General features: G+C 58.8%; 47 protein-coding genes and 1 pseudogene (1 of these 48 running past the window's edge). 8 read left to right on the top strand and 40 right to left on the bottom strand.

What is annotated here, in order from left to right; translation table 11 throughout:
- From P0N66_RS05250 to P0N66_RS05185, 15 genes and pseudogenes are all read right to left on the bottom strand, one after another.
- Nucleotides 1-233: DUF2254 family protein (locus P0N66_RS05250; RefSeq protein WP_275802966.1), on the bottom strand; the 233-nt coding region annotated here is incomplete at its 3' end.
- Nucleotides 234-290: 57 nt separating this feature from the next.
- Nucleotides 291-518: pseudogene (locus P0N66_RS05245) on the bottom strand (heavy metal translocating P-type ATPase); the annotation flags it as partial.
- A 55-nt stretch (nt 519-573) separates the two neighbouring features.
- Nucleotides 574-951 carry a type II toxin-antitoxin system VapC family toxin gene (locus P0N66_RS05240; protein WP_275802962.1) on the bottom strand — a complete coding sequence of 126 codons (378 nt, stop codon included), beginning with the start codon at nt 949-951 and terminating at the stop codon, nt 574-576.
- Nucleotides 941-1,186 carry a type II toxin-antitoxin system Phd/YefM family antitoxin gene (locus tag P0N66_RS12890; RefSeq protein WP_431190012.1) on the bottom strand — a complete coding sequence of 82 codons (246 nt, stop codon included), beginning with the start codon at nt 1,184-1,186 and terminating at the stop codon, nt 941-943. The genes P0N66_RS05240 and P0N66_RS12890 overlap by 11 nt, the downstream gene beginning before the upstream one ends.
- An 88-nt stretch (nt 1,187-1,274) precedes the next feature.
- Entirely contained in the window at nt 1,275-1,994 is a 720-nt protein-coding gene (locus P0N66_RS05230) for a hypothetical protein (RefSeq protein ID WP_275802958.1), read from the bottom strand.
- Nucleotides 1,995-2,059: 65 nt separating this feature from the next.
- Nucleotides 2,060-2,377: a HigA family addiction module antitoxin gene (locus P0N66_RS05225; protein WP_275802956.1), complete on the bottom strand. Its 318-nt coding sequence runs from the start codon at nt 2,375-2,377 to the stop codon at nt 2,060-2,062.
- Nucleotides 2,377-2,655: a type II toxin-antitoxin system RelE/ParE family toxin gene (locus P0N66_RS05220; RefSeq protein WP_275802954.1), complete on the bottom strand. Its 279-nt coding sequence runs from the start codon at nt 2,653-2,655 to the stop codon at nt 2,377-2,379. The genes P0N66_RS05225 and P0N66_RS05220 overlap by 1 nt, the downstream gene beginning before the upstream one ends.
- A gap of 180 nt (nt 2,656-2,835) precedes the next feature.
- A complete protein-coding gene (locus P0N66_RS05215) occupies nt 2,836-3,753 on the bottom strand; it encodes a restriction endonuclease (protein ID WP_275802953.1) in 918 nt (305 codons plus the stop codon).
- Between the two features lie 156 nt (nt 3,754-3,909).
- A complete protein-coding gene (locus P0N66_RS05210) occupies nt 3,910-4,824 on the bottom strand; it encodes an HNH endonuclease (protein WP_275802950.1) in 915 nt (304 codons plus the stop codon).
- A gap of 16 nt (nt 4,825-4,840) precedes the next feature.
- On the bottom strand, nt 4,841-5,212 hold the full coding sequence (locus tag P0N66_RS12885) for a very short patch repair endonuclease (protein ID WP_431190006.1): 372 nt from the start codon (nt 5,210-5,212) through the stop codon (nt 4,841-4,843).
- Nucleotides 5,200-6,462 (bottom strand): DNA cytosine methyltransferase, encoded by a 1,263-nt coding sequence (locus tag P0N66_RS05205; protein ID WP_275802948.1) that lies wholly within the window; start codon nt 6,460-6,462, stop codon nt 5,200-5,202. The genes P0N66_RS12885 and P0N66_RS05205 overlap by 13 nt, the downstream gene beginning before the upstream one ends.
- A 532-nt stretch (nt 6,463-6,994) precedes the next feature.
- Nucleotides 6,995-7,261, bottom strand: a complete 267-nt coding sequence (locus tag P0N66_RS05200) for a hypothetical protein (RefSeq protein ID WP_275802946.1) — start codon at nt 7,259-7,261, stop codon at nt 6,995-6,997.
- 67 nt (nt 7,262-7,328) lie between these two features.
- Nucleotides 7,329-7,826 (bottom strand): hypothetical protein, encoded by a 498-nt coding sequence (locus P0N66_RS05195; RefSeq protein WP_275802944.1) that lies wholly within the window; start codon nt 7,824-7,826, stop codon nt 7,329-7,331.
- A 390-nt stretch (nt 7,827-8,216) separates the two neighbouring features.
- Nucleotides 8,217-8,774, bottom strand: coding sequence for a hypothetical protein (locus tag P0N66_RS05190; RefSeq protein ID WP_275802941.1), 558 nt, complete (start codon nt 8,772-8,774; stop codon nt 8,217-8,219).
- Nucleotides 8,775-8,886: 112 nt separating this feature from the next.
- Nucleotides 8,887-9,687: a DUF2971 domain-containing protein gene (locus tag P0N66_RS05185; protein WP_275802939.1), complete on the bottom strand. Its 801-nt coding sequence runs from the start codon at nt 9,685-9,687 to the stop codon at nt 8,887-8,889.
- Between the two features lie 148 nt (nt 9,688-9,835).
- Between P0N66_RS05185 and P0N66_RS05180 the strand changes: the two genes are divergently transcribed.
- Entirely contained in the window at nt 9,836-11,233 is a 1,398-nt protein-coding gene (locus P0N66_RS05180; RefSeq protein WP_431190005.1) for an integron integrase, read from the top strand.
- Nucleotides 11,234-11,267: 34 nt separating this feature from the next.
- Nucleotides 11,268-13,814 (top strand): SF1B family DNA helicase RecD2, encoded by a 2,547-nt coding sequence (gene recD2 / locus P0N66_RS05175; RefSeq protein WP_275802936.1) that lies wholly within the window; start codon nt 11,268-11,270, stop codon nt 13,812-13,814.
- A gap of 125 nt (nt 13,815-13,939) precedes the next feature.
- Here the strand turns inward: recD2 and extI are convergent, their stop codons facing one another.
- From extI to P0N66_RS05125, 9 genes are all read right to left on the bottom strand, one after another.
- On the bottom strand, nt 13,940-15,130 hold the full coding sequence (gene extI / locus P0N66_RS05170) for a selenite/tellurite reduction operon porin ExtI (protein ID WP_275802934.1): 1,191 nt from the start codon (nt 15,128-15,130) through the stop codon (nt 13,940-13,942).
- A gap of 36 nt (nt 15,131-15,166) precedes the next feature.
- Entirely contained in the window at nt 15,167-17,551 is a 2,385-nt protein-coding gene (gene extH, locus P0N66_RS05165; RefSeq protein ID WP_275802932.1) for a selenite/tellurite reduction operon rhodanese-like protein ExtH, read from the bottom strand.
- Nucleotides 17,552-17,870: 319 nt separating this feature from the next.
- Complete coding sequence (locus tag P0N66_RS05160; RefSeq protein WP_275802930.1) at nt 17,871-19,241, bottom strand: sigma-54-dependent transcriptional regulator; 1,371 nt, start codon at nt 19,239-19,241, stop codon at nt 17,871-17,873.
- Nucleotides 19,238-20,950 carry a PAS domain-containing sensor histidine kinase gene (locus P0N66_RS05155; protein ID WP_275802929.1) on the bottom strand — a complete coding sequence of 571 codons (1,713 nt, stop codon included), beginning with the start codon at nt 20,948-20,950 and terminating at the stop codon, nt 19,238-19,240. The genes P0N66_RS05160 and P0N66_RS05155 overlap by 4 nt, the downstream gene beginning before the upstream one ends.
- Nucleotides 20,947-21,204 (bottom strand): sulfurtransferase TusA family protein, encoded by a 258-nt coding sequence (locus tag P0N66_RS05150; protein WP_275802928.1) that lies wholly within the window; start codon nt 21,202-21,204, stop codon nt 20,947-20,949. Before P0N66_RS05150 ends, P0N66_RS05155 begins: the two co-directional genes overlap by 4 nt.
- A gap of 6 nt (nt 21,205-21,210) precedes the next feature.
- A complete protein-coding gene (locus P0N66_RS05145; RefSeq protein WP_275802927.1) occupies nt 21,211-22,320 on the bottom strand; it encodes a YeeE/YedE thiosulfate transporter family protein in 1,110 nt (369 codons plus the stop codon).
- Nucleotides 22,321-22,573: 253 nt separating this feature from the next.
- The gene (locus P0N66_RS12800; RefSeq protein ID WP_338140540.1) at nt 22,574-23,779 is read right to left on the bottom strand and encodes a rhodanese-like domain-containing protein; all 1,206 of its coding nucleotides are present in this window, start codon (nt 23,777-23,779) and stop codon (nt 22,574-22,576) included.
- 376 nt (nt 23,780-24,155) lie between these two features.
- Nucleotides 24,156-26,198, bottom strand: coding sequence for an NAD-dependent DNA ligase LigA (gene ligA / locus P0N66_RS05130; protein WP_275802924.1), 2,043 nt, complete (start codon nt 26,196-26,198; stop codon nt 24,156-24,158).
- Nucleotides 26,195-26,386, bottom strand: a complete 192-nt coding sequence (locus tag P0N66_RS05125) for a tautomerase family protein (protein ID WP_275802923.1) — start codon at nt 26,384-26,386, stop codon at nt 26,195-26,197. The genes ligA and P0N66_RS05125 overlap by 4 nt, the downstream gene beginning before the upstream one ends.
- A gap of 255 nt (nt 26,387-26,641) precedes the next feature.
- Here P0N66_RS05125 and surE point away from each other — a divergent pair, with 255 nt between their 5' ends.
- Both surE and P0N66_RS05115 read left to right on the top strand, forming a co-directional pair.
- Nucleotides 26,642-27,394 (top strand): 5'/3'-nucleotidase SurE, encoded by a 753-nt coding sequence (surE, locus tag P0N66_RS05120; protein WP_431190004.1) that lies wholly within the window; start codon nt 26,642-26,644, stop codon nt 27,392-27,394.
- Nucleotides 27,395-27,568: 174 nt separating this feature from the next.
- Complete coding sequence (locus P0N66_RS05115) at nt 27,569-28,501, top strand: biotin--[acetyl-CoA-carboxylase] ligase (RefSeq protein WP_275802921.1); 933 nt, start codon at nt 27,569-27,571, stop codon at nt 28,499-28,501.
- Between the two features lie 194 nt (nt 28,502-28,695).
- Here P0N66_RS05115 and ahcY read toward each other — a convergent pair whose 3' ends face one another.
- The 16 genes from ahcY to holA form a co-directional block, all read right to left on the bottom strand.
- Nucleotides 28,696-29,988 carry an adenosylhomocysteinase gene (gene ahcY / locus P0N66_RS05110; RefSeq protein WP_431190011.1) on the bottom strand — a complete coding sequence of 431 codons (1,293 nt, stop codon included), beginning with the start codon at nt 29,986-29,988 and terminating at the stop codon, nt 28,696-28,698.
- A 59-nt stretch (nt 29,989-30,047) separates the two neighbouring features.
- The gene (metK, locus tag P0N66_RS05105) at nt 30,048-31,214 is read right to left on the bottom strand and encodes a methionine adenosyltransferase (RefSeq protein WP_275802919.1); all 1,167 of its coding nucleotides are present in this window, start codon (nt 31,212-31,214) and stop codon (nt 30,048-30,050) included.
- 89 nt (nt 31,215-31,303) lie between these two features.
- The gene (locus P0N66_RS05100) at nt 31,304-33,214 is read right to left on the bottom strand and encodes a bifunctional homocysteine S-methyltransferase/methylenetetrahydrofolate reductase (RefSeq protein WP_275802918.1); all 1,911 of its coding nucleotides are present in this window, start codon (nt 33,212-33,214) and stop codon (nt 31,304-31,306) included.
- Nucleotides 33,211-34,842: an asparagine synthase B gene (asnB, locus tag P0N66_RS05095; RefSeq protein ID WP_275802917.1), complete on the bottom strand. Its 1,632-nt coding sequence runs from the start codon at nt 34,840-34,842 to the stop codon at nt 33,211-33,213. The genes P0N66_RS05100 and asnB overlap by 4 nt, the downstream gene beginning before the upstream one ends.
- A gap of 106 nt (nt 34,843-34,948) precedes the next feature.
- Nucleotides 34,949-36,211, bottom strand: coding sequence for a class I SAM-dependent methyltransferase (locus tag P0N66_RS05090; RefSeq protein WP_275802916.1), 1,263 nt, complete (start codon nt 36,209-36,211; stop codon nt 34,949-34,951).
- 179 nt (nt 36,212-36,390) lie between these two features.
- On the bottom strand, nt 36,391-37,074 hold the full coding sequence (locus P0N66_RS05085) for a corrinoid protein (RefSeq protein WP_275802915.1): 684 nt from the start codon (nt 37,072-37,074) through the stop codon (nt 36,391-36,393).
- A 190-nt stretch (nt 37,075-37,264) separates the two neighbouring features.
- Complete coding sequence (locus tag P0N66_RS05080) at nt 37,265-38,803, bottom strand: trimethylamine methyltransferase family protein (protein WP_275802914.1); 1,539 nt, start codon at nt 38,801-38,803, stop codon at nt 37,265-37,267.
- Nucleotides 38,804-39,067: 264 nt separating this feature from the next.
- Nucleotides 39,068-39,859, bottom strand: coding sequence for a dihydropteroate synthase (locus tag P0N66_RS05075; RefSeq protein WP_275802913.1), 792 nt, complete (start codon nt 39,857-39,859; stop codon nt 39,068-39,070).
- 174 nt (nt 39,860-40,033) lie between these two features.
- Nucleotides 40,034-41,500 (bottom strand): trimethylamine methyltransferase family protein, encoded by a 1,467-nt coding sequence (locus tag P0N66_RS05070; protein WP_275802912.1) that lies wholly within the window; start codon nt 41,498-41,500, stop codon nt 40,034-40,036.
- 82 nt (nt 41,501-41,582) lie between these two features.
- A complete protein-coding gene (locus tag P0N66_RS05065; RefSeq protein WP_275802911.1) occupies nt 41,583-42,371 on the bottom strand; it encodes a vitamin B12 dependent-methionine synthase activation domain-containing protein in 789 nt (262 codons plus the stop codon).
- A gap of 102 nt (nt 42,372-42,473) precedes the next feature.
- Nucleotides 42,474-43,034, bottom strand: coding sequence for a MarR family winged helix-turn-helix transcriptional regulator (locus P0N66_RS05060; RefSeq protein ID WP_275802910.1), 561 nt, complete (start codon nt 43,032-43,034; stop codon nt 42,474-42,476).
- 349 nt (nt 43,035-43,383) lie between these two features.
- Nucleotides 43,384-44,334, bottom strand: a complete 951-nt coding sequence (locus P0N66_RS05055) for a ketopantoate reductase family protein (RefSeq protein WP_275802909.1) — start codon at nt 44,332-44,334, stop codon at nt 43,384-43,386.
- Nucleotides 44,335-44,868: a nucleotide-binding protein gene (locus P0N66_RS05050; RefSeq protein ID WP_275802908.1), complete on the bottom strand. Its 534-nt coding sequence runs from the start codon at nt 44,866-44,868 to the stop codon at nt 44,335-44,337.
- Nucleotides 44,869-45,045: 177 nt separating this feature from the next.
- Nucleotides 45,046-47,346: an ATP-dependent Clp protease ATP-binding subunit ClpA gene (gene clpA, locus P0N66_RS05045; RefSeq protein WP_275802907.1), complete on the bottom strand. Its 2,301-nt coding sequence runs from the start codon at nt 47,344-47,346 to the stop codon at nt 45,046-45,048.
- Nucleotides 47,347-47,521: 175 nt separating this feature from the next.
- Nucleotides 47,522-47,839, bottom strand: coding sequence for an ATP-dependent Clp protease adapter ClpS (clpS, locus tag P0N66_RS05040; RefSeq protein WP_275802906.1), 318 nt, complete (start codon nt 47,837-47,839; stop codon nt 47,522-47,524).
- Between the two features lie 152 nt (nt 47,840-47,991).
- Nucleotides 47,992-49,407 (bottom strand): DNA polymerase III subunit delta, encoded by a 1,416-nt coding sequence (holA, locus tag P0N66_RS05035; protein ID WP_275802905.1) that lies wholly within the window; start codon nt 49,405-49,407, stop codon nt 47,992-47,994.
- A 156-nt stretch (nt 49,408-49,563) separates the two neighbouring features.
- Here holA and P0N66_RS05030 point away from each other — a divergent pair, with 156 nt between their 5' ends.
- The 4 genes from P0N66_RS05030 to P0N66_RS05015 form a co-directional block, all read left to right on the top strand.
- Nucleotides 49,564-50,787, top strand: a complete 1,224-nt coding sequence (locus P0N66_RS05030; RefSeq protein WP_275802904.1) for an NAD-dependent epimerase/dehydratase family protein — start codon at nt 49,564-49,566, stop codon at nt 50,785-50,787.
- A 276-nt stretch (nt 50,788-51,063) separates the two neighbouring features.
- Complete coding sequence (locus P0N66_RS05025; protein WP_275802903.1) at nt 51,064-51,615, top strand: TetR/AcrR family transcriptional regulator; 552 nt, start codon at nt 51,064-51,066, stop codon at nt 51,613-51,615.
- Between the two features lie 201 nt (nt 51,616-51,816).
- Nucleotides 51,817-53,088 carry a response regulator gene (locus P0N66_RS05020; RefSeq protein WP_275802902.1) on the top strand — a complete coding sequence of 424 codons (1,272 nt, stop codon included), beginning with the start codon at nt 51,817-51,819 and terminating at the stop codon, nt 53,086-53,088.
- 6 nt (nt 53,089-53,094) lie between these two features.
- Nucleotides 53,095-54,379: the 5' portion of a sensor histidine kinase gene (locus P0N66_RS05015; RefSeq protein WP_275802901.1), read on the top strand. The gene runs 482 nt beyond the window's last position; only the first 1,285 of its 1,767 coding nucleotides appear in the window; the start codon lies at nt 53,095-53,097; its stop codon lies beyond the right edge, outside the window.

The following is a 54,379-nucleotide window of genomic DNA, read 5'->3' as shown; positions in this document are numbered from 1 at the left end:
ACAACTCCAGCGATGGTGATCATTGATCCGGCTATGATCCCCAGCACGGAGCTGGCCCCCTCTGCTCCGCCGGTGAATGTCCAGCCCCACGAACGCAACAACCAGTTCGTCACCGGCCTATCCAAAGAGACGCTTATGAAGGCCAAAAACACCGCGGCTAGGGCCATCACCGTGGGAATGAACCATAAGCTGGAACGAATGCGATCCCAATACCTGAAAGTCAGTGTTTTCACTATGACGCCTCATTTATATGAGCGGGACTTTCTCCTCGCCCTGATCAGTGACCCGGGCGCGGTATCCGGGAGGAGCTTGGCAAGCTCCTGGAGCGCGCCCTGCGCCTGTGCGACCGAGCGCATCTCGATCCAGTGGCCCAGCAGCATGATGGTCACCAACGTGGCCAACTCCCACCAGATGGCATCCGCCTGAACGAAACCGAGCTGGACCTCCCACGAAAAAATGAAGGCTACGGCGATGGCGAGGGAGATCAGGGTCATCATCCCTGGCAGTCGCGCTGTCAGCTAGCGCCATGGCGATGATCGTGGTGCCTGTTATGGTTATACATAACTTGTTTATTTATGGCCTGAATTTTTTGAGAGATATTTCTTTTACAACTTTGTAGTGTTTATCGTTTCCTGTTAATAAGGGCATTCCGTAGGATGCTGCGGTGGCCCCAATTAAGGCGTCGGCAATTTGCATGGAGTGACTCAGGTAGTGCTGTTCAACATAGAACATGGCCTTGCTTGAGATTTCTTCACTTAAGTAGATAATGTTGCAGTTCCAGCTTTTTAAAGCCTTGCGGAGTGCTGTTAGCTCTTTATTGTTCCTCATTCCTTGGACTAGTTCCATGTAGGTGACGACGGATAGAGAGAAGTTTCTATGCTTTTCTAATTCATCTAACGCCTTTGTGTTACCTCGCATGTACCAGATGAACACATCGGTATCAATTAGCATTGAAACGCCCTTTTCTAACTGTTCTAATGTAGTTTTCTACATTTTCTGCTTGTGCGTTGTCGTTCCATATGCCAAATAATTCGTTGGTTTCAGGAGATGTCTTTTTTTCTTCTTCTATGGGGACGAGCTTGGCGCAAGGCTTCCCTCTGTATGTGATAACTACTTCTTCGCCCCTTTTAACGGTGTTCAATAATTCTTTGGAGTGGAATCGAAGGTCTTTAGCTGTGGCTTGCACTGTGTTACCTCTTAAACCTGGTTGAAGTTTATACTTAAAACCATAAACTCCACAACAGACTGAGGCAAGTTTTTTTTGAATTGTAACGTTACAACTGTGCGGCGCGCGGTAGCGCGTACGCACCAGCCGATGGTTGGCCGCTTCCATATTTCAAATCCACGATGACGGTTGTCACCCGCCTCGCCAGTTTGCTGTCCTTTAATCCAAGACACTTGTAGGCAAGACGAGCGGCCCCCTGCCATTCTTCACGAGAAGCCGGTTGAGGAACATCCGGCGCGTTTGCAAAGTCAATGAAAACGAGGTAGGCATCCTTCTTGTTAATCCCGGCTAGGTAGTAGAGGTGGGCGAGACGGTTAGCCATTTGGTAGAGTGGCGCATGCCAGCAGGCATCATTGCTTGCACGGAATGCGGTCTTGGCTTCTTCCAAACGCTGCTTGATTCTGCGGAGCGCATCGCCCGAAGCCTTGCTTCGATAATCGACGGCCTCGTCAATGTGGGCCTTGGCTTCAATGAGGATCAGTCTGTCGTCTGAGGTGCGGGCCAGCCCGTCCCAGCGTGGGCCGCTCTTGGGCCAGAATTCATCAAGAGGCATTGTCAGGTCGTTAACAAGCAGACGGTCGAGAAACGCCTGATCGTAGTATTCCGCGTAGTCGTCATCCTGAATCGGCGAGCGCCAGTCTATCGTCGTCGCTTGCCAACCGAAGGCTTCGGCGATAGCTGTATCCAACAGGCCAGAATACTCGCGCACCATCAAGCGTAGCCAATGTTCGCTTCGTTTTGTTTCCGGCGGTCTTGGTCTTCTCGGCATATCTTTCGCCTTGTTTCTCTATTTCGTGGCCTGGCAGAGGCTCAGCGACCGCAGAAGACCCCGCGTCAGGGCTCAGACCGCATCGCTTTGTTGGTGTCCTTGAGGCGCAGTGCCTCGACGCCTTCCAGGCTCACCTTCTGCCGAGCGTTCCAAAGATCATGCTGGTCCTGCATCGCAAGCCAGCTCTCCGGCGATCGCCCCAAGGTCTTGGACAAACGCAAGGCCATCTCCGGACTGACCGCACTCCGTCCCTGAAGGACCCGGGCGACCGTCGAAGGCGACACATTGAGCTTCGACGCGAGATAGCGCGCACTGAAACCAAAGGGCGCAAGGTAGACGTCACGGATGAACTCGCCAGGATGGGGGGGATTGTGCATAGCCATTAGTGATAGTCCTCGTAATCCAGAATATATGCGTTGCCATCATGGAACTCGAAGGTCAATCGCCAGTTGCCGTTGACCCAAATCGACCACCTGCCGCGCCCACGTCCCTTCAGCGGATGCAACCGAAACCCCGGAATATCCATATCCTCGATGGTGACCGCGGTTTCAAAAGCCGCCAACTGCATCCTGAGCCGGGAAGCGTGCTGTGGCTGAATGCCGGCAACGCTCCCTGCTTCATAGAAACGCCGGAGTCCCTTGTGTCGAAACGACTTGATCATACTAGAAAGATATCATATTGCGCATCACGCAACAACCGGTGGGATATCGCAGTGCTGTTTTAGGGGTGGATTTTTTTCTTTGACATGCCGGACGGCAGCTGTCACCGGCAATGTAAAAGTGTACCCAAAAAAGTGGGGTGCGGACGAAATCTTGGACTATATCGGGGCGTGGCATCTCGCTTAATCCTCGATGAAGAAGTCCGTATCTACCTTTTTGACTTCGTACACCGCCGCAGAACTGACACCAACACTGTGATCAATCATGAGCTGAACAAGATCTGAGCCATCTATCAACACCACCTTGGGTTCAATTTGACCAACGTAGTCTAGTGCTTCTTTTGAAAAACGACTGGTGGTAATAAATACACCCTTCTTGGCTCGCTGCCCATGAAGGGCACCGACAAACTTTTGGATCTCTGGCCGACCAACAACAGCCTCCCACCGCTTGGCCTGCAGGTAGATAGCATCCAGGCCGAGACGATCTTCTTTGATAACGCCATCAATGCCTTCATCCGCTGTTTTTCGAGTGGCCTTTCCGGCCTCTTTGACGGAACCGCCATACCCCATTGAAACAATAAGATAAACGACCAACTTCTCGAAAAAATCCGGCGTATTGCTTTTGATGAGATGAAGCAGCTCATTTGCCACTTCGTCCCGTAACTGCTGATAAGCTTGCTCTAATGTTTCCTCGGGAGTCGTAGACGATGTTTCGTCGTCGCCTGTGTGGGTTACTTTTTCGGTTCGGTTCTTGTTGCTTGCCTGCCGGAACTGCTGAAACTCTTCAAACCGCTCCAAATACTTGATGTCTATTCGCTCCGGGCCCTCTGCAAGAATTTTACGGCCACGGTCAGAAATATAGAATTTCCCACGTTTTGGCGATTCCAAGACTCCAGCCTGGGTCAGGTAAACTTTCGCCCAGGCTACCCGGTTTGCGAATGTAGCTTGCCGACCGCTTGGCAGCCTTTTCTCAAGGTCTTCTTGGGACAGGCCCATAATTTCAGCCAGTCCATCACGAGCTTCCTGCATCGTGTGTTCTTCACCGTCAGCGGAAAACTTGAGCAACGGCAACATCAATGATTGAAAGTCAGGTACGGCCAAGTGCTTCCCCCATTCTTTTTACTCATAACGCTAAGCTCACTTGCCGCAAGGGAACTCAGCGGTTGCCACAATCACCGGAAACACAAAAGGGGCAACAGGCTATAAGCCCGCGCCCCTTGCGGTCAATGTGCAGCGCCTGGTTCGGCCTCGCCGTTATTATGATTTTTTCCTGTGTATTTCGTCATGGCAAACCGTACAAACGGTAATCAGGTTGCTTTCCGTGTTGTCGCCGCCCTTGGCATGGTGTTTTTTGTGGTGTAACTCCAAGTGGCGCGGGTCTGATCTATTCCATTCTTCGTGGGACCAATTACATAGGGTGCATTTGTAATTATCCCTCCGAAGCACCTCTCTTTTTACCGGGTCGGGTATATGCCTGTCATGTTCAGGGCTTTGGCGATCAGCCTCAAGTAGATACATTCCTACTTCAATATCCGGTCGGCCGGTATTTTGGGTTACAACAGGCCAACCAAATTCTGTGCGTAATTCTCTGACTCTTCTTGCCCACTCCGACCTATCTTTTGCTAAATATTTCAATTCCTCGCCGGTCACTTTTTGACCGACGTTCGCCCTCAAATATTTCAATATTTTGTCGCGGACGGAAATGTTTTCTCTTCTAATTTCATTGGCAAGGTTCCAACGGTGGGCCGCATCCCTGTCTTGCTGTGGAGAAAGCAATATATAATCGGAAGGCCCCATTGATGTTGCGTCAATATTCGGTAGAGGAAATTCGTTTTCTTCCGCCATTTGCTTGGCTGTCAGACCGCTGACAATCGACCACCCGAACTGTACCTTTAACTCTCGAACCCTACGGGCGTATTCTTGGATGCCGGAAACGACAAGCAGCTCATCACCACTTATTATTACTGCCGGATATTTTTGAAAATAATGGAGGATACGGTCTCTGGCGCTTCTTGCAATAGTGGAGGGAATAAGAGATTTCCCGAGGTCACGCAAATGGCTAAAACAAGGGACAAGAGAGAGAACTTTGTTTCGTAAACTGTCGGATTTTAATTCCTGTTCAAAATTGGTTAATAATTCCTGCAGTTCATTTCTGATTTTTTCAGATTTCATATCCGATACTCTCTTATCACCTTCCGAGAAATGAAAGGAGCTTGGTCTTCAGTTTATTCGTGTCCTTCACTTCACAGGCCCAAACAGTTAGTACATCCCAACCTAATTTCTTTAGAGCAGTAACAGTTTCTTTGTCTCGTTCGATGTTCTTATCCAATTTCTCACGCCAAAATTCTTCATTGGTTGAGGGACGCTTAGAGCGTGGACAATCTTCATGTCCATGCCAAAAGCAGCCATGAACAAAGATAACTTTTTTATACTTCGGCAATGTTATATCAGGCTTTCCCGGCAAGTCTTTTCGGTGGAGCCTGAATCTATATCCCAAACTGTGTAGTAGAGAGCGGACGGCTATTTCCGGCTTGGTGTTTTTGCCACCTACCCGCGACATAATTTGACTTCGTTTTGCTCTTGAGAAGACGTCCATTTCCCATATTTTTGATCAAGTAGTAATCTAACGACATCTGCCACTCGTGCCGCAAGTAAAGGCGGCACGGCATTGCCGATTTGTTTGGCTACCTCTATCTTGGAACCCAAGAATTTAAAACTATCAGGAAAACTTTGAAATCGTGCCGCTTCCCGATGGGTGATCGGCCTGTGCTGTTTAGGGTGCAAATAGCGACCCTTTTCAGGTTTGAAAAATTCGGTGCGTATCGTTACAGACGGTTTGTCCCACCAAAGTCTGCCAAACAGGTCCGTTCCTCCTGATTTCTTTCTAATCCAGCATTTTGGGGTTAACTCCGGAGCAATTCTCTGGAGATCAAATCGGTTCATCCCTTCTCGCGGAATTGCTCGATATCTTTTGCGGCTTAATTCAGTTGGGGTTCTCCCAAAATGCAAATCTAAGGGGGGGGGGACATTTCTTATTTCCGTCCCCTCGGGCGCCGGTAAATCGGCAATAGCGTCTCTTACTGTTTTCCACTTCGGAGGAGTTGACAGGTATTCCACCTTATTAAAAGGAAGAGTTAACGGTTTGCCGTTCCCATTAGGATTAAAATGGGTTTTCCGAGGTGGAAATAACACTGCCGGATCGGCGAATTTACAACCTATGATGAATGCTCTGGTTCGAGTTTGAGGAACCCCATAATCTGCAGCAATTAATTTTTCCTGCCAGACTCGGAAGCCGAGAGACCTTGCCGCTCCGACGATTTCACCATGCTCGAAGGTGCCAAGCAATTGGGGGACATTCTCCATAATAAAAATTGATGCCCCGGATCGTTCAACAACTTCTAAGTATGGCCGCCACAATTCCTTGCGAGGGTCATTTTCGCGATTTTTATTTAAGAGACTGAAACCTTGGCAGGGAGGGCCACCAATTACAACATCAGCTTTTGGTATCTCGATTTTCCCTTGGTCCAGTATTTCGACAATGTCTCCGACAACACAATGAGGGCCGAAATTTTCATTATAAGTGTCGCCGCAAAATTGATTATAGTCATTTGCCCAGACAGATTGGAACGGTTGGCCGAAAACCTCTGAAAACCCTAACGACATGCCTCCGGCTCCACAGAAAAGATCTATCAGACGATAGCGTTCCCGGCTGTGCAGTAGCTCTCCGGAACAGCGAGAATGGTAAGTCGCTTCGTCTTCTTTTAAAATAAAAGATTTGTCAATATCTATCGTATTTTCAATTTGATACATAACGAGCACGCCTCAGATGTAGAATCTTTTTAGAGTTTTCCGGATTCTACCATTTTGGGTGAAAAATTCATCTTCGTAATTATTGGGTTGGTGGCCGAACGCATTAATAACCTGCCGCGCCAAGGAGCCTGCATCAATATAGCAGCGGTGCTCGCGGTCAGGTTTATTTTATTGTTGGAAAAATGTCATTTGTTTCTGCCAGGATGTCCGAAAACAATTGCGGTTATCATACCAACTAAACGACCCAGAGCCCTACCAGGTGGACTGAGAGAGACAAAAAAACCAACCGGGATTATCCAAAAGAGATGTAGCTTACTCCAATCAAACATTGTAAATACAATTAAACAAATGATAGCAAAGAACCATTGACATAAGTACATTAATGTTATACGGCTACTGCCTTCCTTGGCTGATTTATAAATCCATATCAAGCCACTGAAAACGAAATAAACTACGGAAAAGTAAACCAATAACCCAAATACACGAATAATATTTTCCATTAATATTACCAATACAATGATTTGTAATAAGACTACCGCATGACTTCTATCAATGAATAGGCCCCATGAATTAGAATAATAATTGTCAAAACCATGTTTATTTGCGTGAGCTTGTCAGATATTGCCTCTGTTGCTTGCTCATGAGAATAGCCATTTTCCAGAGCGAATTTATATTGGTTACCCATTGACCTTTTAGAAATCTCTTGCAAGACTCCTGAGATTATTACCGTAACCAATGCCCACCATATTCCGTTTGAATAGAATACGTATCCAGAAAACATAGCGATAATTGTTGTCATGGATAGTCTCCTGTTTGGGCAATCTTTTTGTCGCTGGCCAATTCCATTCGTTACGTCGAGGAGTCGATTAATTTGACCCAGTATTTAATGAACGACACATTTCTAGATATTCCTCAATTTCTTTTTGACTAGTCCCATTTATACCTCTCTCGGCGAAACCTACACACTGCTGTACCGATAAGTGCATATTCTTGAAGTTAGAAAAACATGCATCAACCCCAGCAACAATTTGATTTATATCATAAATATCAATATTATTTTTGCTGAATTGAATTGAATAGTCAGGTGGAAACTTCTGAAATACATCATAATTTCCACCTGGCGTTTCTATATGGAATTTCTTTTTTTCATTAGCACATTCTTTTGACATTTGATAATGCATCATACTAGCACCATTTTTCATTCCATCATAATATCCTGATATATAAAGAAATTTTGAGCCTGCAGACCAAGTTGTCCAGTTTTTACCAGCGTAATATGCATTACTTTTCAATGGGCTAACTATAATTAATAATAATGAAAGAATAACAACGCTTATGAAAAACTCATAATATCTTGTCACCATTGTCCTCCAATTTTCTTAGGCAAACATTACAATAAGAATGTTAGGGGTAGAAATTATCTTTTCCACAATTTTTACATGAAATTTTAACTGTATTTTGATCTTTCATGCTGGCGTTAAAATTGCCCTCAACATAATCAACAGCGCGCCGATCTTTACTCATGTGTATATAGTCGTTTTCGGATATCCCAATTACACATTTTTCTCCACAGCTGGAACATATAATATCTATATTGTAGCGATCTCGGGATGCCATGCAATATCTCCATTACCTTTGTAGAATATTTGACCAATGGCACATCAACTTTACTTTGCATGTAAATACGACTTGTACCATAACGCTGCCATCAGCCGCGCGAGGAACGAGCGTCGGCTGGGTGGCCTTGTTGGGCGTTACTCTTCGTCTGTTTCACCAATCTTTTGCTCAAGATTCAAACCTGATAAAGCAAGTTGTAGATTGTCCGCATCAAAAACCCACTGAGTTCCGTCTGCGAGACGGACACGAGCGACATAGGTCACAGTAGTAAGCATTCTCGTGATGTCGTTGTCAAAAGCGCGCCATTCGCCGGTTATATTGGCAGTTCCCGGACTGAAATCCTTAGGCTCTGTGTTTGCAAGATTTTTCATGTGCTGCCCAAACACGTCATAGAGTATAGTTCTGACTTGAATGGCCACTATCGGTTGCTTTGCATCCAGTTCCGTACTTCCAGAAAACCTAAAACCGCGGTCTTTGTAAATAATCTGTGTAGAGTGAGATTTAAGCTCAACAGGGGCACTTGGATCGTTAAAAAGAATGCTCTCGCGTGTCAGGCTAGAGCCTTCATTAATTTTTATGCCAGATATTGAAAACGAAAACGGTCCGTCCGACGCACGTTTGATCTCGTAACCTTGAGCGGCAGCGCTGGTCGCGAAGATGAGCAAAATTGCAATCAGAAATATTCGACTTTTCATGTGGTCTCTCCTTTTTGGTTTTATGACGCCTAACGCTGCCAACACGCGCAGCTTTGTAGTGGAGGCGAAGCCGTAACGAAAAAGCTGTCGCTGTGCTTGGCCTTGTTCAATTTTACAGCTCAGAGACTCGAGTTGGTATATCGCCGTACCCAAGCTTTATCAATGTGCTTTTGACGAGCTCATTATACCACTCCGGAGCAAAAGGCGAAATATGAACAATCTTTATAAGCTTACTTAGATCTACATTGATTTTGATTACTTTTGTTCTACCATAGAGATGTTTGCTAGGTAGAGCTTTTTCTTCATGTGTTTTGTACTTGAGCAGCTGATCTTCTATCTGCCTAGGATGAGATATTATTAGTCTAAACTCGCATTCTGATTTGTATTCAGCTCTTTTGACGGTGTAAATGGACAGCAAATTTTGCTTCCAGTCCAAAATGTCTTTTTCGAAATTAATGTAACTTATCTGCGTCGGATAGATGTTTTCGTTGTCATTTATCGACAGCTTCAGGTCTTCATAAGAAGTCTCGATAGCTACGCCATACTCCTTCGAGTATATTTTCCACATATGAACCATTTCAGTGTCTTCCTGACACCAACAGCTCAAAAAAGCATGAGTTTTATCTTGGGTTAATGTCCGCGACAAATTTTTGTATCCTGGGTTCAACTCTCCTCTCGCGATCTGAATGTTTGCCCACTCGTCAAGCAGTTGACCGTTCAACTTAGGAAAGGTCCCTTCGAATTTGTCCTCCATAAGATCAGCTCTAGAAAAGCATAGTTTAGAGTCCACTAACAAAGAGAAAAAGGCAGGCAAATCCAAGTACCGCCATAATTTAATATTTTTCGTCGGTACATTCAGTACCGGATGAGACTCATCTATTGGCATTTTATTGTCCGATTTCTTCGGATCCATTCAATTGAACAGTGGTTTAGACAGAATTGGTAAAATATATAACTAGGCAGAAAGCGACCTATTGATTTTGAGTCAATTCTGTGTATTATTTGGTTCGGGCCGCTGTTAATCCCCCTCTGATAACTGTTTATTATCGGGAGGCTACCTGATGCCGCAAACTAAGTCAACGCCAAACAAAAAGGTCGAAGTTTTTTGGGATCGTTATCTTGATTTGATCAATAAGCGCGGAGTTAGACCGAAGGTGGCACGCTGGTATGTCAGGCGGGCCGAGGCTTTTGTGAAATCGCTGGAGGGTCGCAAGCTGCGGGAGCTTGATGCCACGGAGGTTAACCGTTACCTGGAAGAGTTGGGGCGTAAAGACAGAATTGAGGACTGGCAGTTTCGCCAGGCAGTGGATGCTATACGGAATTTGCTGCAGCTTGCCGGGGCTGCCTGCGAGAAGGAAGTGAATTGGGAGTACTGGCTTAATTCCGCCCAGGAATTGGCGGTGGATCACCCCAGCATTGCCCGGGAACAGGGGGTGTTGCCCAGCACCACGCCGAAGGGGCAGGCGCCCTTGCTGGATGCCGTGCGCGGTCGGCATGAAAAACTGCTGGATGCACTGGTGCTTGCCATCCGGCGGCGGCGTTACGCCATTCGCACCGAGCAGGCTTATCTTGCCTGGGCCTGCCGGTATTTACGCTTTTTGGAGGAGCGGGAGCCGGCGGTGGCCGGCGAGGTGGAAATCGCCTCGTTTTTGCAAAAGCTGGCGGTGGAGGGCCGGGTGGCGGCCAGTACCCAAAGCCAGGCCCTCAACGCCCTGGTCTTTTTTTACCGGGAGGCGGTGGGGCGCGAGGTGGGGGAGTTGGCCGATTTTGTGCGGGCCAAGCGGCCCAGGCGGTTGCCGGTGGTGCTCAGTCGGGCGGAAACGGCGCGGTTGCTGGAGGCCCTGCGGGAGATCAGCGCCCTGCATCATCTGATGGCCTCGCTGCTTTACGGCACCGGCCTGCGGCTGATGGAATGTGTCCGCCTGCGGGTGCAGGATGTCGATTTCGACCTGGGGCAGATTATGGTCCGTGACGGCAAGGGCCAAAAGGACCGGGTGGTACCGCTGCCCCAGGGGGTGCAGGCGCCTTTGCGGGATCATCTGGCCGAGGTGCGGCGGCTGCACGAGGAAGACCTGGCCCAGGGCTTAGGCGAGGTGTATCTGCCCGAGGCCCTGGCGCGTAAATATCCCAACGCTCCTCGGGAGTGGGGTTGGCAGTTTGTCTTTCCCAGCGGCCGCCTTTCCACCGATCCGCGCAGCGGCGTGGTGCGGCGGCACCATATCCATGAAAACGGTTTACAGAAGAGTATCAAGAAGGCCACCCTGGCGGCGGGCCTGACCAAGCGGGTCAACTGCCATGCCCTGCGCCACAGTTTCGCCACCCACCTGCTGGCCGCCGGTTACGATATCCGCACCGTCCAGGAGCTGCTGGGCCATGCCGACGTTTCCACCACCATGATTTACACCCACGTTCTCAACCGCGGCGGCCAAGGCGTGGTCAGCCCCCTGGATGTTCTTTGAATGTTGACGTAGCCGCTTTATCAGGCAGGGCAATATGCAGCAAGAGCGAAAACAGGATGAACTAAAGGGCATCGTCGAGCGGGTTACCTACCACAACCCGGCCAACGGCTGGTCGGTGTTGCGGGTGCAGCCCTTTGACCGGCGGTCGGACGCGGTGTATGTGCTGGTGCATCAGATGCGGGTTTTTGCCGGGGCCACCATGCGGTTTATGGGGCAGTGGAGCGAGCATCCGCGCTTCGGCCGTCAGTTTAAGGCCGACACCGCCCTGGAGGTGAAGCCAGCTTCGGCTGCGGCGCTGGAAAAATATCTCGGTTCTGGCTTGATCAAGGGGGTGGGGCCCAAGACCGCCCGCAAGATCGTCCGCCATTTCGGCGATAAAACCCTGGATGTCTTTGAGCAGGAGATCGACCGGCTCACCGAGGTGCCGGGCATTGCCGAGGCCAAGCTGAAAAGCATCAGCGCCGCCTGGCAGGAACACCGGGCCATCCGCGAGGTGATGCTCTTTTTGCAGGGCCATGGCATCAGCACCCTGTTTGCGGTGCGGATCTACAAGGAATACGGTGATCAGGCCATCGCGGTGGTCAATGCCGACCCCTACCGCCTGGCCGAGGATATTTTCGGCATCGGTTTTTTCTCCGCCGACCGGGTGGCCCTGAGCCTGGGTTTTGCCAAGGATGGCGAGCCGCGCCTGATGGCGGCCATCCGCCACGTGCTGGCCGCCGGTCGGGAGCAGGGGCACTGTTACCTGACCCTGGCACAGGTGATTGGCGGGGTCAGGGAACTGCTGGAGCTGGATATCGCCCCCCGGGCCGAGGGCTTGCTGGCGCAGATGGCGGCGGCGGGCAAGCTGATGGTCCGCACCCTGGCCGACCGCCAGGGCCAGCCCCACACCTGTTATTATTCCAAGACCCTTTATTACGACGAGGAAACGGTGGCGGGCCGGATCAAGGCCCTGCTGGCCCCGGTGGAGGTGGACCGGCGCCGGGTGGACGACTGGCTGGCCCGTTACTGCCGCACCCAGAGTCTGGAGCTTTCCGCCGAGCAGCAACAGGCGGTGGCCGGTATTGTGGGGCGTCGTTTTGCCATCCTCACCGGCGGGCCGGGCTGCGGCAAGACCACTGCCACCCGGGTGCTGGTGCGCCTGCTGGAGGCCATGGGCCGCAGGGTGGTGCTGGCCGCCCCCACCGGCCGGGCCGCCCAGCGGTTGGGCGAGGTGGTGGGGCGCGAGGCCCGTACCATTCACCGGCTGCTGGAATGGCAGGGCAGCGGTTTCAAGCGCCAGGCCGACCATCCCCTGGAGGGTGATTTTTTCATCGTCGATGAAAGCTCCATGCTGGATGTCAGCCTTAGCGCCGCCCTGTTGCGGGCCGTGCCGCCGGACGGCCAGGTGCTGTTCATTGGCGATCCCGACCAGTTGCCGCCGGTGGGGGCCGGTAACGTGCTGCGGGATCTGCTGAATGTCGCCGCCGTGCCCGCTTTCCGGCTGACCAAGGTGTTTCGCCAGGCGGCGGCCTCGGCCATTGTCCGCTACGCCCACCAGATCAACCGGGGCGAGGTGCCCCGCATCGACTCCCCCTTTAAGCACCCGGAGCGCTGGCAGGAGGATTGTGATTGTCTCTTCCTTGATGCCGACGAGGCCACCGTCGAGCAGCTTCATTTTTTAGGCCGGGTGCGCCGCCATTTCGCGCCGGATTACGGCCAATTCCGGGAGCAGACCGACCCTTTCAGCTTTCGCCTGGAAGAGGCGGTGCGGCCCTATGAAAGCGAATTTGAACTGCCGGAAAAGTTTCGCCATGTTGATCTGGACCAACTGTTGCGGGCCGAGACCCGCTCCGAGGAACTCAAGTCCTTACTGAAAAAGGTTCACCCCTGGTCGGCCCTGCATTACGGGCTGTCGGCAGTGGAGGTGGTAAAAAAACTCTATCGGGAATGGATTCCCAAGTACCGGGGGCAGGGGAGTGAGGGGCAGGAAAGCGATGGCCAGGAAAGCAAGGGACGGGGGAGCAAAGGGCAGGGAAGCGAGGGGCCGGGGATTGAAATCCAGGTGCTCTCGCCCATGACTCGGGGCAGCCTGGGCACCCGCAACCTCAACGAGGTGCTGCAGGAGGAGGTCAACCCCGCCGGTCCCGACCGGCCGGAGGTGCGGTTGGGCGAACGGATTTTCCGCCGGGGCGACCGGGTGATCCACACCCGCAACAACTACGACCTGGAGGTCTTCAACGGCGATATCGGCACCATCAGCGCCGTCGATAACGAAGAGCAGACCTGCGAGGTTACCTTTCCCGATGGCCGCCGGGTAAGTTACCGCCGCGACCAGTTGCCGGAGCTGGATCTGGCCTACGCCATCACCATTCACAAATCCCAGGGCAGCGAGTTCGCGGCGGTGATCATGCCGGTGCTGAGCCAGCACTACCGGATGCTGTTCAACAACCTGGTCTACACCGGCCTCACCCGGGCCCGACAACTGGCGGTGCTGGTGGGCAGCCGCCGCGCCCTGGCCCTGGCGGTCCACAACCGCGACACGGCGGTGCGCCAGACCGCCCTGGTGGAGCTGTTGGCTGCTTCGGGGGAGCATCCTTAACGGCCCGCAAAAAAGCCGCCCCAGCCGCTCTGATGGTCATCGCACTTGGGCAGGAGGAGGTGGGTGAGGTTGCCAAGGCGATGACCATCAGAACGGCCGGGGCGGCAGGGTCGGCCCCCCCCGGCTTAAAACAGAAACTGCAGCATGGCGGTTACGGTTTTGAAATCAGTGGTGTTCTGGTTTTCAACCTCGAAATCGGTGTCTGACCATTCCAGGGTCAACCGCAGATCCTGGCCCCGGAGAAAATAGTTGACCCCCAGGTTGAGGCGGTCGAGTTCCTGGTCCACCACCCCGTACAGGTTGGCGAAATTCCAGCTTTCGTAGCGGCCGAAAAACTGCAGTTGGCCGGGACCGACGTTGTTGGGCAGCAGGTAGCCGGCCTGGGCGTAGTAGCCGTTTTTCTCGCCGTCGATTCCCATGCTGACCGGGTCGGGGTCACCTCCTAAATAGTTGTCGTCGAAGGAAACGTCCAGGTAGGCCGCTTCCACGTTGAAAGTGCCGGCGCGGGTGGGCAACTCCCCGAACAGATCCACGGTCCAGGCCTGGAAGTCGTTGGGGTTGGTTGCAAGGTTCTGGTTGCCGTAGACCGCTTCCCGTTCATGCTGGTAGCCGCCGCCGATGGTCAGCACCCGGCGGTTGCCGAAATAGGTGCCGAAGTAGACCGGCGCGGGTTCCGCGTCCAGCAGGCTGTAATGGGCCCGGATGGTGTAACGCAGGTCGTTGCCCGGGGCATTGTCTTTCAGGCCGGTGGTGGCGGCGATTTTGTACTGCAGCTTCTGGTCCAGCATGTTGCCCCAGACCATGGCCCCGTAGTCTCTGGAGCGGCGGGGCAGAGCGGTGTAGATGAAATCCGAGCGGTCCAGGGTGAGGGCGAAAAAACAGCCCACGTTATGGGCCCGCACCAGGGGGTCTTTGATCAGGCCGGCCCGGATCTGGGCGTTGTCGTGGACATTGGCCAGGAAATAGGCATCCAGCACGTGGAAGTCCGAAGAAGATTCATCCCTTACGGCCAGGGGCTGGGTGCGCCGGTCGCCCTGGTTTTCGATGGCGTAGTAGAAGCCGTATTTGCCGTCATCCAACCGGCCCATCAGGGAGATCCGGTTGCGGCGGAAATAAATTTCGGCGGTGTCGTCGGTGCCGTCGCCGCCGGAGCCGGTGTCCCGCCACTGACCATAGAGCTGCATTTCGTAGTTGAGCTGTAGCCATCCCTGGTCGTTGGGGAGGTAGATCACCGGGCCGGCCGTCGCGGTTTGCGCGCCCGCCCACAACAGGCAGCTGGTGGCAGCCCCGATTCCGATAAGTTTCTTTAATTTCATATATGCACCTTTCTGTTGCTGTTTCATTTGATTTCCTTAGCGATAACCAGGAGCCGTGGGCGCGATGCCGTCGGGAATCGGCTCGAAAGCGCCGGGGTCGGTTTCCACGCAGCAGGGAGCGCCGCTGATGGCGGCATCTTCCTGGTTGATCCGGTTGGCAAAGGGGGCGTAGGAATTGGCGCCCAGGTAGGCCGTGTTATTGGTTTTGTTGTAGGTGATTTCTTCGGAGTAAGCGGCTTTGTCGGTCCGCCAGGGGGAAACCGGATTCAGGGAGCCGTCGTAGAGCGGCTCGTTTCTGGCCATCTGGCCCCATTCGATCCAGGCGCCGTCGTAAATCTTGGCCGGCCAGTTGAGGGCGGCGTCCAGGGCCAGGAAGGTGACGCCGGCCCGCCAGGAGGTCCGGCAGTAGCTGTAGTTGGTGGTGGTGTCGCTGGACCCCAGGTCGTTCATGGCCGCTGTCAGTTCGGCTACCGGCAGCAAGCGGCCGGTCTCATCCAGCAGGGTGACCCAGTCCTGGTGCTCGGCGCCCTTGATGTGTCCCTCGAAGGCCACATAAGTTCTGGCAAGGTTGTTGGCAACCCAGGTGGTGCCGGGATCGCCGTTGTATTCGGCGGCGGATCGGGCGTCGATGATGACGTAATTGGCGGGAACGGCGCCCATGGGAGTGGCCGAGCCGTCGGTTACCGCCATCATTTCTTCCAGGCTGGCCCGGAAACGTTCTTTGGCGGTGTCCTGGGGCAGTTCGCAAACGTTGTACTCGGAAGCGGCCTCGGCGGGGGCTTCGGTGGACAGGGTTATACCGGTTGCTTCGGCGTAATGGCCGGCGTTGCCGTCCAGCACCCGCAGTCGCTCACGGGGGAAGCCCCAGTAACGGAAGTTGAAGTAGGCCCGCCCCAGGTGCATCATGTTGGCCGCGCCCGAGCCGGTGGTCAGGACGATAATGGTGTCCGCCCCGATCCCGGTGCGCTGGAGCAGATCGTTCATCTGCGCGCTGGTTGGAACCTGGGAGATGGTGGGGGCGATGCCGTCATTGCGGGTGGCCGACAGATCCGCGGCGGTGTTCAGGAGAAAAGCGCCGGGAATATGGCCTTCCTCGTAGGCGGCGGTAGAGCCCACATGCAGGACGACGAAATTGTCGTAGTCATAAGGGTCGGCGGGGGCCGTGGGGGCGCCGTCCTGTTGCCAGGCTTCAAGATCGGCCAGGGAGAGCATTACCTCCACCGCGCGATCATCGGGGGCCGGGGGGTTGTTGTCGCATACATTCTGGTCCGTTACATTGATCAGGTCGGCCCGGGGGGCGAAAGAATCGGCGCTTGCCAGCGGTTCAACGATGCGGTTTTCATAGTTGATCGCCTCGCTGCGGGATTCGTTATCGGTGCGCCAGGGGGAGTCAGGCGCCAGGGCGCCCCCGTAGTTAAGATCATTTCTGGCCATCATGCCCCACTGTACCCAGGCGCCGTCGTAAATCTTGGCCGGCCAGCGCAGCACCGCGTCCAGGGCCAGGAAATTCACTGCCGCCCGCCAGCTGGTCTGGCAGTAAGTGTAAGAGATGGTATCGGGGCCGGCCCCGGCTTCTTCCATCATGGTCCGTAATTCGTTCTTGTTAAGCATTGCGGTAGGGTTGTCCGGGTCCAGCAGGGTGCTCCACTCCTGCAACTTGGCTCCCCTTACCCGGCCGCCGAAGGCCACCCCGCCGCGGAGACTTTCGCCTTCGTATTCGCCTTCCGAGCGGGCATCAAGAACGATGGTGCTTTCGGCGCCGTTTTCGGCCACGGCGATCATCTCTTCCAGCGAGGCCCGTAAATTAACGTTGGCCTGCAGGTCGGTAACGCTGTAGTTGGATGAACGGGGGGGCGGCGGGGTTTCCGACAGCGGGTAGCCGGCTTCGTTGTGGTAGGTGGCGGTTTTGGTGCCGTTGAGCACCCTTAGCCGTTCCCGGGGGAAGCCCCAGTAGCGAAAGTTAAAATAGGCCCGGCCGACGCTCATCATGTTGCCGTCGCCCACCAGTACGACAACCGTGCGTTCGTCGGTTCCGGTCCGCTGCATCAGGTTGTCCATCTGGGCGGCGGTGGGCACCTGGCTGGCGGTGTAGGAAACACCGTTGGATCGCTCCGCTCGCAGGTCATCAACGGTGTCCAGGTGAAAGGCGCCGGGGATATGGCCGGATTCATAGCCGGCGGCGCTGTCCACATCCAGGATTACCATGCGGTCGTAGCCTTTGGCGTCGGTGCCGTAACCGCCTTCCACCCAGTTGTTCAGAGTTTTGGCGTCGATCATGACATCCGGATTATTGTTGGCCGCCGCATCGGCGTCGTAGTCGTTACCGCCGCAGCCGGTCAGCAGCAGCATGGCACCGGCCAGCAGCCCCAACAGGGCGTACAGGCGGGCTGATTTTTGGGGAGTTAAACGCTTGGTTGCCATACATCCTCCTTTTTGTTGCACGTGTTGCCTCCAGAATGGTTACCCGCTTTGTCAGGAATTGGCCCTTGTGGCGTGGTTCCCGGTGCCGGCTGGCCGGCGGCGGGCAACCCCTTATAGAGCAAGGGTTGTGCCAGGGTAAAAGCACGTATTTACAGGTAAAAGAAGGAGGTGGTGTTGTTTCATAATGAAATGTTGTTGCAAGATGAAAGAAACGTCGACGAAGAGCGGCCGGCAAATAACGGTAGATAACCCGATTGGCGAGGGCAAGAAAAAGTCAGGAATGGGGAGCGGGGCGGTGGAAAGGTTTGGTAAGCGGGGGTTAAGCGGTAATTTCGTACTTTTTGATTTTTCGCCACAGTGAGACGGGGCTGATTCCCAGCAGTTTGGCGGTCATCCCCCGGTGGCCGTTGGCCCGTTGCAGAGCCTTGATGATCATCTTTTTTTCCATGTCGGCCATGGCCAGTGATTCCGTTGCGGTAGTGGTGCCGTGCGGCTCTTCGTCTTCCGGGGTGTTTTCCAAGGGGGGGAGGTGTTCAAGGCGCAGTTCTTGGTCCGGGCAGAAGATCAAGGCCCGTTCCACGGTGTTTTCCAGCTCACGAACATTGCCCGGCCAGGAGTGCGCCAGCAACCGGGCCATTACCGGGGCGGGAATGGTTTGCACCTGCTTGTCGTATTTGGCGTTGTATTTGGCCAGGAAATGGTGGGCCAGCAGGGGGATGTCCTGGTGACGCTGCCTTAACGGCGGCAGCTCAAGGCTGACCACGTTGAGGCGGTAGAACAGATCGCGGCGGAAACGGCCGGCTGCCACTTCCTCGCTCAGGGGTCGGCTGCTGGCGGCAACCACCCGGACATCGGCCCGGCAAGGCTGGCGGCCGCCAACTTTCAGGAAGGTGCCTTCCTGGAGCACGCGCAGCAGTTTAACCTGAAAGGCCAAAGTCATGGCGTCGATTTCATCAAGAAACAGCGTGCCCTGGTCCACGGTTTCAAACAGACCGGGCTTGTCCTGGTCGGCGCCGGTATAAGCCCCTTTGACGTGCCCAAACAGCTCCGACTCCAGCAGGGTTTCGGGCAGGGCGCCGCAGTTGATGGGCAAAAAAGGCTGCTGATGGCGGCTGCTCCACTTATGGATAAGCTTGGCCACCAGTTCCTTGCCGGTACCGGTTTCGCCGTTGATCAAGGTGGTGGTGGAAAAGGGGGCTACCTGAGCGATCAGTTCCTTGAGCTTTTTGATGGCCGGACTTTCTCCCACCAGTTCTTCGCCCCGGCAGCCGGCCACCTGTTGCCGCAGGCGGCGGTTTTCCAGCCGCAGTCGGGCGTGGTCGGCGGCCCGCTGGACGGTAAGCAGCAGTTCGTCGGGCTCAAAGGGTTTTTGAATGTAGTCGTAGGCGCCTTTTTTGATGGCCTCCACTGCGGATTCAACGGTGGCATGGCCGGTGACCAGCACCACCATGCAGTCGGGGTTGGCGGCGAGCGCCTGTTCGAGAATTTCAATCCCATCGAAATAAGGCATTTTAAGGTCGGTGAGAATCACCTCAAAACGATGGCTTTGCAGCCGTTCGGCGGCCTCCCGGCCGTCGGCGCAGAGTTCCGGGGTAAAGCCGCCGCTGATCAGGGTGTCGCGCAGCAGTTGCCGCATGCGCAGGTCGTCGTCGATTACCAGAATGGGATTGGCTTGCCGGTTCATGTTCATGTTGCGTGCTCCGCTTGCAATGCTTCCGTTGGTTCAGCCGGCAGGGTAACCTGCAGGGCGGCGCCGCCCTCGCGCGCGTCGGCGGCCTCGATGGTGCCGCCCAGCTCGCCGATGATCCCGGCGCAGATGGAAAGCCCCAGGCCGGTGCCTTCACCCACGGGTTTGGTGGAATAAAAAGGGTCGAAGAGTCGGGGACGGCTTTCCGTCGGAATGCCCGGACCGTTATCCGCCACCACCAGCAGCACCTTTTGTTCCCGGGCGTTGGTGCTGATCCTGATCCGGCCATCCTGGCCAATGGCCTGCATGCCGTTGATCACCAGATTGATGATCACCTGTTCCAGCTCGCCCGGGTCGGCGATTACCGGCGCCAGGGGCTGCAGGTCCTGCACCAGCTCGATCCGTCGTTTTTCCAGGTCGGTGGTCAACAGGGGGATGGCGCGCTGAATGATGACATTCAGGTCGCAGGCTTCCCGGGTGCGGCCGGTGTGGTGAGATTTGCGGGCAAAGCTCAGCAGGGCCTTGATGATGGTACTGCTTCGCTGGGTCTGTTCGGCAATGATTTCCAGCCGCTCCTGCTGGGCAGCCGTCAGGTTGTCGTCTTTGAGCAGCAGCCGGGCAAAACCCAGGATGCTGGCCAGGGGAGTATTGAGTTCATGGGCCACGCCGGCCGAGAGCTGACCGATGGCCGCCAGCTTTTCGGCCCGAAAAAAAAGCTGGGACTTCTTCTTCTCCACCGTGATGTCGCGGAAGGTGATGACCCGGCCGACAAAGTCGCCATCAGGGCTCAGCATCCGGTTAAAGTCGGCGGAGAACAGCCGCTCTTCCCCCGCTGGATGGTGATAGGGGAATTCCGCCCCGGCCGGTTCCCGGCCGTCGGCCAGCAGTTCGGCCAGGCCAGGGAAAAGCCGGGCCAGGGGCTGTTGCCGGATTGTTGCTTCGGAACAACCGGTAATTTCGACTGCGGCCCGGTTGCAAGTGGTTACCTGCCCCTCGGGGTTGATGACCAGCAGGCCTTCCGAAAGGCTTTCAATCACCGTGGCCAGCTTGTTTTTTTCCTGCAGATAAGACTGCCGCTGCTGCTCCTCGGCCGGTTCCGCCTGCTTTTTGTCGGTAATATCCAGCGCCACTTCAATGACCTGGCTGACGGTGCCGTCTTCATTCTTGGCAAACGGGGTGGTGATCACGTTGAAATATTTATTCTTCTTTTTCACGTCGCGGACCAAGGCTGGTCGGCCGGTGGCAAAAGTCTCCATGGCCGGGCAACCCAGGCCTGGAGATTCCCGGGCACAGTAAATCTCGAAGCAGTTGTGGCCGATGATCTCCTGCCGGTTGGGATCGACCAGCAACTGGCGCTGTTTTTCGTTGCAGCGTTGTACGTTGAAGTCCCGGTCGATGATGGAAATTCCGACCCCGGTGGCGTCAAAGATCGCCTCCAGTTCATCCTTGGCCCGCTGCAGCTCATTGACGTTCTGGTTCAGAAAATCAAGTATCTGGGTAAAAGAGTCGGCAATAATGCCGATGGGGTCAAGATCGAGCAGGGTCTTGTCGTCCAGCTCGTCGTATTGCAGCGGCTGGGTGCCCATGATCTGCAGCAGATGGTTGGTTTTGGCCCGGATGTAGCCGATAAGCCGCTGGTTGTCGGCCTCCAGGGCGGCCAGACGCTCCTGGTCCCGGGAGTTTTTTGGGTACTCTGTGGCTGCTTTGTTCATAGCTGCCGGTCCACCACGATCTGGTAATAGGTTTTGACCTTTGCCACGTCCACTCGGTAGCCCATCTTGCGCACCGATTCCGGCACGGTGACGGTGGCGTTGCGATGATCCGTTCTGATCAGCAACCGGGTTTGGCCGCTGTTGATTTCCCGGCGCCGCTGGTTGATTTCCTTTAGCACCACCAGCAGACAGGCGGGGCAGACCTGGCCCAGGATATCAAGTTCTATAGTTTGGGGGGACAGGGAAGAAGACATTATGGTTCACCTCAGAATGATTCTCGGCAGCAGCAGTGCGCCCAGCCAGGCCCCGGCCACCAGACCGGCGGCAAAAAGCATGGCCTGAAAGGAGAGCAGCGGCAGCCCGCCCAGGATGAATTTAAGATTGCAGCCCCCGGCCAGGCGCGCCCCCAGCAAGACCAGGGCGCCACCGGCAAAGGCGGCCATACCCTGTCGCCGCGGCGGCCATGGGCCGAGGTGAAATTCTTTTAAAGCCAGGGCGCTGGCCAGGGCGCCAAGCATAATGCCAAGCAGCAGGGGGATTTCAGAAATAAAGATCAAATCGATCCGGGGGCCGGGGCCGCCGGTTAAGCGGCCGCCGGTGGTTTCAATAACCCGGGAGTCCTGTTGAAAATAAGCCAGTTGGGCCACATGGCCGGGGGCAACCAGCAACTCAAGAAAAGCCGCGATTTTGGTATAGGCGGTGGAAATGGAAAAGGGCCAGCCGGCCAGCAGATAAATCAGTAAGTTAAGTGCAACCAAAATCAAGGCCACCCGCCAGGGCTGGATAAAGCCTGCCGCAGGGCTGTTGATCGTGATTCTCCCCTGACGCCACCAGAGCACCAGGGGGATTGCGGCCAGAGCAACCAGTCCCCAGCCGGCCAGAAGGCCGCCTTCCGGCCAAGCCTGGACCAGGGTTGGCCGGTCGGTCAGAACCGTGGCCTGCCGGAGCTCGGCCACCGCCGGGTAAATTTCGGCATAGATCATACTGCCTACCAGCATGCCAAGAAAAGCCAGCAGGCTGGTGAGATTGCCGCTACCCAGTTTGTAAAGAGTTCCCACCACGCATCCCCCGGCCAGCACCATACCTATTCCGAACAGCAGGCCGCCGCCCAGGGCCAGCAGGGAAACTTCACTGCCGTAGGTCGGCGGCGGGTCGAAAGGTAGAATGCCCGCCATCCGGGCCAGTTGAAAGAGAAGCATGCCGGCTGCCACCACCAGCAGCAGGGGAGGAAGCTGAGTGTAGTCCCGAAACATAAACACATCGCGCAAAATTCCCGAGATGCAGAAATCACTGCGGTGCAGCAGCCAGCCCATCAGCAGGCCGGCCAGGAGAAATGCCGGGAAAAGAAGGTTTGGATTGGCTAACAGCATATAAAAAATCGCTTCAAGGGTCGGCAGAGGTTGGAGGCTAAGCCACGTCCAACCGGTTATGAAACAATCGCGGACACCCCTTGGCTGTGCCACATAGTGCAATGTAATCATTGCCGGGGCGAAAAGCAAAGCTGATTGTCAGATCGGGCAAAGGGGTGCCTTTTCAGCATAAAAAAAGCCCGCCGAAGCGGGCTTTTTGGCCACCCAATCAGGCGCCCGCCGGGCGAGCGCCTGATTGGTGTCTGGACAGCAATTAGCGAATAGTGAATGAACCGTCGTTGGCGATGTTGATGTTGTTGTTCAGAAACTGTACCCCTTTGGGGTTGGCGTAGTTTCCACGGGTGGCCAGGGCGTGATAAACGCCTTCGGCCCGGATGCCGGTGAGGCAGTGGATGACCACCCGTTTGTCGGTGGGCACCTTCTTGACCAGTTCTTCATAGTTAGCGTGGAACTGGTCGTCGGGCAGATTGATGGCCCCGGGGATGTGGCCGGCGTTGTACTCGTCGGCGCTGCGGACATCCAGGACCACCACTTCACCGGCGGTCACCAGTTTTTTGAACTCCTCTCCGTCGATTGTACGCGGCAATTCGCCGGGAGCTACTTTGGGCAGATCCTTGGGCTCCATGGCCACTACGCCGCTGGGCTCGTTGCCCCACAGCGGCAGACCTGCGTCTTTCCAGGCCGGTTCGCCGGCAAGATATACGAAGAGATTGCGGTAACCCAATTTGGCCGCCCGCCGGGCGGCTCTGTCGCTGTGGGGTCAGCCATAACCCCCGCAGTAGAAGATCAGTCGGGTTTCAAGATCCCGCGGCAGCAGGCTCTGCTTAAGATCCCACTGGTTGATCGGAATGGAAAGAGAACCGGGGATGAAGGATTTGCGGTGCACGTCGGTGGGGCGAGTATCGATGAGAGTGAAGTTGGCCTCATCAGCCTTGGCCGTTACCATGTGATAAACGTAGGGGGTCTTGGAGATCAGGTAATTGCCGGCGGCCAGCCAGGCGGGATCACCCTCGTAATAAACCTTGACGTTGGTCAGCCCGTGCTCCATGGCGATTCTGGCCGCCTGGGTGCTCAGGGGGCAGTGCAGGCCGCCGCAGTAGAAGATGATCTTGCGGTCGCGGGGCAGCTTGTCGATGTTGGCGGCCACTTCACCGGGGGGCATGTGGATGGCGCCGGGGATGTGACCTTCCTGGTAACGGCCCAGGGGGCGGGCGTCCACCATCAGGAAACGGTTGTTGGCATCCGTCCGGGCTTTGATCAGCGGCTGACCATCAAAAACCTCATCAAAAAGTGCCATTACCTCGGCGGTGGTAATCCGCAGTTGCGGATCCTGGGCGACATGCTGCGGACCGGCGGCTTCGGGGGTGGCCGTTTTGCCGGCCGTGCCACAGGCGGTAAGCAGGAAAGCCGCCAGGAGTAATACTCCCAGCTGGGCGACTTGATTCCTCAATCTTTGCATCTTTTTACCTCCTCCTCTTTATGCTTGGTGATTTAGGGAGCAGAGAACCGTAGTTAAGCGGACTGCTCCCATCTTTACCCGCGGCGCTGTGCCATGGGGTGACACCTTTTTTAAAAAAGAACGTTCTTTTCAGTGGTTGACGACAAACAGCTAAAAAAAACGGTAAAGGAACTGTTAAGGTTCTTTTACCAATGGTCCCGAAAATAGAAAGAAACGAGCGGGTTGTCAATTAAAAAAATCCAAACCTCTTTAGTTCTCGACCTTACCACACATTGTGGTTGTGGGTGCCAGGCGAACGGCGCCGTAAAGGGTTGAAATGACCGCTGGATCAAGGGGCGGCCGGGGAGGGGAGGTTGGTGGTCACCGGTGGTCGGCATCAGATTGCGCCGCCCAGCAGGCGGTCAAATTCTGCTTCGGTCAGGATCGTTATGCCCATTTCCCTGGCTTTGGTCAACTTGGAACCGGGCTTGTCGCCGCAGACCAGGTGGGTGACCTTGCGGTTGAGCCCGGTGGCCACCTGGCCGCCCAGTTCTTTTACCCGGGCCTTGGCCTCGTTGCGGGATATTTCGCTTAGCGCCCCGGTAAAGAGAAAAACCCGGCCCTGCAATGGCAACTGCCGGGCCGGCTCTTCCTCGGGGCTGACGGTAAAGCCCAGTTCCTTGAGCTGTTCCAGCATGGCGGCGGTGGCCGGGTCATTGAAGAAGGTGACCAGGGAGGCGGCTACCTGGGGGCCGATGCCTTCCACCTCCAGGAAATCTTCTTCCTTGGCCTGCTGCAGGGCTTCCAGGGAGGGGAAATGGCGGGCCAGTACCTGGGCGTTGACCTCGCCCACGTGGCGGATGCCAAGGGCCGCCAGCAGGCGGGCCAGCTTGGGGTTTTTGGCGGCGGCAACGGCCTCGCAGACCTTGGCGGCGGACTTTTCGCCCCAGCCGGGCAGCTCGGCCAGTTGCTCCGACCGCAGCCGGTAGATGTCCGGGATATCGCCGACCAGGCCGTTCTGCACCAGCAGCTCCACCGCCTTTTTGCCCATCCCGTCAATATCCAGCCCGGCCTTGCTGCCGAAGTGGATCAGGGCCCGCAGGCGCTGGGCCGGGCACTGGGGGTTGGGGCAGCGGCGCGCCGCCTCGCCTTCCTTGCGGACCAGTTCCCGGCCGCATTCCGGGCAGTGGCTGGGCAGCGCAATGGCCTCTTCATCGCCCCGGCGCTGGGCCGTCACCGGCTTGACCACTTCCGGGATCACCTCGCCGGCCCGCTGGACCAGCACCGTATCGCCCAGGCGCAGGTCCTTGCGTTTGATTTCATCTTCGTTGTGCAAGGTGGCCCGGCTTACCAGGGCGCCGCCCACCTTGATCGGCTCCAGGATGGCCACCGGGGTCACGGCGCCGGTGCGGCCCACCTGGAATTCCACCCCGATAAGTCTGGTGGCGGCCTGGACGGCGGCAAACTTGGCCGCCACCGCCCAGCGTGGGCTGCGGGCCTTGGCCCCCAGCCGTTTTTGCAGGGCCAGGTCGTTGACCTTGATCACCATGCCGTCGATTTCATAGGGCATCTGCTGGCGCTGTTCGGCCAGGAAACGAAAGTGGGCCAGGGCCGTGGCCAGGTCCGGGCAGACCCGGCCGTGGGGGATCAGTTGCAGGCCAAAGGTGTGCAGTTGTTGCAGCAGTTGGGCCTGGGTGGTTACCTTCAGTTCCGAGGAATCCGCCGCCCCGTAGGCGAAAAATTCCAGCGGCCGGGTTTTGGTAATGGCCGGATCAAGCTGGCGCAGCGAACCGGCGGCGGCGTTGCGGGGGTTGGCAAAAAGAGTCTCGCCGGCTTCGGCCCGCCGCCGGTTAAGCTCTTTGAAGCCGGCAATACTTAGACAGACCTCGCCTCGGATTTCCAGGCGGCCGGGCGGCTTATCCGCGCCGGTTTGCAGCCGCCGGGGAATGGTGGCGATGGTGGCCAGGTTGGCGGTGATGTTTTCGCCGGTGACGCCGTCGCCGCGGGTGGAGCCCAGGGTGAACAAACCATCTTCGTAAACCAGTTCCACCGCCAGGCCGTCCAGCTTGGGTTCGGCGTGCAATTCCGGCACTTGGTCGGTATTGAGGAAGCGGCCCAGGCGCAGCAGGAAATCGCTGATTTCTCCTTCGTTGAAGGCGTTTTCCAGGCTGAGCATGGGCAACCGGTGGGGCACCGGGGCGAACTGGGACAGTGGTTCGGCGCCCACCTGCCGGCTGGGGGAGTCGGCGGTGACCAGGTCGGGATATTGCCCTTCCAGTTCCTGCAGTTCCCGGAACAGGGCGTCGTACTCGGCATCCGGGATTTCCGGGTCATCCAGTACGTAGTAGCGGTGGTTGTGGTACCGGATCAGTTCCCGCAACTCGGCCAGCCGTCGCCGGGCCTTCTCCCGGTCCGCCGCCTGCAGCAGGGGAGGCATCATTTGGCGGGCGGCTGCAGCAGTTGGCCGGCGGAGGCGATGTTCTCGTGGGGCAGTTCATCGATGAAGATCAGCACCGAGCTGGCCGGCTTATTGGCCACCCGGCTGATCACCTCGGTCACCCCGGCGCTGATCTCCGCCTTCTGGTCTTTGCTCAAAGTTCCGGCCACCCGGATGTTGACGTAGGGCATGGTTTTTTCTCCTTGGCAAACGTCCAGCAGCACCGCATCTTGGGGCGATCGGCCCGGCTTGCGTAGCGATGTAAGCGGCGCCGGTCCGCTTGCCCCAACCTGCGGCACTGCTGAACGTTTACCCTCTTTTTGTGGTATACCGACCAATTGGTTGGGGTGTGGTGAAAGGTTACCCTCACCTATATAGGCTTGCAATTCAACGTTTGGGTTTTATTATAGCCAAATTGGCGGAAACCTCAACGAGAAGGAACCAGGATGCCATTGATTATGATCAGCAACGACGACGGGGTCAACGCCCCCGGTCTGCGGGCCCTGGCCGATGCCATGGGGGCCTTGGGGCGGGTGGTGGTGGTGGCTCCGGAGGTGGACAATTCGGCGGTCAGCCATTCGCTGACCATGCGGCGGCCGCTGCACATCAGGCAACTGGCCGCCGGTTATTTTGCCGTCGACGGCACCCCCGCCGACTGCGTGATGATCGGGGTCAACAAGCTGCTGGAGGAACGCCCGGACCTGGTGGTCTCCGGCATCAACCCCGGCGCCAACCTGGGCGATGACATCAACTACTCGGGCACCGTCTCCGCCGCCCGCGAGGGAACCATGATGGGCATTCCCTCTCTGGCGGTGTCGCTGGCGGCGGCCGACGGCGAAGGCTGCCTCTTTGCAGTGGCGGCGGCCTGGGCCCGGGAGGTGGCGGCGGAGATTTTAGACCAGGGGCTGCCGCCGGATACTCTGTTCAACCTCAACGTGCCCAACCGGCCGGCGGCCGAAATCAAGGGTCGGCGCTACACCCGCCAGGGCCGGCGGCATTATGAAAACGCCATCCAGGAAACCTTCGACCCCTGGGGACGCCGTCACTACTGGATCGGCGGCGGCACCCCCCGCTGGAGCAAGGCGCCGGAAACCGACGTGCAGGCGGTGGCCTCGGGCTACGTTTCCATCACCCCCATCCACCTGGACATGACCAACCACCGGGCCTTGGAAGTCCTGCAAGGCACCAATGAGCCATAATAATCGCGCCGCCGCACCGCAGATTACGGCGATCAGCCCGGCTGGCGTACCGATGTGCGCGGCGCCGGTCTGCTTGCCGCAATCTGCGGCACGGCGGCGCGATTACGGTTTTGTGACACCTTTGTCGTGATGATGTCGCCGGCAACAACCCCGGCAACAACCATGGAGCGGTCGATGAATGATGTGCTTGAAGAGCCCGTTTGGCGGGAGTTGGCGGTGGGCAGGGAACTGTCCGGGCGGCCGCTGACTTTTCTGGCTGTGACTGACTCCACCAACCGGGTGGCTCTGGAGATGGCCGAGCAGGGTGGTGGGTCGGCGGTGGTGGTGGCCGACCGCCAGACCGGCGGCCGGGGGCGCTTGCAGAGAAGTTGGCATTCGCCGCCGGGAGTGGGGATTTACGCCTCGTTCCTCTATCGGCCCCGCCTGGCACCCCACGACCTGGCTAAGCTGACCCTGGCCGCCGGTCTGGCAGTGGCCCTGGCCCTGGAAAAGAGCACCGGCCTGCAACCGGGCCTGAAATGGCCCAACGATATCCTGCTGGCAGGTCGGAAATGCGGTGGCATCCTCTGTGAATGCCGCTTGGCGGCGGGTCCGGGCAAGATCGGCGAGGATGCGGCGGGGTCGGGCCAATCTGACAGGGATACGGGGGCTCCGGGTAGGGCGGCTTCCGCTCAGGTGGGGGCGGTTATGGAAGGAGCAACCATGGAGACGGCCGCAGCCGGCAACCCGGCGGTGGTGATCGGCCTTGGCCTCAACGTTAATACCACCAGCGATCAGATGGCGCCCGAGTTACTGGCGCGGGCCACTTCCCTGCGTATGACCGGGGGTCGCAGTTGGGACCGGGGGGCGTTGCTGAAAGCCATCGGTAAGGAACTGGATGAAGTGGTAGCCGCCCTGGAGCAGGGCCGGTTTCCGGCAATCCTCGCCGCCTGGCGCCAACGCGATGCCCTGCTGGGCCGGGAACTGGACTGGCTGACCCCGGCCGGCGAAGTAGTCCGCGGCCGCGCCCTGGGCCCGGACCATGAGGGCATTCTGCAAATCCGCGACCGCCAAGGCCGCATCCATGCCGTAATGTCCGGCGATCTAACTCTGCAAGCCGGCAATTAACGCCGGCCCAATCACACCAACAAAAAAGGCGCCGGCAGGTTTCCCCGCAGGCGCCAAAATAAACCGCAAAGCAATCACGCCACGCAAACCTGCCGCCGTGCCGCAGATTTGGGTAAGCGGCCCGGTGCCGCGTACCCCGGGTACGCAAGCTGGGCCGATCGTCCAAAAATGCGGTGCGGCGGCAGGTTTACGGGTTAGTAACGGTAATGGTCGGGCTTGTACGGCCCGTCCACCGGCACGCCGATGTACTTGGCCTGGTCCGTCCTGAGCTCGGTGAGCTTGGCGCCGATCCGCTCCAGGTGCAGCTTGGCCACCTTTTCGTCCAGGTGCTTGGGCAGCATGTAGACCTTCCTTTCGTACTGGTCGTGGCGCTCCCACAGCTCGATCTGGGCCAGCACCTGGTTGGTGAAGGAGTTGCTCATCACGAAGCTGGGATGGCCGGTGGCGCAACCCAGGTTCACCAGCCGACCTTCGGCCAGGATGATGATGCGGTGGCCGTCGGGGAAGATCACGTGATCCACCTGGGGCTTGATGTTCTCCCAGGTCAGATCCTTGATCCCGGCGATATCGATCTCGTTGTCGAAATGACCGATGTTGCAGACGATGGCCTGGTCGCGCATCTGTTCCATGTGGGCCCGGGTGATGACGTTGATGTTGCCGGTGGCGGTGACGAAGATGTCGGCTTTGGCGGCGGCATCATCCATGGTCACTACCCGGAAGCCTTCCATGGAGGCCTGCAGGGCGCAAATGGGGTCGCACTCGGTGACCCAGACGGTGGCGCCCATGCCTCGGAAGGCCTGGGCGCAGCCCTTGCCCACGTCGCCGTAGCCGGCCACCAGGCAGATCTTGCCGGCGATCATCACGTCGGTGGCCCGCTTGATGCCGTCGATCAGTGACTCCCGGCAGCCATAGAGGTTGTCGAACTTGGATTTGGTCACCGAGTCGTTGACGTTGATGGCCGGGGCCAGCAGGCTGCCTTCCTTGGTCATCTCATAGAGGCGATGCACCCCGGTGGTGGTCTCCTCGCTGATGCCCTTGACGTCCTTCATCAACTCGGGGTATTTCTCGTGCATGATCTGGGTCAGGTCACCGCCGTCGTCCAGGATCATGTTGGGCCGCCAGCCGTCGGGGCCTTTGATGGTCTGTTCGATGCACCACCAGAACTCTTCCTCGTTCTCGCCCTTCCAGGCGAAGGTGGGAATACCGGCGGCCACCATGGCGGCGGCGGCCTGGTCCTGGGTGGAGAAGATGTTGCAGGAGGACCAGCGGACCTCCGCCCCCAGAGCGGTCAGGGTCTCCATCAGTACCGCGGTCTGGATGGTCATGTGCAGACAGCCGGCGATACGCGCGCCCTTGAGCGGCTTGCTGGCCCCGTATTCCTCGCGCAGGGCCATCAGCCCGGGCATCTCGGTCTCGGCGATCATCACCTCTTTTTTGCCCCAATCGGCCAGGCTCATGTCCGCCACTTTGTAATCGTTGCTCTCCAATACTTTGTTACTCACAATAAAACTCCTTCATTAAGGGTTAAAAATTCGGGTTCGTTTTCCTATTTGAGGCCGGCGGCGGCGCGCAGCGCCTCGGCCTTGTCGGTGCGCTCCCAGGTGAACTCGGCGCGCTCGCGGCCGAAGTGGCCGTAAGCCGCAGTTTTGCGGTAGATGGGCCGCAGCAGGTCGAGTTGCTGGACAATGGCCTTGGGCCGCAGGTCGAAATGCTCGACGATCAGCTTGCGAATCTCTTCATCGCTGATCTTGCCGGTGCCGAAGGTGACCACGTTGACGGAAACCGGCTGGGAAATGCCGATGGCGTAAGCCACCTGCACCTCGCACTGGGAGGCCAGGCCGGCGGCCACCACGTTCTTGGCCACGTAACGGCCCATGTAGGAAGAGGAACGGTCTACCTTGGAGGGGTCCTTGCCGGAGAAGGCGCCGCCGCCGTGGGAGCCCACGCCGCCGTAGGTATCAACGATGATCTTGCGGCCGGTAACGCCGCAGTCGCCCACGGGGCCGCCAATAACGAAACGGCCGGTGGGGTTGATGAAGTACTTGGTCTTGTCATCCACCATGTTCGCGGGCAGGATGGGCTTGATGATCTCTTCCATCACCGCTTCCTTAAGGTCTTCGTAATCCACCTCGGGTGAGTGTTGGGTGGAGAGTACCACCGCCTCAACCCGTTTGGGTTTGTCGTTCTCATATTCGATGGTCACCTGGCTTTTGGCGTCCGGGCGCAGCCAGGGCAGGCGGCCCGATTTGCGTACCTCCGACTGGCGCTTGACCAGGCGGTGGGAATAGGTGATGGGCATGGGCATCAGTACCTTGGTTTCGTCGCAGGCGTAGCCGAACATCAGGCCCTGGTCGCCGGCGCCCTGGTCCAGGTCGACGCCCTTGCCTTCATCGACGCCCTGGGCGATATCCGGCGACTGCTTGTCGATGCTGGTGAGGATGGCGCAAGACTGCCAGTCGAAACCCATGTCGGAAGAGTTGTAGCCGATCTCCTTGATGGTCTCGCGGACGATGGTGGGGTAATCCACCACCGCGTTGGTGGTGATCTCGCCGGCGATCAGGGCCATGCCGGTGGTCACCAGGGTCTCGCAGGCCACCCGTGAGGTCTTATCCTGGCTGAGGATGGCGTCCAGGACGGCATCGGAAACCTGGTCGGCCACTTTGTCGGGATGGCCTTCGGAAACGGATTCGGAGGTGAAGAGATAGTTTGCCATGGTTGCTCCTTGTCTATAATTTGGCTTGGTTAGTATTGATATTGGTTAAGGGAAAAATTGTACAACTTTTTAGAAAGATATGAAACATTTTAGGTCGGCGCAGCCGGGGCCCGTTTACGCAATAAGTCCGCCAGCCGGCCGCTGCCCTGCCAGCCGGCCTCCCGTACCTCACGGGTCAGTCGGGCGGTGACGTCCCACTTGTTGAGCGGGCTGATCAGGTACAGACCGTCGATGATGGGGCAGATCTCGGCGATCAACTCCCGGGTGAACTCGTCGGCCACCTTGCGCTGGTCTTCCACCGCCTCGTAGCGCCCCAGCTTGCGTCGCAGGTCTTCGGGGATGTTGATTCCCGGCACCTCGTGGTGCAGAAATTCAGCGTTACGGGCCGAGATCAACGGGAAGATGCCGGGGAAGATCAGCATCTCCAGGTGCCGAGTGCGCTCCAGCATGTCCTCGACGGCGCCGGCGCTGAAGAAGGGCTGGGTCATGGCGTACACCGCGCCCAGGGCGGCTTTTCGTTCCAGGCGGCGGATCTGCAGGTCCGGGTTGTTGGGCCGGTAGCTGAAGGCGGCGCCGATGGAAAAATCGCACTGCCCCTTCATGGCCTTGCCCGCCGGGTTGCGGCCCTGGTTGAACTGGTTGAGCATCCGGATCAGGCCGAAGGACTGCACATCGAAAACTCCGGTGGCCGCCGGCTGGTCACCGGTGGTGGCCGGATCGCCGGTGACCGCCAGGATGCTGTCGATGCCCAGCAAATGCGCTCCCATGATCTGGGATTGCAGCCCCAGGGCATTGCGGTCCCGGCAGGTGACGTGGGCCACGGTGGCAATGCCCACTTCGCTGCGGATCTTGTGGGCCAGCGAGATGTTGTCGGCCCGCAGCACCGCCAGGGGGTTTTCCCCCAGGGTGATGGCATCGGCCCCGGCGGCGGCCAGTTCTTTGGCGCCGCTGAGCACACCGCTGATATCCAGATGGGTGGGCGGGTCCACCTCCACCAGCACCGGCAGCTTGTCGGTGGGCAGGCGATTAAGCAGGCTGCCGGCCTTGCCCGCCGCCGGCCCCGGTACTTCCGGCCCGGCGGCGGGCTTGTCGCCGGCCACCTGGGTCAGGGGGCGGCGCTTGAGGCGCAGGTGCTTGCCGAACTCCTGGATATGGGCGGGGGTGGTGCCGCAGCAGCCGCCCACCACCCGGGCCCCGAGCTTGACCATCTCGCGGACCAGCTGCGCCATGTAGGGCGGTTCGGCGGGGTAGATCAGGCGGTGGTTGACGATTTCCGGGAAACCGGCGTTGGGGAAGGCGGCCAGGGGCACCTCCTCGCCCAAATTGCTCAGCCGTTCCATGGCCGTCAGCATGGCCCGGGCGCCGCGGCCGCAGTTGGAGCCCACCACGTCGGCCCCGGCGGCCAGGGCCGCCCGGCCGCATTCCATGGCGTCCATCCCGGCGGCGGTGCAGCCCTGCTTGGGGTAGACCATATTGGCGATGATCGGCTTGTTGCCGGCCAGTTGGCGGGCAACCTTCAGGGCCAGCAGCAGTTCGTCCAGGTGGCTGAAGGTTTCCAGGATCAGCAGGTCGACGCCGCCTTCCAGCAGGGCCTCGATCTGTTCCCGGAAGGCCCCTTGCACCGCCTCGCTTTCCGGCCCGTCTTCGTCGTCCAAGGGGAAGTCGGCGCCGCTGGGACCCACCGAGCCGGCCACGTAAACCTCGCCGCTGCCGGCCCGCACCGCCAGTTCGGCCCCGGCCAGGTTGATCTGCCGGGCCTTGCCCTCGAGCCCGGCGTTTTCCAGTTTGAGCCGGTTGGCGCCGAAGGTGTTGGTTTCAATGAGCCGGCTGCCGGCCCGGATATATTCTTCGTGGACCGAGTAAACCAGGTCCGGGTCCGCCAGGTTGAGCCGTTCGATGTTCTTGCCCAGCTCAATGCCCTTGGCGTACAGATAGCTGCCCAGGGCGCCGTCGGCCAGCAGCACCCGTTCCCGGATATATTCCAGAAAGTCGGGTTTCATTGGGTGGCTCCCTCGGGGGCGTTGGTTTTCCCGGGTGCAACCGGGGTGTCCTGGTAGCGTTTGTTGTCCAGGGCACCCTGGGTGCTGGCCCGCTCCTCGGCAAAGTTGAAACCTTCCCAAATGCCGATGGAGCTGAGGATGGAATCCTGGGGGTGGTAGCGGCGGAAGATCTTGAAATAAAGGGCGGCTTCCTTGCTGTTGATGGCAGCTCGGGGGTTGGCGGCCTTGATTTCCGCCATCTCCTCGTCGCTCATCTCCCGCTCGGCCAGTTTTTCGCCCAGGCTCTCGCAGCCGGCGCCCTGGGTGTACTGCACCTTGTAGCGCCAGATGATATCTTCCGGCAGCAGACCGGTGTCGGCAAAGGCCTGACGCAGGATCCATTTTTCAATGCGGGCGTCGTCGACGTCACGGATCTTCAACTCCGCCGGGATCTGCATGGCCAGGTCGATCATGGCGGTGTCCAGGAAGGGAACCCGCAGCTCCAGGTTGAAGAGCATACCGATGCGGTCGGCCCGCTGCAGGTTGATGTTGTGCAGGGTGGAGATCAGCTGCCGGCAGTCCTGGTTGAGCCGGCTCATGTCCTGGTGTTTCATATAATGGTAGCCGGCAAACAGCTCGTCGGCTCCCTCGCCGGTCAGCACCACGGTGACGTACTGGGCCGCCAGCTTGCAGGTGAAGTAGCAGGGCACGGCGCAGCGGACCAGGGAAGGGTCGTAGCTTTCCAGCTTGCCGATCACCGCCGGCAGGGCCTGGTAGTACTCTTCCTCGGTAAAGACCAGTTCATGGTGGGTGGAGTCGATATGCTTGGCTACCAGCCGGGCGGCGGTGAGGTCATCGCTGTCGTGGCCGTTTTCATCCCGCATGCCCACCGCGAAGGTGTGCAGGTTGGGGATCTCCTCGGCGGCGATGGCGGCGATCAGGCTGGAATCCAGCCCGCCGCTGCAAAAGGCCCCCACCGGGATCTCCGGGTCGGCCAGCAGCCGTTTTTTGACCGACGCCCTGAAGGTTTCGCGGATCCTGCTCGCTGCCTCATCGGCATCGGTAAGCAGGTGGTCCCTGACCTCCGGCACCTGGTAATAGCGGACAAAGCCTTCCTTGGGGGTGTAATAGTGGCCGGCGGGAAACTCGTGCACCTCGTCCACCCCGGCCAGGCTCATGGCGCCCAGCTCGGAGCTGAAATAGAGGCTGCCGTCGCGGTGGGCGTAGTACAACGGCTTGATCCCCACCGGGTCGCGGGCCAGCAGGTAGTCGCCGTCTTCGGTGAAGACGCAGAAGGCGAACATGCCGTCCAATTCCTTGACACAGGCGGGGCCTTTTTTACGATACAGGTGCAGGGCTACCTCGGTGTCGGAATGGGTCCGGAACTCGAAGTCCTGGGCCAGTTGTTCCCGCAACCGGCGAAAATTGTAGATCTCGCCGTTGCCGATAATGCCGCAGCTGTTGTCGGTGCTGATGATCGGCTGATGTCCCCCGGCGACGTCGACAATGGAGAGCCGGGTATGGCCGAAAGCCATGTTGCCGCTGACGTGCACGCCCCGGTCGTTGGGGCCGCGATGCACCAGGGCATCCAGCATCCGGTTGACGGTGTCCACATCGGCGCTGCCGATACATCCTGCAATTCCACACATTTTTTCTATCCTCTCGTTTTCCGGTGTTAGAAGTCTTGGCTTCCCCGGGGCCGGAAATCCCCGGGACAGATCAAAAATCTGTCCCCTCCTGCTAACAATGATGTAATTACTTAACTACCTGAAAAACACCCACTAAAGAATGTCCCACCCCGGTGCCCGGCTGCAGGTCCATTTCCATCTTGCGCAGGGAGTAACCCAGGTGGGGCTCGATGATGTTGGCCCGTGGGTCGCCCCAGTCCAGCCAGCCCGAACCTTCGATGACCGCCCGCATGGTATGGATGGCGTCCTTGAGGGGTTCCGGGTAATAGGGCGGCACCTCCGGCGGCCGTTCACAGAGCTCGCCCTTGCGGCAGTTGTAGTTGCGCAGCAGGGCGATGGTGTGCTCGATTAAGGTGTTGCAGCACATGAAGAAGTGCTCGTAAAAATTGTTCAGATGATCAAAGCCCGGCCGTGGCACGTAGTCCACCATCAGGGTGGAAAGATCGGTGCGGGTGTAGCCCTCGAACAGCGAGTTGGTCTGATGCCGCAGCCAGCGCGGAGCGTGTTGATTGTAGTCACCGGTGCTCAGGTGGCGGCCAACAAAAATGGAGCGGTCGAAGAAGTGCAGGGGCTTGATGGTCACCCCGGTCTCCTTTTCCACCCGCTTGATGATATTGATGCACTCTTCCCGGGTCATCAGCCGCAGGTCGAAGGAGGCGATGTCGGCCTGATCCCGTTCCTCTTCCGGGTAGATGTAAGAGATCCGGTAGTTCATGAAGTACTCTTCATCGGGCGGATGGTGCCACAGGTCCTGCCACTCGTAGGAGTAGCGGCCCAGCCAGTCGCCGATGATCATGGCGCCGTCCTCGGCGTGCCGACAGATATCGCTGAAGATCTTCACCAACTGCTCGTTGGTGAAGTGGCTCATGGTGCCGTAGGAAGACATGTAGAGGTCGAAGGGCGCTTCGTTTGCCAGCATCTTGAGGCCGTCGGAGAAGTCGGCTCGCTCAAAGCGGACCTTGCCGTTGCCGCTTAAGTGCTCCCGGGCCTGTTCCAGCAGGTTTTCGTTGAGGTCGTAGCCCACGTACTCCTGCAGGGTTTCCGGGGTCACGGCGGCGGTGATGAAGTCGTAGATGCCGGGTTCCTCGCGATTGACTCCGGTGATCAGGTCGTAGCCGTCGGCGCCGCCGCAGCCCAGGTCGGCGATGCGCATCCGCTTCAACTGCTTGTGCTTGCGGTCGGTCAGCTCGTTGAGATAGGGCCGGAGCATGATTCCGGTGAGCTGGTCCTCCCAGAACCGGCGCACGTTATCATACTTGCCCAGCAGCCCGGTGGCCTTCTCGTACTTGCCGGTGCCGGCGGCTTGGGAATATGCCTTGGTTTCAGCCATTGATCAACCTCCGTCGGCGATAAACGAACAGCCGCACCCCATCTTCGGGCGATCAGCCAAGCTTACGTACACGGGGTACGCGGCGCTTGGCTGCTTACCCGAACCTGGGGCGCTGCTGAACGTTTACAGTCCGTTAAATCAACACTTTGTGGTTCCTGGTGAACGGTTACCGTCGGCGTTTACGCGGCCTGCTGCGCTTTCAGCCAGTCGATGGCGGCAAAGGCGTCGGCGCAATGGACGTCGGCGCCGATCTCGCTGGCGAACTCCGGCGAGGTGGGGGCGCCGCCGATGCAGACCTTGGTGTTCTCCAGGCCCTCTTCCTTGAGCTTGTCGATGACCTCCTTCATGTTGCGCATGGTGGTGGTCAGCAGGGCCGAAAGACCCAGGTAGGGGGCGTTGTGTTCCTTGACCGCCTCAACGATCTTGTCGGAGGGCACGTCAACCCCCAGATCGATGACGTCGTAGCCGGCGCCCTTGATCATGATGCTGACGATGTTCTTGCCGATATCATGCAAATCACCAATGACGGTGGCGATCACGAAGCGGCCCTTGCTCTCCACCCCGTCCTTGAGCAGGTGCGGGGTGAGGATGTCCATGCCGGCGCCCACCGCCTCGGCGGCGGCCAGCATGTCCGGGATCAGGTACTCGCCCTTTTCGAACTTTTCTCCCACCACGGTCATGGAATCGGTGAGCCCGTCCACCAGGATCTCGGAAGGGGAGATGCCCTGTTCCAGCGCCTGGTTGACCAGTTCGGTCACCGCCGGCTGATCTTCCAGGCCCTCGTCAAAACCTTCGTCCTCGGCTTCGATCCGGCCCTGCACCACGTTAAAGGCAATTTTTTCCAGCAGTTCTTGTTTTTCCATGTCGTCTCTTTCTCCTTGTTTTGGCGTTGCTAAACTTTGGTTAACTTTCCCGGCAGAAGCTTGTTGCTCTGCCATTATTTTTTGATCGTAATCGTTCAGCAGTGCCGCCTCTTCGGGCAAGCAGCCAAGCGCCGCGTACCCCTGTACGCAAGCTTGGCTGATCGCTCGAAGAGGCGGTGCTGCTGGACGATTACGTGAAAAGTCTATCCACTATGCCCGGCACCTCGGCGCGGATTCTGGCCTGAACCTCGGCGGGCAGATGCTTGCCCGGTCGGGCCTCGACCTTGGCCAGTTCCGCCACCGCTCGGGGGATCACCCCGTCTTGGTGCTCTTTGGCCCCGAATTTGTAAGGCTCGGAGATCTCGCCGGCGTGGGTGGCCTTGCGGGTGTGGCGGGTAAAGAGCCGATGGCTGGACTTCATCACCTTGGTGATCATCTTCAGCACCTCGTCGATGTTCTCCTGGTCCACCTTGGGCGGCCGCAGGCAGTGCTTGACCAGGCCCACCTGCTCGTTGTCCAGCACCGCCTGCAGGGGGCAGAAGGTGTTGGTGCGGTCCAGCAGGCCGAAGGAATAATGGATGTACTGGGCGCCGGTAAGCCCCATGTAAAGGTGGGTGAAGACCTTTTCAAAGGAGGCCTGCATGCCGGGGGTCGAGGCGTTGCCCACCCCGGAGGAGGAATAGCAGGGGATCTTGTAGTGGCGGGCCATCTGGGCGGTGTCGTTGTTGTACTGGTTGAACTCCGGGCAGCCGTAAAGGTCGTGCAGGTCGTCCAGCCGGGCCCTTACCGCCACGCTGCCGTAAAGCACTGGGGCGCCGGGCTTGATCAACTGGGTGAGCATGACCCCGGCCAGGATCTCGGCGTTGATCTGGGCCACCATGCCGGCCTCCTGGATGGGGGCCGAGGAACCGCCCTGGGGCGAGGAGGAAATCACCAGCGGCATGCCGGCCTCCACCATGTCGAAGACCTTGGCGGTGGTGTCTTCCACCATCTGCAGGGGGCTTTTGAAGACACAGGCGATGAAGGAGACCACCGGGTTTTGCCGCAACTCCTCGTGGCCGCCGGCGATGATCTCGGCCATCTTGAGCACCTTGTCCAGGCTCTTTTGGGTGGTCAGCCCGGCCTGGACATGTTTGGTGATATTGTTAAGACAGGCGAAGAACTTGTTGACGTCGTGGTCATCTTCGCTGATGTCGCTGTCCTGGACGTTGACCGGCCGGATGAAGAAATCCAGGTGGTCCAACTGCTCTCCCAGCCGGGCGGCCCGGGCCAGCAGTTGGGCATCGCCGCGCTTTTCGGTATAGCGCGGCGCGGTGAGCTTGCGGGCGGGATCGGTGGTGGATTGAAACTCCTCCAGTTCGGTCTCCAGCCAGACATTGGTCTCCGAGCCGGAGCCGAAGTAAACCCGCGGCACCTCGGCGTCCAGCACCAGCCGGTTTTTGGGGTCACGGGCGCCTAAGACCACCTTGCTGGGGGCCATGGCGATATACTTACGCACCATCGCCGGCGGGAAGTAAACCCGCTTGCAGGGCGCTCCGGCGCCGGGTTCGTCTTCCACCCGGGCGCCGTTGGCGGCAAACAGCTCGGCGGCCCGCATGTTGTAGCACCAGATCCCGGTCTCTTCCAGGATCTTCATGGAGGCGGCGTCCAGCAGGTCAATCTGCTCGGCATTAAGCCGCTCATAGGGCTTAACCACGGTTCCTTGACGAAATGTATCAGGTTCAGTCATTGGTCTTTACCTTTTGTTTTGTTCAATGTTTCAGCGGCTCAAAATTGTCGGCGCCGTAAGTTTCGGTTGTGGCCCGGGGGTGGGGTCTGCGAAAACCGGTAGCGGCTCATTCTTGGCGGGCATCCCTGCCCGCCTCCGAGGCGGCGGCGGCCTCCTGCGCGTCCATGCGCCCGGCCGCCACCGAACCCGCCGCTACCGGTTTTCGCGGATCCCGTCCAGGCTGTAAGCGGCTTGCGTCTTGTACTGGGCACCCTGTTTCTCTTCTTACCGGAAGAAACGGGCGTATTTGCGGCACCGCTTATCCTTGCCTACCAGTACTTCGGCGGCGCGGATGGCGCCCATCAACTCCTGATCCAGGACGTTGAGGATGCCGCCGTCCAGGCCGTAGGCCACCGCCATCTGCAAAAAGGCGCTGTTGAGCCGTTTGCGCTGGGGCAGGCCGAATGAGATGTTGGAAACCGCCATCACCGTCTTGGCCTTGGGCAGCTCCTTCTTGATGGCGGCGATGGTGTCAAGGGTGACCCGGCCCTGGGTGATATCGGTGCTCACCGGCACCACCAGGGGATCGAAAAAGAGGTCTTCTTCCGGCACCCCCCGCTGGGCGCAGTAATCGGCGATATACTTGCAGGCGGCCAGCCGGGCCTCGGCGGAAGTGGGAATGCCCTTGTCGTCCATGGCCAGGCCCACCAGGGGCAGCTTGAAACGGGCCGCTAAAGGCACCACGGTGGCCATGTTTTCCTCGGTGGCCTTGGTGGAGTTGATCAGGGCCGGCTTGCCTTGGCGGGCGGTGAGTCCCGCCTCCAGCACTGCCGCGTCGGCGCTGTCGATGCACAGCGGGGTGTCGATCTTCTCCTGGATGGTGGTCACCGCCCAGGTCATGGCCTCCACCTCGTCGGCGCCGCTGCCGTGCCCGGTGCCGACGTTGATGTCAATGTAGTCGGCCCCGGCGGCGGCCTGTTTCTCGGCCAGCTCCAGCAGGGCCGCCGCGTCCCGTTCCTCGATGATCCGGCGGGTGGAGGGGATGGTGGCGTTGATCTTTTCGGCTATGGTGATCATTTTCCGTCCTTGGTAGTTCTTTTTAAGGGTTGCGAATTTTGTGATTTCAGCCTGGTTCGGTTTCCGTAATCGTTCAGCAGTGCTGCAGGTTGTGGCAAGCGGCCCGGCGCTGCGTACCCCGGGTACGTAAGCCGGGCCGATCGCCGCAAGATGTGGTGCTGCTGGACGATTACGCTAGTCCTCCATCAAAAAGGGCTGCAGCCCCGGGATTTCGGTTTTGATCCGCTGGCGGACATCCTCGGGCAGTATCGACTTGAGTGGCGCGTCGAGGATCTCTCTGCTGCGGGCGGTGGCCCGCTGCCGGGTGTCTTGGGCGCCGGCCTGTTGCCACGGCCCCCGGTTGTCCCGGTCGCTCAGTTCCGGGCTGTAGTGCTCGGTCCGCATTAAGCGGCGGGTATGGCGGGCGGTGACGAACTGGCCGCCGGGGCCGGCCTTTTTCAGCTCGGCCATGGCGATGGTCTCGTCATCTACCCGGATGCCTTCCACCGCCCGCATGGTCATGCCCAGGATCTCGTTGTCCACCACCAGCTTGTCGTAGGAGGCGGTGAGGCAGAACTCGATGAAGCCGGCGGCGTCATGGATGAAGTTGGCGCCGGCCAGGGCCACCATCACGCTGGTCATGGCGGATTCGTAACCGGCCTGGGCGTCCACCACCTTGGAGTCGGTCATGCCGGCGGTGGCGTAGAAGGGCAGCTTGTAGTACTGGGCCATCTGGGCCGCCCCGGCGTTCATCAGGCCCATTTCCACCGCCCCGGCCAGGTATTTGAGGTCGCGAAGATCGGTGATGGACGAGATGCAGCCGAACAGGCAGGGGGCGCCGGGGTTGGTGAGCTGGGCCAGCATTACCCCGGCCAGGGAATCCACCGTCTGGACCACCAGGTTGGCGGCTAAAGTCACCGGCGCGGTGGCGCCGCACAGCGGTTCGGTGGGCACCACCACCGGGATCCGGTTGCGGGCCGCTTCCATGGTCAGCTCGCCGTAAGATTCATCCAGTTTGAAGGGACTGATGGGGCAGGTGACCATGGAGATAAAGGGCCGCTCCCTCAAGGCCTCGGGGCTTCCGGCGATCATCTCCGCCATCTTGATGACGTTGCGCACTCCCTCCACGGTGTAAACCCCGCCCATGATGTGCTTTTGGGTGCGGTTTAGGGCGGCGCCGAAACGGTTGACGTCCACGTCTTCCACCGTCACGTCACCGGGGTAGACGTTGAGCATGTAGAAATGGATATTATCCAACTGCTCCACCATGCGGGCCATGTTCATGATGTCTTTGGTCTGGGAGCGGCGAATCTCGTCGCTGCCCGGCTCCTGGACATTGAGGGCGGTGCCGCCGGTGCCCATGTAAACCTTGGTGCCGCCGATCTCGCAGTCGTGTTCGCCTTCCGGGTCGCGGCCGCAGAGGTTGATCACCGACGGGGCCTGGCCGATGATCTTTTCCACCAGACTGCCGGGCATCTTGACGATATTGGTTTCCCGGTCCACCTGGGCGCCGGCTTCGGCAAAAAGCTCAAGGGCGGCGGGGAAGTTGACCTGCACCCCGATCTCTTCAAAAACCTGCATGGCGGCCTGGTGGATGCGCTTGATGTCTTCCTGGGTCAGCGGCTGGTAGCGGCCGCCTTCAATGCCTTTTCTTACTTTCATACGGTTGCTCTCTCCTTAAAGTTTTCTGTTGCCTGTTTTTTTATAATTTTCCAGCCGGTAACCGCCCGGCGGCCAACGGGCCTTAGCGCCGGGCGATGCAGTCGCGTTTCGGGCAGCGCCGACAGGGAATCAGGTCGCGGTCGGCCGGGGCGGCGGCGGTTTCGTACAGTCCGAACAGGGCGGAGATGGACTTGCGCGGCTGCATCAGGCAGGAGGCATCCAATTCCACTCCGATCTGCCGGTGGTCCAGCAGTGAAAAAAGCCCGGGCTGGTCATTAAGCGGCCAGTCGCAGTAGCCGGGGCTGAAGCGGGGGCCGGCCACCAGGCCGTCGTGCTCTTTTACGATATGGGTCAAAAATCGGTCGGCCAGCCATTCCACGGCGCCGGAGCCCAAGGCGTCCAGTATTGCCGCGTCGGCCAGCCGGCCCTCACCTTGCAACTCTGCCACCCGCCGGTCCAACTCCGGCCCCACGGTGGCGATTAAGCAGACCGCTTTAGCGGCCTTTTGCAGGGCGCCGATCATCTTGGGGTTGGTCAGTTCCAGGCCGGCTCCCGCGCTTCTTGAACTTGAATGGTTCAGGGTGATGCTGCCCCGGGGAGTGACGGTCGGGGGCAGGGTGGTGTAAATCACCTGCGGGTCCAGCAGTTCCGGCAACTCCGGTTCCAGGGCCGCCAGCCGCCGGGCGGTGGGACCGCTTAAGCCGCGCCGCCGGCGGCGGCCCAACAGGCGTTCGACAAAGTCGCGGTCAAAACCAGGTCGGTCACGCCAGAGTTGGCCGACCGGTGGTGGCGCGGTTATGCCGTGGTCCTTGCCGCCGGCGGCGGCGGAGGAAGACGGGATGGTATGTTCGATGCCCGGGGCGATTAGCATGTGGTTTTATTTCACTGGTTTAAGTATGCAACTTCGTCTTAACGTTTGGTTGTGGTGAACCGGGCCGTTTAGTTTTGTCGTGCCGCTGGGGCACGCTGAATGTCATTCGGTGATGGGCGGCATCAGGCCGTGATCCAGTTTGCCGGCGGGAATGGCCTGGACCAGTTTGTCCAGGCTCTGGTTCAGCAGTACCAGGTCTTCGGCGGCCATCTGGTCCAAGGCCTCGGTCAGCGGGCCGTGATGCAGGGTGCCGGCCTGATCCAGCAGGTCCAGGCCGGTGGAGGTCAAGGTTACCAGTACTACCCGCTGATCTTCCTGGCGGCTGCCGCGTTGACGGCGTACCAGGCCCCGGCGCTCCAGCTTGTCCAACAGGTTGCTGGCGGTGGACTGGTGGATGGAGAGAATGCGGGCCACCTCGGAGATCTTGAGTTCGCCGGCGGCTGCGATTTCCCGCAGCACCCAGAGCATGGTGGCGCTGACCTGGCACTGGCGCTCCACCATTTTGGAGTAGGACTGAATAGCCCGGAAGACCACTCGCAAATCGCTGAGCACTTTGCGGACGCGGGCCTCGCGTTGAAAGTTGTCGTCGCTCTCGGTGGCGGCCGGGCCGCCGAAACTGCCGCCGGCTTCGGCGGCTATGGCAAAACTTTGCGTCATCGTCATGATGATCTCGCTTTGTTAAATAGTTTAGTAGCTGTCCAGCAGCACCCCATTTTGTGGCGATCAGGTCGGCTTGAGTACCTGACGTACGCTACGCTGACCTGGCTTACCGCAACCTGGGGCACTGTTAAACAGCTACGTGCCAGAAAGAGATGGATAGTTACATGATTTATTTGGTCCGGATACTGACCAAGCCGTCGCTGGGACGGCGGTTGAAACGCTGCCGTTTTCAACTTGCGATATATACTATTGTAAAAAATGTTTTTGTGCAATAACTTTTTGTTGTTCATATATATTGCGGAATATATCTGCCCGTAAAAAGGAATTGTGTGGGGAGGAGAGGAGGATTTTTCTACTGGCTGGGATGACGCTGTTTTACCGTTATGGTCAGCTCTTCGTTGGCCGGTGCGGTCATTCCCAGGATGTTGGCCCGGCGAACGATTTCGCCGTTGATGGCCATGATCTCGGTGGGGCGGTGGTGGCGAATATCCTGGAGCATGGAAGAGATATTGGTGGCGGTACGGCGACAGACCTCTTCAACCATGGCCAGCGGTTCGATGTTCAGGGAAATGCCGCTGGCCTCGGCCACGGCGGCGGCCTCACTTACGGCTTGGGCCATTAGCCGGCGGGCGGCGGGAATTTCCAACAGGCGGCCGTTGGGGCAGTCGTGGAGCACAGTCAGAGCGTTGATGCCGACATTGACCAGCAGTTTGTACCAGAGTTCCCGGTCAATATCGTTGCTCAACCGGGTGTCGAAACCTGCCTGGCGGAAGGCCTGAGCGATTGGGAGCAGGGGGGCGGCCCCGTTTGGGCCGGCTGGGCCGGCTGGGGTGGCTGGGTTAACGGCATAACCCAGGGTCAGACTGCCTTGGCCGCCGACGCGCACCCGGCCGGGGGCCAGCAGGGTGGCACCGGCGGTGCAAATACCCAGGACCGGAAGGCAGCAATCGCTGAGTCGGCGCATCTCTTCCAGGTGGCCAATGCCGTTGGCAAAAGCAATAAAGATGGTCTTGGGGGTGGCAAAAGGTTTGGCGGAGGCCAGGGCTTGGGGCAGGGTGAAGGATTTAACGCAGAACACAGCGGTGTCGGCATGAATGATGCCGCCGGGATCGGTGGTGACGGGAATCGGCAGAGGTGGGGAGGGGGCCGCCCCCGGCTCCTCAAGGATGATTCCTTGACGGTTCAGGGCGGCGGCCCGCTGGGGGCGGTGGTCGAGCAGTTGTACATGGCAGGTGCCCGCCAAGTGCAGGCGGGCCGCCAGCAGGCAACCCAGGGCGCCGGGCCCGACCACCACCAGTTTCATTTATTCAATAACGGTGGAGTCTTCCAAAATCACCTGATAGGTGTAGCCGGCGCCGAAGTCTTTGTTGGACGACAGTACGCCTTCGACGGTGACAACTGCACCAACCTCCACGGTTTCCTGGGAGGTGGCCACCAGGTTGTGAGTGCGGTTGGCTTCCGAGCCGGTTCCGTCCTGGAGGTGGATAAAGTTCCGATCCATGATGGCCGGAGAGAATTTTACCACTTGTGCCTTAACCCGCACGGTCTGGCCGTTCAGGCTCTCGCTCTGGGCGAAGAGTTCGGCGACGGTGTAGGCGTTATCGCCGCTGGCCTTGGCCACATTCAAATCAGCAAAAGGGGTCACGGCCTTCTCGCTGCCCATGGGCATTTCGTCCATCAGGCCGGCATGAGCATCTTCCATGGCCTGGGTGAAGCTGCGGTCTTCCGCGGCGGGCTCAGGAGCTTGCGGTTGCTGGCTGTCGCCGCAGGCGGCCAAAAGGAGGGTGAGGCTGCAGGCGGTGGCTAACAAGGTATTGCGGGTGGAGAGTAGCTTCATGGTAATTTCCTGTTCTTTGAGGATTATAATAAGCTGAATGACCCGCCAAAGGTTGGGTCATGGCCCAAAACGGCAGCCCAGTCGCCGGAGATGACCGGTGCCACCAGCGGGTTACCTTACCGAAAAAACTGCTTTTGTCAACGGGCAAGAGCAGCCTGGGAGCCGGGGAGGGACCACTCAAGCCTCCGGGGAGTAGTCGAAGGCTGGTTTTTTGCCCTTAATGGTTACTTTGACCTCGCCGCCCTTGCGCAACTGACCGAACAGGATTTCTTCGGTGAGGGTATCGCCGATTTCCTTCAGGATCAGCCGGCGCAGGGGCCGGGCCCCGTACTCGGGGTCATAGCCTCGCTGGGCCAGCCAGGTGCGGGCCGCCGGGGTGAGGCTGATGGTCACCTTTTTCTCGGCCAGCCGTTCCTGCAATTCCAGGACCATTTTTTCGACGATTTGTTCCATCAAAGAGGTGTCCAGCGGGTTGAAAGTGATGATACTGTCCAGCCGGTTGCGGAATTCCGGGGCAAAAAGATTTTTCAGGGCCTTGCCGTCCCGGCCCTGGCTGTCGCCGGTGAAGCCGATGGGCCGTTCGGCCAGTTCCCGTGCTCCGGCGTTGGTGGTCATGATCAGGATTACGTTGCGGAAATCGGCTTTGCGCCCGGAGTTGTCGGTGAGCGAGGCATGATCCATGACCTGCAGCAGAATGCTGAAGATGTCGGGATGGGCCTTTTCCAGTTCGTCGAAGAGCAGAACGCTGTGGGGATGTTTGCGGATCGCCTCGGTGAGCAGGCCGCCCTGGTCGAAACCGACATAACCGGGAGGTGAGCCGATGAGCCGGGAAACCGCGTGTTTTTCCATGTACTCGCTCATGTCGAAACGTTCGAAATGGATGGAAAGGTTGGCCGCCAGTTGGCGGGCCAGCTCGGTCTTGCCCACGCCGGTGGGGCCGGCAAAGAGGAAGGCGCCGGTGGGGCCTTCGGGCCGCTTGATGCCGGCCCGGGAGCGCTTGACGGCGCTGGTTAAAGCGCTGATGGCCTGATCCTGGCCGAATATCTGGCTTTTCAGCATGGTCTCCAGCAGGCGCAGGTGCTCGATATCGGCCCCGGAGGCGCTTTTGGCCGGCACCCGGGCCAGCCGGGAAACCACCTCTTCCACGTCGCGCACCGTTACACTGCGGCGTTTCTTGCACCCCCGGCGCAGGCGGAAGGCGGCCCCGACTTCGTCCAGCACGTCGATGGCCTTATCGGGCAGAAAGCGCTCGTTGATGTAGCGATCAGCCAGTTCGGCGGCGGCCTTCAGAGCGGTGGCGGAATATTTGATCTGGTGATGTTTCTCGTAATGGGGCCGCAGCCCCTGGAGAATGGCTACGGTGTCTGGCACCGAAGGTTCGGCTACGTCGATTTTTTGGAAACGGCGTGATAAGGCTCGGTCTTTTTCCAGGTGGTTTTTGTATTCTTCGTAAGTGGTAGCACCGATACAACGCAGGCTGCCGGATTGCAGGGCGGGTTTGAGCAGGTTGGAGGCGTCCATGCTGCCGCCGCTGGTGGCCCCGGCCCCGACGATGGTGTGGATTTCGTCGATGAAGAGGATGATGTCGGGGTTCTGTTCCACGGCGTTGATCACCGCTTTCAGGCGCTGCTCAAAATCCCCCCGGTATTTGGTGCCGGAGAGCAGGCCCCCCATGTCCAGCAGGCGGATTTCCACCCCTTTAAGCAGATCCGGCACCAACCCGCAGGTCGCCTGATCCTGCTGCCGGTTTTGCCGACTCTGGTAGATTCGCAGGGCCAACCCTTCGGCCAGGGCAGTCTTGCCAACTCCTGGTTCGCCCACCAGCAGTGGGTTGTTCTTACGCCGCCGGCATAGGGTCTGCATGATTCTTTTCAACTCGCTGTCGCGGCCGATCAGGGGGTCGATCAGGCCCTTTGCGGCCCGCTGGCTGAAGTTGACGGTGTATTGCTCCAGGGCTTCGGCGTTTTTGTCCGCCGGTTTGGCCTGGGTTTGGTCCGCCTGTTCATCGGCGCCCGGGCCGCGGGGGGCCATGGCCGGTCCTGGTAGGCCGTCCGGGTGACCATGGGAGATGTATTCCACCACGTCCAGCTTTTTGATGCCTTCCAGGTTGAGAAAATAAACGGCGTAGGATTCCGGTTCCGAGAAAATGGCGGCCAGTACATCGCCGCCGTCCACCTCTTTTTTGCCGCAACTCTGGACATGGGCGATGGCCCGCTGCAGAACCCGGTTGAAGCCGATGGTCTGAATCGGGTCGTGGCCGATGCCTCCGGGCACGCTGGGTAGGCTGGAGGTGAAAAAATCCTCCAGCTTTTCCTTCATCAGGGTGATGTCGCCGCCGCAGGCGGTCAGAATGTCCGCCGCCAGGTCGTCATGGAGCAGGCCGTAAAGGATATGCTCCACGGTGACATGTTCATGCTTGCGGACCTTGGCTTCCCGGATGGCCCGGACCAGGGCCATTTCCAATTTATCGTTAATCATGGCTCAATCTCTTGATTTTATGGTTACGGATAACCCCGCAACTTGGTTGACCTAAGCGGATGGTAAACGCTCAGCTGTGCCGTAGGCTGCGGCAAGCGGCCCGGAGCTGTGTACCCCAAGTTACACAAATCGGGCCGATCATCGCAAGGTGCGGTGCTGCTGAGCGTTTGCCGGGTTACTCCTTTTCAAGGGAGCACTTGAGGGGGTATTCGTGCTTGCGGGCCAGGTTGTGGACCATGGCGGTCTTGGTCTCGGCCACGTCCCGGGTGTAAACCCCGGCCACGCCAACTCCCTCTTTATGGATGTTCATCATAATGCGATGGGCGGTATCGGTGTCGTGTTTGAACACCGTTTCCAGTATGGTCACCACGAAGTCCATGGTGGTATAATCGTCGTTGTGCAGCAGCACCCGGTAGCGGGGTGGCTGGCGTAACTCCTGGTCTTCCCTGGTGACAGCATCGAAATCGGTTTGACCCTGGGACATGTTACTCATCTGCGTTTGCCGTTCCTTTAGTAGCGCGGGGGATATATTGGTTAAATTTTGGCGGCATAAAAATCCTCGCCTTCGGCAAGAATGTTCACCATCGAATTTTATGTTAATCATTTACCGCGAAAATGCAACCGCTGTCGGCAGGACCAGCGGGTTTAGCGGGCGGCGGTCGGTTGGCGGGAAGCAAAAAGCAGGGCGCTTAATACGGCATTTTCCGGCAGGCCGGATCCCTTCAGTCGGTGCTCGGCCTCCAGCAGGGCCCTAAGCAGGGCCCGGAGCTGCCGGGCGGAAAGTTTGCCGGCCTGCAGAAAAAGCTGGTAGAGGGCGTATGGGTGCCCGGGAAAGGCAGGCGGCCAGGCAAAGGCCTCGGGAGTTGGGTGCTGTTCGGCCTGGCTTTCCCAGGCGGCCTTGACCTGGGGCAGGTAACTTTTTTGAAAGGCTGGATAAGCCAGGCCCGGGTTGCAGGGGCGGCCGGCCTGGTCCTGGACGGCTCTGGCCAGCAGCAGCTTGCGGACATGGTTGCGCAGGCCGCCGAGGATGGCCAGAGCGTGCATGCCGCCCTGCTGCAGACGGCCCAATACGATGACACTTTGGGCCAGATCGCCATTGGTGAAGGCCTCGCTCAACTCAAAAATCGCCTCCTCCCGGGTGCGGCCCACCATCTCTTCCACTTCACGGCGACTGATCGTATTCCGGTCGTCGGCATAAAGGGCCAGTTTTTCCGTTTCCATGACCACCGCCACCGGGTGAAAGCCCACCCTTTCCAGCAGCAGCTCCAGGGCGTCGGGTCGCATCTTTTTATCGAAGGGTGCCAGCGTTTCCAAGACCAGATTTTTGAGCAGGGTGGCCTGTTCCTTGCGGGCGGCGGCGTTGCCGCCGGTGTCGACCCCAAGGTCGATGATGACGGCGTGTTTTTCCAGGTATTTGTACAGTTTTTTGCGTTTATCGGCGGTTTCGGCCAGCAGCAGCAGAATCTTGTTCGGCGGCAGGCCGCCTTCCAGGGCCGCCTGCAGTTCCTCACCGGCCTCGCCTTTGCCCGGCGCGGGGGCCAGATCGTCGTTGGCATCCAGATAATCGCCGGCCCAGGCGATCTCCGCCGGCTTGGCAAAGCCAAACAGTTTCTGCCACTGGCTGGCGCTGAGGTCGGTCAGTTGGTCGCGGTGCCAGGCCGCCGGCGGCAGCCCCGCCAGGGAGAGCATGGCCTTGAGCCGGCGAGATGTTTCTTTGGCGTCTTGCCCCGCTCGGGCGGCCTCGGCCTTTTCCCACAGGGTTTTGGCCATTGTTTTGGAGTAGAACAGGCGGGTGTCCACCACCTTGGTTAACTGGCGGCCGCCGAACAGGCTGTAGGTGCGAAGTCGGGCCAGGGTTTTGCCCGGCTCTTCTCGTTCCCCGTCGATGACCGTGAGCTGGTTGGGCCGTTGTTGTTCATCGGGCAGCAGGGCATGTTCAAGGGCCGCCGCCGCTTCCCGGCAGAGAAAACGCTCGCCCACCAGTAGATAAACCGGGGCGATTTCGCCGGCGGCGATTTTTTCGAGCAGTTGGGGCAGGTCCTGGCGCTTGATGGTCGGCATGAGGTTTTTTTAACACAGCTCCAGGTTTTGGGCGAGGGTAAAGGTGGGTCTGCGGCTCTGACCTTGCCCTGCCGGGGCAGGCGTTGGCGTTGACATCCGGGCAGTCATCGACTTATGATGATGAACGCTCGGTCAGTCGTGTGAAGGAGAGCATGGTTGTCGTTGTGGGCGAGGCAGTCAAAATTACTGGTGCTGGGGGTGAGCATGGGACGGGGGGAATTTACCTGCCTGGGCAGCGTGATCAAAACCGGCCTGCTGGTGGGCGGTTCCGGCCTGATCGGCGGCGGCATTCTGCACTATTTTAAAAAGCAGGCCGACTGCGAATTCGAATTGCTGGCCCCCAACAGCAAACAGCTTTCCCTGCGCGACCCCGAGGATATCCGTGCCTGGGTCCGGCGCTTTCGGCCCGAATTTATCATCAACTGCGCCATTACCGCCCTTGATTCCAGCCCGCTGCTGGCTTACGAGACCAACTACCTGGGCACCCTGTATCTGGCCCGGGCGGCCCTGGAGCTGGGGGTCCCATACATTCATTTCAGTTCGGCGGCGGTGCTGCCGCCCGGCGAAAATCTGACCGAAGATGATCGCCTGGAGCTGACCGCGGATTTGCCCAACTACCCCAAGTCCAAACTGCTGGCCGAACTGGCCCTGGCCGAGTTGCACCAAAAGTACGGTCTGGATTATACCAATATCCGCCTGGCGGTGGTTTACGGCGCCCATGATCACAAGGTCCAGGGGTTCCACCGGCTGCTTTTTTCCATCGCCGACCAGACCATGCCCCTGCTCTTTACCAACCGGCAGGCGACCCACTCCTACTCCAACGCCAAAAAAGTGCCTCCCTTTGTTCATCACCTGCTGCGCCACCGGGAAGAGTTCGGCGGCAAGACCTGGCACTTTGTTGATCCCCTGCCGGTATCTTTGAGCGAGTTGATCATCACCATCAAGTCTTACCTGGAACTTAAAAGACCGCGGGAGATTTACCTCCCATACCCCCTGGCCCGCTTCGGCGCCGGCATGATGCGCGGCATCACCCGGCTGCTGGGGCGCATCGGCATCGAGGCCCGGATGCCGGCGGAACTGTTGTTCATGGAAAGCTTTTATCAGACCCAGACCCTCTCATCCCGGCGGCTGCGGGCCTCCAGCTTTGTCGACCCCAAACCGCAAGCCACGGTGTTCACCGAACTGCCCCACCTGTTGGAGTACTATCTCTCCCGCTGGGAGGCCCTCAACCTGATTACTCCCTACAACCAGGATTTTTTCGCCTGCCGTCAGCGAGGGGAAAAGTTCGCTCAGGAGCCACAGCGCCTGTTGAACGAGTTGGATGAGGAGGTGGGTGAACCGATGTTGGGGGATTCAGAAGCGCCCCGGAAAGAAAGCTAAACTGATTCGTCAGTCAAAAAAATATTGACAACCGTTGGCGCCGGGTGTAATTCGTTACTTAGCAAACCGTTACTGACTGATTGCTCAGGTTGTTTAGGGCGGTCGGCGACATTGGTCGCGGCCGGTTTGCCGGTTGACGGCTTACTGTTCGGTGGTGGTCGTGAAATTGTGGTGGTTGCATGGCGTGTAAGGTGACGTTCAGCGTATAGGGTAAAGATGGTAAGGACGCGCAATACCAGAAAAAGCGGGCCCACTCGCAAGGAGGCCATTTTAGAAATGGCCACCGTTTTTTTTGCCGAGAAGGGTTTCCGGGAAACCGCCATTGGCGACATCGCCAGGATGATCGGGGTGGCCGACGGTACGGTTTTTTATCACTATAAGACCAAGGAAGATCTTTTTGTCGCGGTGCTGGAGAAGTTCAAAGAGCAACTGATCCAGGAAAGCCGTGAGTTTCTGGCCGGGCAGGAGTTTGTCGACGGGCTGGCCATGGTGAAAGGACTGGTGGAGTTTTATTTGCATCTGGCGGCGCGGATGGAAGAGCGTTTTTTGTTGTTGCACCGGCATTATCCCTACAAGCTGGCCGAGGAAAACCCCAATTGCCGGCGGCACCTTGAAGATATTTACGATTTTTTCGCCGGCACCTTCGAGCAGGCCATCCGCCGTGGCCAGGAAGACGGTTCTGTTCGTGAGCTGCCGGCCCACAAGACGGCAATGATCATCTTTACCATGGTCGACGGGCTAGTGCGGATCGGCACTTACCGCCTCTACCAGCCGGGGTCGCTGTACGACGAGTTGTTGGACTCGGTCCATCGCATGCTGAGCCGGTAAACGAACAGCCGCACCGCATCTTCAGACGATCAGCCAGGCTTACGTACAAGGGGGTACGCCGCGCCGGGCTGCTTGCCCGAACCTGCGGCACGGCTGTTCGTTTACTGCAGGTTATGTCAGTAGTTATTGGTCCTGGTCAACGCTTTCGTTAGCTAACTGAATCAGGCCGGCGGGTTAATATTTTGCTTGGGTGAAAAGAATATGCGCGATGATGCCAAAGAGCAAAAGGCGGCCGGAGTCGGACTGGCGGTGTTCAGTGGCGATTATTGCCGGGGCGCCGAGGTGGTGGCGGCCCTGCAGCAGGACACCGGTTACCGGGTCGTCGACGGCCAGGCGCTGGTGGCGGAAGCCGCCCGGTTATCGGGGATGTCGCCTGGCGCCATCGAGCGGGCGTTTTCACCCAGGGATTCGGTCTTTGAGAAATTCACCCATGAAAAGGGAGGGGCTTTGGCCTGGCTACGGCGGGCCCTGGCCGAGCAATTGGCGCAACCCCAGCTGCTGCTGGCCGGCAATGTGGTGCACCTGCTGCCTCGGGAGATCAGTCACTATTTAAGGGTCTGCCTGATCGCCGAGTTGCCTTTTCGCCTCCAGCAAGCCATGGCGGTCGAAAACCTGGCGGAAACCGAGGCCCGGCGGCGAATCACCGCCGCCGATACCGCCAAAGCCCATTGGGTCCAAGCCCTGCGGGGCTATGAAGACCCCTGGGCGGCGGAGTTATACGATATGCTGCTACCCATGGCGGAAACCGGGGCAGAGGAGGCGGCGGCGCTTATCAGCCGACAGCTGCAGCGGTCGGCGGTGCAGCCCACCGACGAATCCCGGCAGGCCCTGGCGGATTTCCAGCTGGCCGCTCAAGCCGGGGTAGCCTTGGTGGAAGCCGGCCATGACGGCGAGGTGGCGGCCAGGCAGGGACGGCTCACCGTGCGGATCACCAGAAAGGTGCTGATGTTCAATCGCCTGCAGGATGAGGTTCAGGCGGTGCTGGGCGAGTTGCCGGGGGTGGAGGAGGTGGTCGTGGCGGTGGACCCCCGGGTTCCCGAAGATCGCCAGGCGGAAATTTACCGCAAGCACCATCGTGGCACTCCTTCCAAAGTACTGCTGGTGGATGACGAGCGGGAGTTTGTCCAGACCCTGTCGGAGCGGTTGCTGTTCCGCGATGTGGGGGCGGCAGTCGCCCACGACGGCCAGTCGGCGCTGGAGATGCTCATTGATGATGAGCCCGAAGTGCTGGTGCTGGATCTGAAAATGCCGGGAATCGACGGGATTGAGGTTCTGCGCCGGGTGAAAAAGATTCGCCCCGAAGTGGAGGTCATCATCCTCACCGGCCACGGCTCCGAGGACGACCGGCGGATCTGCCTGGAGCTGGGGGCTTTGGCCTACTTGCGCAAACCGGTGGATATCGACGAGCTGGAGGCCCGGCTGCAGGAGGCTCACCAAAAGGTCCAGGCGCGCCGGGATGCCGGTAAGGCCTGATTTGTAATGAACAGGTGGCCGTTAAAAAAACCGCTGTTTTGGGACCAGGGCGCCAGCGGCGCTGACAACGACCGGCCCCACTTCGACTTTCGCCGGATCTGGAAACGGGCGGTGGTGCTGATGCTCTGCGTGGCCCTGCTGCCTCTGCTGGCCCTGGCCTGGTTTGACTACCGGGTGACCGGCCAGTACAGCGAAAACGAGATAGTGCTGCGCACCGATCGGCTGGTCTCCAACACCAAGCGAACAGTGGCCTTCTTCCTGGAAGAGCGGCAGGCGGCCCTGCAGTTCGTGGTCCGGGAGTACGGCTTTGCCGACCTTAACGATGATCGGCGGCTGGCCGGTATTCTGGCCAACCTGAGCGGTTCCATCGGCGGTTTTACCGATCTGGGATTGTTTAATGCCGCCGGGCGGCAGATTCGCTATATCGGACCTTACGCCCTTAAAGACCGGGATTACCGTGACGAGCCCTGGTTCCGCGAAGTGGTGGCCGCCGGCAGTCATGTTAGTGACGTCTACCTTGGTTTCAGGGAAGAGCCGCACATGGTGATCGCGGTGAAACGGGAAAAGGAGGATGGCTCCTTTTTCGTGCTCCGGGCCACTTTGAATACCGTCTGGTTCAACGAGCAGTTGGCCCACATCCGGGAGAGTAGTTTTGGGGATTCATTTTTGGTGAATCTGGAAGGGGTTATTCAGACCCCGACCCTGAACCATGGCGAGGTGCTGGACCGCTTTCCCCTGGCGATTCCGCCCTATGCCGAAGATACCCGGGTGGTTACGGTCCAGGACCGGCAGGGGCGTGAGCTGGTCATGGGGTATGCCTATATCCCCGGCTCCCCGTTTATTCTGCTGGCTATCGGTGAGAAGGCCGAACTGTTGCGACCTTGGATTTCGACCAGGGTGATGGTGGTTCTTTTTCTGGCCGGCGCGGTGTTGCTGATTGTGCTGGTGACCCTGGGGGTGGCCACCAACCTGGTGGGGGATATCTACCGGGCCGATCGGGAACGGGCCACCGCCTTGCGTGAGGCGGCCCGGGCCAACAAGCTGGCTTCCCTGGGGCGGCTGGCCGCCGGGGTGGCCCATGAGATCAACAACCCCCTGGCCATCATCAATGAAAAGGCCGGCCTGCTGGCCGACCTGTTGACCCGGGCCGGGAAAGAACCGCCGCCCAAGGAGAAACTGCTGAGCCAACTGGAATCGATTCATCGGGCGGTGGCCCGCTGCTCCGGTATTACACGGCGCCTGCTGGGTTTTGCCCGGCCCGGCGAGATTAAACTGGAACAGGTCGAGCTGG

Source organism: Desulfurivibrio dismutans (assembly GCF_029210385.1).
GTDB lineage: Bacteria > Desulfobacterota > Desulfobulbia > Desulfobulbales > Desulfurivibrionaceae > Desulfurivibrio > Desulfurivibrio dismutans.
This window is presented reverse-complemented; position numbering and strand designations above follow the sequence as displayed.

Excerpts from the sequence above, each read along its gene's own strand:
- P0N66_RS05060 (WP_275802910.1), bottom strand. The coding sequence starts at position 43,034 with ATGACGATGACGCAAAGTTTTGCCATAGCCGCCGAAGCCGGCGGCAGT.
- P0N66_RS05085 (WP_275802915.1), bottom strand. The coding sequence starts at position 37,074 with ATGGAAAAACAAGAACTGCTGGAAAAAATTGCCTTTAACGTGGTGCAG.
- P0N66_RS05080 (WP_275802914.1), bottom strand. The coding sequence starts at position 38,803 with ATGACTGAACCTGATACATTTCGTCAAGGAACCGTGGTTAAGCCCTAT.
- P0N66_RS05075 (WP_275802913.1), bottom strand. The coding sequence starts at position 39,859 with ATGATCACCATAGCCGAAAAGATCAACGCCACCATCCCCTCCACCCGC.
- surE (WP_431190004.1), top strand. The coding sequence starts at position 26,642 with ATGCCATTGATTATGATCAGCAACGACGACGGGGTCAACGCCCCCGGT.
- P0N66_RS05195 (WP_275802944.1), bottom strand. The coding sequence starts at position 7,826 with ATGGTGACAAGATATTATGAGTTTTTCATAAGCGTTGTTATTCTTTCA.
- P0N66_RS05210 (WP_275802950.1), bottom strand. The coding sequence starts at position 4,824 with ATGAAATCTGAAAAAATCAGAAATGAACTGCAGGAATTATTAACCAAT.
- P0N66_RS05065 (WP_275802911.1), bottom strand. The coding sequence starts at position 42,371 with ATGCTAATCGCCCCGGGCATCGAACATACCATCCCGTCTTCCTCCGCC.
- P0N66_RS05180 (WP_431190005.1), top strand. The coding sequence starts at position 9,836 with ATGCCGCAAACTAAGTCAACGCCAAACAAAAAGGTCGAAGTTTTTTGG.
- P0N66_RS05100 (WP_275802918.1), bottom strand. The coding sequence starts at position 33,214 with ATGAAACCCGACTTTCTGGAATATATCCGGGAACGGGTGCTGCTGGCC.
- P0N66_RS05090 (WP_275802916.1), bottom strand. The coding sequence starts at position 36,211 with ATGGCTGAAACCAAGGCATATTCCCAAGCCGCCGGCACCGGCAAGTAC.
- P0N66_RS05070 (WP_275802912.1), bottom strand. The coding sequence starts at position 41,500 with ATGAAAGTAAGAAAAGGCATTGAAGGCGGCCGCTACCAGCCGCTGACC.
- P0N66_RS05240 (WP_275802962.1), bottom strand. The coding sequence starts at position 951 with ATGCTAATTGATACCGATGTGTTCATCTGGTACATGCGAGGTAACACA.
- P0N66_RS05220 (WP_275802954.1), bottom strand. The coding sequence starts at position 2,655 with ATGATCAAGTCGTTTCGACACAAGGGACTCCGGCGTTTCTATGAAGCA.
- P0N66_RS05020 (WP_275802902.1), top strand. The coding sequence starts at position 51,817 with ATGCGCGATGATGCCAAAGAGCAAAAGGCGGCCGGAGTCGGACTGGCG.
- P0N66_RS05205 (WP_275802948.1), bottom strand. The coding sequence starts at position 6,462 with ATGTATCAAATTGAAAATACGATAGATATTGACAAATCTTTTATTTTA.
- P0N66_RS12885 (WP_431190006.1), bottom strand. The coding sequence starts at position 5,212 with ATGTCGCGGGTAGGTGGCAAAAACACCAAGCCGGAAATAGCCGTCCGC.
- P0N66_RS05225 (WP_275802956.1), bottom strand. The coding sequence starts at position 2,377 with ATGGCTATGCACAATCCCCCCCATCCTGGCGAGTTCATCCGTGACGTC.
- P0N66_RS05150 (WP_275802928.1), bottom strand. The coding sequence starts at position 21,204 with ATGTCTTCTTCCCTGTCCCCCCAAACTATAGAACTTGATATCCTGGGC.
- recD2 (WP_275802936.1), top strand. The coding sequence starts at position 11,268 with ATGCAGCAAGAGCGAAAACAGGATGAACTAAAGGGCATCGTCGAGCGG.
- P0N66_RS05185 (WP_275802939.1), bottom strand. The coding sequence starts at position 9,687 with ATGGATCCGAAGAAATCGGACAATAAAATGCCAATAGATGAGTCTCAT.
- metK (WP_275802919.1), bottom strand. The coding sequence starts at position 31,214 with ATGGCAAACTATCTCTTCACCTCCGAATCCGTTTCCGAAGGCCATCCC.
- ligA (WP_275802924.1), bottom strand. The coding sequence starts at position 26,198 with ATGATGCCTCCCCTGCTGCAGGCGGCGGACCGGGAGAAGGCCCGGCGA.
- P0N66_RS05160 (WP_275802930.1), bottom strand. The coding sequence starts at position 19,241 with ATGAACATGAACCGGCAAGCCAATCCCATTCTGGTAATCGACGACGAC.
- P0N66_RS05190 (WP_275802941.1), bottom strand. The coding sequence starts at position 8,774 with ATGAAAAGTCGAATATTTCTGATTGCAATTTTGCTCATCTTCGCGACC.
- P0N66_RS05145 (WP_275802927.1), bottom strand. The coding sequence starts at position 22,320 with ATGCTGTTAGCCAATCCAAACCTTCTTTTCCCGGCATTTCTCCTGGCC.
- P0N66_RS05025 (WP_275802903.1), top strand. The coding sequence starts at position 51,064 with ATGGCCACCGTTTTTTTTGCCGAGAAGGGTTTCCGGGAAACCGCCATT.
- asnB (WP_275802917.1), bottom strand. The coding sequence starts at position 34,842 with ATGTGTGGAATTGCAGGATGTATCGGCAGCGCCGATGTGGACACCGTC.
- holA (WP_275802905.1), bottom strand. The coding sequence starts at position 49,407 with ATGCCGACCATCAAGCGCCAGGACCTGCCCCAACTGCTCGAAAAAATC.
- P0N66_RS05200 (WP_275802946.1), bottom strand. The coding sequence starts at position 7,261 with ATGACAACAATTATCGCTATGTTTTCTGGATACGTATTCTATTCAAAC.
- P0N66_RS05125 (WP_275802923.1), bottom strand. The coding sequence starts at position 26,386 with ATGCCCTACGTCAACATCCGGGTGGCCGGAACTTTGAGCAAAGACCAG.
- P0N66_RS05055 (WP_275802909.1), bottom strand. The coding sequence starts at position 44,334 with ATGAAACTGGTGGTGGTCGGGCCCGGCGCCCTGGGTTGCCTGCTGGCG.
- clpA (WP_275802907.1), bottom strand. The coding sequence starts at position 47,346 with ATGATTAACGATAAATTGGAAATGGCCCTGGTCCGGGCCATCCGGGAA.
- extI (WP_275802934.1), bottom strand. The coding sequence starts at position 15,130 with ATGAAATTAAAGAAACTTATCGGAATCGGGGCTGCCACCAGCTGCCTG.
- extH (WP_275802932.1), bottom strand. The coding sequence starts at position 17,551 with ATGGCAACCAAGCGTTTAACTCCCCAAAAATCAGCCCGCCTGTACGCC.
- P0N66_RS05155 (WP_275802929.1), bottom strand. The coding sequence starts at position 20,950 with ATGAACAAAGCAGCCACAGAGTACCCAAAAAACTCCCGGGACCAGGAG.
- P0N66_RS05115 (WP_275802921.1), top strand. The coding sequence starts at position 27,569 with ATGAATGATGTGCTTGAAGAGCCCGTTTGGCGGGAGTTGGCGGTGGGC.
- P0N66_RS05050 (WP_275802908.1), bottom strand. The coding sequence starts at position 44,868 with ATGAAGCTACTCTCCACCCGCAATACCTTGTTAGCCACCGCCTGCAGC.
- clpS (WP_275802906.1), bottom strand. The coding sequence starts at position 47,839 with ATGAGTAACATGTCCCAGGGTCAAACCGATTTCGATGCTGTCACCAGG.
- P0N66_RS05230 (WP_275802958.1), bottom strand. The coding sequence starts at position 1,994 with ATGCCGAGAAGACCAAGACCGCCGGAAACAAAACGAAGCGAACATTGG.